Source organism: Lysobacter sp. (genome assembly GCA_013141175.1).
Lineage (GTDB): Bacteria > Pseudomonadota > Gammaproteobacteria > Xanthomonadales > Xanthomonadaceae > Lysobacter_I.
Window position 1 is genome coordinate 682,493 of sequence record JABFRN010000001.1, and the last position, 56,007, is coordinate 738,499.

The window sequence follows — 56,007 nt, forward strand, 5'->3', positions numbered from 1 at the left end:
CGGGAATCCGTGCCGCTTCTTCGCGCACCGAAGCGAGGCGTTTGCGGATCTCGGGGGCCTGCGCCAAGGTGGCGCGGGCACGCGCGTCGCGCTCCTGCAGACCATCGATCCGCGTCTGCAGGTCGAGCATCGGCACCGTCCACCAGGGATGCAGCAGCAGGAAGTAGGCGACCAGCAGCACCGCCGCCAGCAGCCCGAGCGCCAGCCAGCGTTCGCGATTGGGGATCGAGGTCATCCCCGGCGTCGAAGTGGGAGTCATGCCGGCGCTCATGGTTCGCCCGCCGGATTCGCGGCGGCCCGGCGTTCGGGTTTGGCCTTGGCCGACGGTGCGATGGTCAATTCGGCGGCAAGCGTGAAGCGATCCTTGCCCTTGGCGGGATCGGGCAAGAGCGCGCCGGTCAGATTCATCGAATGCCACAGCTTGGACGTCTGCAGCCGTTCGACCAAGCGTGGCGCTTCGGAGCTCAATCCGATGATCATCACCCGTTCGCCCTCGATCGACACTTTCTCGATGTAGGTGCTGTCGGGCAATCGACGGGTCAGTTCGTCCAGCACTTCGACCGTGCTGGGACGCCCGCTGCGGGTCTGCTGCAGGAAACGCAGACCTTCGACCAGATCGACCAGCTGTTTTTTCTCGGCGGACACTTTCTGCGCCTGCTGGCTGCGGCTCTTGGCCTGGACCTCGAAGGCATCGGCTGCGTCTTCACGATTGGTGAGGATCTGCCACAGGCCGGCCCCGAGCGCCACCAGGGCGACGATCGCCAGACCGATGTTCCAGGCCGCGCGCGGATCGCGGCGATGGCGGCGCTGGGCGCCCGGCAGCAGATTGATGCCCAGCGGCAGGCCGTCGGCATCGGCCATATCGACCCCGGCCAAGGTGGCGCGCAGCGGCGCCCCCAGGGCATCGAGCGCATGTTCGAGGCTGGCGCGCGGCACCACGATGAGCTCTGCGTCGATCTGGCCATCGCCGCGACGACCCAGCAGCCGGGCGTCGTAATAGACCTCGTCGAGCGTGAAAGGCGTCTGCCGGTCGATTTCGAAACCGAGCACTTCGCGCAGCCGGTCGGCAGCGGCAGCGGGCAGCGAAAGACGGCGGCGCAGTCCGCCGCGGCCGGACAACAGCAGCCAGCGCGGGAGGCTGTTGATGCGCGACACCAGCAACTGGCGCAAGGGTTCGTCGCCCGCGGATGCGGCATCCCACGGCAGCTCGGCCAGTTCGCGGATCGAGGCTTCTCCGGGCTGTACCGGCAAGGTCAGCGCCAACGACAGCGTCTCGCCCTCATGACGCAACAGCAGGCGCTGCTGCGCCAGGCCGAACACCGCCCGCAGTCGCGGTGGCAGCCAGCTGCCCAGTGCCGTGAGCCACCAGGCCCAGAAGCCGCGCAGTCCGGGCCACGCCCGGGAGAACCGGGGCTGAGGGGACTTCGACGCTGCCCGGGCGGGCATCGCATTGTCGGGGGTAGTGCTCAGATGCTGTCCTCGATCAGTCGCACGACGCACCGCCGCAGCGGCACGCCAACCATGGAAACCTCATGCGGAAACCTCATGAGCCGGGCTTGGACGGCCGTACGACGGCCCCCTCTTCCCAGCGCAGCGGCGTGTAGGCAGAGCCCGGCAGTCCGCTGTTGCCGGCGCGCACGACGGCGCGCAGAACCGATACGCGCCCGTCACGCAACCGCGCCCGGCTGTCGATACTATACGTGCCCGTGCCGACACCGACGAGAGAACCGGTCTCACCCGGCAGGCGCGGACGCCGCCGTTCGGCCAAGGTACGCTCCGGATCGACCCCCAGCGCCTGCAGCACTTCCGCGCTTGCATATTGCTCCGTGGGACGACCCTGCCCGCTGTAGACCGTCAGGTGCGGCGCAAGTTTCTCGAACAGTTCCGGGGTCATGCCCAGCACCAGCTGCAGCTCGGCCACGGTCTCGAACGGCGCATCCTTGGCGCCGTAAGGCCGCTCGTCCGCACTGTAGTCGGCGTCTTCGGCCCCGCCTTCGGCCTGGGTCAGCGTGTCGGGATCGCGCCAGTCCATGATCGCGGCGGCGATCTTGCGCGCCGGCTCGCGCTCCACGCCGACCGCCATGATCAAGCCGGCCATCAGATCGAGATCGGCGGCGTTGATGTCGACCTTGCCGGACTCGTCGACGATGGTGATGACGATCTCGGCGCCGCCGAATTGCCAGTTGTAGTCGCGGCCATCGGGTAGCCACTGCCGGGCCTGGTCGAGATCGACCACCCGGGTCATCGCGTATTCCAGGCCGGCGCGCGCGGCCTGGTCCGCCACCACGCCGTGGCTCAGGACCCGGCCCTGCATGTATTCGATCCGCGCGGTCAGTGCGAACGCGCCGACCACTGCGGTCAACATCGCGATCAACCACAGCACCAGCAGCAGCGCCGCGCCGCGCGAAGCGATGCGTGGCCGCCGAGCGCCGGCTCGCATTGAGTGCAGTACGGCCATCAGATCGGCACCTGCGACACTCCGCCGAAGCTCGCGGCCTGCGGCAGCGACACCACCATCGGCGGCCAACGGTCGCCGCGACCATCGACGATCTCGATCTTCACCTGCAGCGGCATGCGATCGCCCTGCGACCACACCTCTTCCCAATCGCCGATCCGGTTCTGCGCGTCCAGCGCGCGATAGCTGATCTTGACCTCGCGCAGGCCGCCGGCCAGCAGCTCCGGCGGACGCGGATCGCGCTCGGCGTTGACCTCGTTCGCCAGCACCACCGCGAAGTCGGCCTGCAGGCGGACGCCTTCGCCATCGTCCACCACGGTGATGTCGTGCAGATGAGGCCCGCCACGGCCGAGATACGCCGGCAGATCAGCGACGAAACGGATGCGGTCGGGCTCGCCGAGGAAACGCAGCGGCGAGCCGGTGCTTTCGTTCACGTCGAATGCGATCGGCAACGCCGAAGCGATGCGCCTGCGCAGGAAGCCCTCGACCGCGCGCATGCGCTCGTTGCGCTGCGCGGTGACCTCGCCACGGGTGGCAGCGGCGGACGCGGCGCGCAGCGTGGCGAAGCCCAGCGTCATCGCTGCGGCCAGCAGGATGGTGGCGACCAGGATTTCGATCAGGGTGAATCCGGAGGCCGCGCGTGCGGATCGCGGCAGCCGTCGATGCATGGGCGCGTGGTTCATGGGCGCATCCATCATGGAATCGCTCCGACAGCGTTGATGTCGGTCGGCGTCATCAGGCGCAGCGATTGCAGTCGCAGCGTTTCGCGCGGGCCACCCTTGCCCCAGCGCATGATCAGCTCCAACTGCAGCAACTGCGGCGCGCCCAGGACCTGCGGCTGACGCGGTGGCGCAGAGGGGTCGCGGAACGGCGCGACATTCATTTCCCAGCGATAGCGTCCGCCATCGATCTCGCCGTCGCGCTGCCCGACTTCCAGCGCCTCGCCGACGCCGGCCTGGTCCAGCAGCGATTGCGCATGCAGCGCGGCACGCCCGAAGTCGCTCGACGCACGCACCTGCTTCGTCGCGTTGGTGAGCGAACCGAGCAGCAACGTCATGGCGAACGCGAGCAGCGCGAACGCGACCACGACTTCGATCAGCGTGTAACCGCGCTGACCGCGCGATGCCGGCGATGTGCGACGCAGGCGATTCATCGCTCGACCTCACCCCTGTGCAGCGTGACTTCGCCGGTGAGCCAGGCCACGTCGACGTTCCAGGCGGCGTTCTTCACGCGCAGTTGGATCCGCCCGCCGGTGGACGCGCCGTCCTCGAAAAACAGGATCACGCCCTCGCCTTCGCGGGACTGCACCTGACGCACGCCGGTGAAGGTCACATCCAGCGTCTTGGGAAACGTGCCGCCATGCGATTTGGCCCCGGTCCAGGTGCGCTGCTCGGGCACGACCGTGAAGCGCTGCACGGTGCCGGTCGAGATCGCCTGGGCGCGCGCGTGACGCAGTTCAGCCACCAGTTTCTTGGCATTCGAGCGGAGTTTCAGTCCGTCCATGCCGCCGTTCATCGCACCCATCAGCACCAGCGTAAGCGCAGCGATCAAGGTCACCACGATCAGGATCTCGATCAGCGTGAAACCGTACGCTGCGCCCGAGGCCAGCCTGCGCGATGTCGGTCTTCGCGGCGGGGCCGATGTGGCGTGGCGCCGGGCGCGGAGTCGATTCATCGTGGCGTGGGCGCGAAGGGCGACGGCGCAAGCGCCGCCATGGCCGTTACTGCTCGTACTTGATGTCGGCGTCGACGCTGCTGCCGCCGGGCTGGCCGTCCTTGCCGTAGCTGGAAAGGTCGAATTCGCTGTCTTCACCGGGCACGGTGTACTGAAGCGGCTTCTTGAACTGGTCTTTCAGGTCTTTTTCCTTGGCGTACGGGCCGAGCCAGCCTTCGATCTGCGGATCGGTGACCAGGTCTTCCAGGCTGCGCGGATATTCGCCGACATCCGAGTTGTACTGCTCGATGCTGGCGGCGATCGTCTCGACCTGCACCTTCGTCAGCCGATGATTGGCCGTGTCCTTGTTTTTCATGATCTGGCCACCGACCACCGCAAGAATGCCGCCGATGAGCACGATGACGATCATGATTTCGATCAGGGTCATGCCGGCCTGCAGGCGACGCGACGGGAGACGGTGGGTTGAGCGGCGAAAACAGCGTGGGTCGCGCATATCGGTCAGTCCATTCAAAGAAGGTGGCGAATCGAATCGTGAAAGGAAGGCAGCAGACGAAATTATATGGAACCGCTCATATGGAACCGCTGAGCTGGTACATCGGCAGCAGCACGGCCATGATCACCAGCCCGATCACCACCGCCAATACCACCGTGATCACCGGCACCAGCAGCGCCAGCATGCGGTCCAGTGCCTGGCCGGTTTCGCCCTCGAAGGTGTCCGCGGTCTTCAGCAGCATGGCGTCGAGCGCGCCGGACTCCTCGCCGACCTGGATCATCTGCAGCGCCAGCCGCGGGAACCGCTTGCCCTTGGCGAGCGCGGTGGACAGGCCAACGCCGTTCTTGACATCGGTCGCTGCGGCTTCGACATCGCCGATCAAGGCTTGGTTCCCCAGGATGCGACCACCGATGCCCATCGCGGTGAGCAACGGCACGCCATTCTTGAGCAGGGTGCCGAGCGTGCGCGCCAGCCGCGCGGTTTCCATCTTGGCCACGATCGGCCCGGCGATCTTCTGCCGCAGCAGCCAGTCGTCGAAGCGCGCGCGGAAGCCGGGTTGCCGCCATTGCCGGGCGAACGCCCATGCGGCCACGACAGGAATGGCGACCACTACGAACCACCAGTCGCGCACGAACAGTCCCAGCCCCAGCACGATGCGCGAGAACAGCGGCAGCTCGGCATCGAGGTTGCTGTACATCTCGTTGAACTGCGGCACCACATAGCCCAGCAGGAACAGCAGCGACAGGCTCACCATCGTCATCAGGATCGCCGGGTAGATCAGCGCATTGATGACCCGGCCGCGCAGCGCGCGGCTGCGCTCGAGATAGTCGGCGAGCCGCTGCAGGGTGTCGTGCAGGCTGCCGCCGGTTTCGCCGGCGCGCACCATGTTCACGTACAGCCGCGAGAACGCGCCGTGCTGGCGCTCCAGCGCCACCGATAGCGCGGTGCCGCCACGCACCGCGTCGCGGATGTCGAGGATGGTGCGACGCGCGGCCTCGTCCTCGGGCAGTTCCAGCAGGATCGACAGGGCGCGGTCCAGCGGCTGGCCGGCGCCGAGCAGGGTCGCGAGCTGCTGGGTGAACTGCACCAGCCGCGCGCCGCCGAAGGGTTTGGGTTTGAACAGACTGCGCAGGGCCCACTCGCCGCCCGCAGCGGCGAGCACCGCTTCCATCGGCAGATGCCCCTGTTCCTGCAGGCGCAGCACCACCTCGGCGTCGCTGCCGGCCTCCATCTGGCCGTCCAGCACTTCGCCGCGCGTGTTCAGGGCTTTGTAGCGGTACAGGGGCATGGTGTCGGGAAAAGGCTATGGCGCGGGGGCAAGGACCGCGCGCGCGAGCAGGCGGCGTGGGCAGGCGGAGGAGCATATCGACCGCCATCGCGGATTGGGAGCCCGCGGCGCGTCGAAGGTTCCCCGGCTCGCGCCGCGACGGCTCATTTCGCCTTCGGCGCCAGAATGCTGTCGTTGATGGTCCTGATCAGCTTTTCGACCTGCGGGCGTTGTGCGTCGTAGTGCGATGAGACGCTCAGATAGCGTTCGTAATTCGGATCGCCGCAGGCGAAGTCGCTGATGCACAGCAGGTGCATGAGGCGCGAACCGCGCGCGCAATCGTAGCCCGCACGGCAGGACGCCATGATCCAGGCGAACTGGGCCGCTTGCCCCTTGAACGCAGGCGCCTGCTCCGGATCCGGCCAGTCCCCCTTCAACTTCGGCACCAGCAGCGACAGCTCGAACATCGCATCGGGGTCGCCACTGGCGCTCACCTTGTCGACGAAGTATCGGAACTGCGTGGGACTGAGCGTGGGCACGGTGCGCGCGAAATAACGCATCTCGGACGTGACGTCGCCGGCCTTGGCGCTCTTGTGGAGCCAGTATTGGGCGAGCCCGCTGTTCTTGCGCAGATCCGCAGCCGCCTGCGTGCACAGACGGTTGTAATCGTGCAGAAGCAGTTGGATGGTCGGTTGCGACAGCTGATCGGTCTTGGCCAGATTCCGGAGCATGTCCAAACTGCTCCGAAGTGCGCCGTCGAACGCCTTGCAATCTTCGTACAGTTCCGAAAGCCGGCGCTGCGCCACCAGATTTCCGCCCTCGGCCGCCTGCCGGATTTCGATGTAACTGGCTTCCCGCCACAGATGGCGGTGCTCTTCGACGAATTGCCGACTGCGCTCGGCGCGCACGGCCAATTCAGCCGGGCTTGCGCTCTTGGCCTGCGTTGCGGCGCTACCGGTCCGATCGGAAGAGGCGCGGTCGCGTCCCATCCACCAGCCGGCGACAGCCGCGCCGACCGCCACGACGGCCACGCACAGCGCGATCACGACTCCCTTCCTCATCCCCTGGACCTCATGCTGACCCTCTGCGGAAACCGCACGACACATAGTAACGAAGCACGCACCGGCCGGGCATCAGGCATCCTCCGTCACGCGCAGGACTTCTTCGAGCGTGGTCTTGCCGGCCAGCGCCTTGATGATGCCGTCTTCGTACATGGTGCGCATGCCGGACTGTTTCGCCAGTTGTTCGAGTTCGCCCATGCCGGCATGGCGCATCACCGCGCGGCGGATCTCGTCGTTCATCACCAGGAATTCCACGATGGTGGTGCGGCCGAGGTAGCCGGTCGGCGCGATCGCGGAACCGCGCGGGCGGTACAGATGGATCGTGCCTTCGGGCTGGTAGCGGCGCAGGCTGAATTTCTCGATCTCTTCGGGCGAAGGTTCGTAGCGTTCGGCATGGGTCGGCTCCAGCTTGCGCACCAGACGCTGGGCGAGGATGCCGTTGATGGTCGAGGTCAGCAGATAGTCCTCGACGCCCATGTCGAGCAGGCGGGTGATACCGCCGGAAGCGTTGTTGGTGTGCAGCGTGCTCAGCACGAGATGGCCGGTGAGCGCCGACTGGATCGCGATCTTGCAGGTTTCCAGATCGCGCATTTCGCCGATCATGATGATGTCGGGGTCCTGGCGCACGATGCTGCGCAGGGCATGGGCGAAATCCAGCCCGATCTGCGGCTTGGCCTGGATCTGGTTGATGCCCTCGATCTGGTATTCGACCGGGTCCTCGACGGTGATGATCTTCACGTCGGGGGTGTTGAGCTTGGACAGCGCGGTGTAGAGCGTGGTGGTCTTGCCCGAACCGGTGGGGCCGGTCACCAGCATGATCCCGTGCGGCTGCTTCAACACTTGCTGGAACTGCGGCAGGAAGTCGTCGGTGAAGCCCAGCTTGTGGAAATCGAAGACCACGGTCTCGCGGTCGAGCAGACGCATGACCACCGATTCGCCGTGCGCGGTCGGTACCGTGCTCACGCGCAGATCGAGTTCCTTGCCCTGCACCCGCAGCATGATCCGGCCGTCCTGCGGCAGGCGGCGCTCGGCGATGTTGAGCTTGGCCATGATCTTCACGCGCGAAATGACCGCTGCGGTGAGATTGGCCGGCGGGCTTTCGCCCTCTTCCAGCACACCGTCGATGCGGTAGCGCACCTTCAGGCGGTTCTCGAACGGCTCGATGTGGATGTCCGAGGCGCGCAATTCGACCGCGCGCTGGATGATCAGATTCACCAGCCGGATGACCGGGGCTTCCGAGGCGAGGTCGCGCAGATGCTCGACATCGTCGACATCGCCGGTTTCGCCTTCGGCGGTCTCCACGATCGCGCCCATCGCGCTGCGGCCCTGGCCGTGCCAGCGTTCGATCAGGTCGCCGATCTCCGAGCGCAGTCCGACCAGCGGCCGTACCTCGCGGTGGGTGGCGAGCCGGATCGCGTCGAGGGTATAGATGTCCTGCGCGTCGGCCATGAGCACGGCGACATGCGCGTCGCTCTCGCCCACCGGCACCGCCGCGAACTGCTTCATGAACTTCAGGCTGAGATCGACCCCTTCCGGCGGCAGGTCGGGCAATTCCTTGATCGCCACCAGCGGCAGCCCCAGCACCTCGGCGCAGGCCTCGGCGTGATCGCGCTCGGAGACCAGCCCGAGGCGGGCGATCAGCGCCAGCAATTCGCTGCCGGTTTCCTCCTGCAGGCGCTGCGCACGTACGAGGTCGGCTTCTTTCAAGCGCCCCTTGTCGATCAACGCAGCGACGATCCGTTCACCATCGGAGGCCGGCGGCAAGGTGATCTGCTCTTCGGTTGGCTGCATGACTGCGTTCACTGGTCCTGACCTCGGAACCGGCGCATCGGCCGTTGTGGGGGATGGTCTTACTCTAACAGGCGCCGCAACGCGACTTGGCGGGTCGCATTCCGGGAACGGGCGCCCTGCGCGCAGGCAGCGCGCACCGGGTCTATGGGGACCGCGTACCGCCGGTGAAGTTCACGGCGGCGCCATGGACGGCCTGGCGCTCAGCGGACCTCGGCCACTTCCACGCCGTCCAGACCGGCCGCCAGCGTGCGGGCGTCGCCGCCCTGGGCGAGCTTGATCTTCAGCCGCACCTCGTTCTGGGAGTCGGCGAAGCGCAGCGCGTCCTCGTAGCTGATCTCGCCGGCCTGATACAGCTCGAACAGCGCCTGGTCGAAGGTCTTCATGCCGAGGTTGGTCGACTCCTTCATCACTTCCTTGATCTTGTGGATCTCGCCGTCGCGGATGTAGTCCTGCACCAGCGGCGTGCCGAGCAGGATTTCCATCGCGACCTTGCGGCCCTTGCCATCGGGCGTCGGAATCAACTGCTGCGCGACCACGCCCTTGATGTTCAGCGACAGGTCCATCAACAGCTGGTTGCGGCGGTCTTCGGGGAAGAAGTTGATGATGCGGTCCATCGCCTGGTTGGCGTTGTTGGCATGCAGGGTGCACAGCACCAGATGCCCGGTTTCGGCGAAGGCGATGGCATGGTCCATGCCCTCGCGGGTGCGCACCTCGCCGATCATGATCACGTCGGGCGCCTGGCGCAGGGTGTTCTTGAGCGCGTTCTCCCAGCTGTCGGTGTCGATGCCGACTTCGCGCTGGGTGACGATGCAGCCCTCGTGCTTGTGCACGAATTCGATCGGGTCTTCGATGGTGATGATGTGGCCGCTGGAATTCTGGTTGCGGTAGCCGATCATCGCCGCCAGCGACGTCGATTTGCCGGTGCCGGTGGCGCCGACGAAGATGATGATGCCGCGCTTGGTCATCGCCAGCGTCTTGATGATCGGCGGCAGCGCGAGTTCCTCGATGGTCGGGATCTTCGATTCGATCCGGCGCAGCACCATGCCGACCTGGTTGCGCTGGTAGAAGCAGCTGACGCGGAAGCGGCCAACGCCGGAGACGCCGATCGCGAAGTTGCACTCGTGGGTCTTTTCGAACTCCTCGCGCTGCGCCGGGGTCATCACGTTCAGCACCAGATCGCGGCTCTGCTGCGGGGTCAGCGCGTTCTGGGTGATCGGCGTGATCTTGCCGTGGACCTTCATCGCCGGTGGCATGCCTGCGGTGATGAACAGATCCGACGCCTTCTGGTGCGCCATCAGCTTGAGGAACGAGGTGAAATCGATGGTGCTCATGGGGAACTCCGGATCTTGAATGGCTGCACCCTGATGACTGTCATCCCGAGCGCAACGAGGGACCTGCTTTCATCGGCAAAGAGACAACAGCAGGTTCCTCGCTGCGCCCGGGATGACACGAATGATTATTCGAACAACCGCTTGTCCTTGGCGTAACCCTTCGCCTGCTGGCGGGTGATCAGGCTGCGCTTGACCAGGTCCTGCAGATGCTGATCGAGGGTCATCATGCCGTAGGCCTGGCCGGTCTGGATCGACGAATACATCTGCGCGACCTTGTCCTCGCGGATCAGGTTGCGGATGGCCGGGGTGCCGACCATGATTTCCCAGGCTGCGGTACGGCCGCCGCCGACCTTCTTCAGCAGCGCCTGCGAAATGACCGCGCGCAGCGATTCGGACAGCATCGAACGCACCATCGGCTTTTCGCCTGCCGGGAACACGTCGATGATGCGGTCGATGGTCTTGGCCGCGCTGGAGGTGTGCAGCGTGCCGAACACCAGATGCCCGGTTTCCGCAGCGGTCAGCGCCAGGCGGATGGTTTCCAGATCGCGCAACTCGCCGACCAGGATGTAGTCGGGGTCTTCGCGCAGCGCCGAGCGCAGCGCTTCGTTGAAGCCGTGGGTGTCGCGGTGGACCTCGCGCTGGTTGATCAGGCATTTCTGCGAGGTGTGGACGAATTCGATCGGGTCCTCGACAGTGAGGATGTGGGCGTATTCGTTCTTGTTGACGTGGTCGACCATCGCCGCCAGCGTGGTCGATTTGCCCGAACCGGTCGGGCCGGTGACCAGGATCAGCCCCTGCGGCTGGTCGATCAGCTCACGGAAGATCGGCGGCGTCGCCAGGTCTTCCAGGGTCAGGACTTCGGAAGGAATGGTCCGGAACACGGCGCCGGCGCCGCGGTTCTGGTTGAACGCGTTGACGCGGAAGCGGGCCAGGCCGGGGATCTCGAACGAGAAGTCGGTTTCGAGGAATTCCTCGTAATCGCGGCGCTGTTTGTCCGACATGATGTCGTAGACCAGCGCATGCACCTGTTTGTGATCGAGTGCGGGAATATTGATCCGGCGAACGTCGCCGTCGACGCGGATCATCGGCGGCAGCCCGGCCGACAGATGCAGGTCCGAAGCCTTGTTCTTGACCGAGAATGCCAAAAGTTCGGCGATATCCATGCAAGCTCCCCGCGTTGCGATGTCGTGTTGATGACGTGATGGAACGACTGACCCGCCGGAGTATAGCCCCGGACCCGGCGCTGTCACCCCGCAGCCGCAAGCAGTTGGCTCGGCTTACACTGTCGATTCCGCGACGCGCGTCGCACACTGTCGATTCCGCGACTCTGGTCGCGTCCACGACACCGACCTTCCCCCGCCGCGATGTCCGAAGCCCTGCCCCATCCCGCACTCGACGCCATTCTCGAACGCATGTCCGCCGCCGCCGCGAGCGGTCGGCCCAAGGCGCGTCTGCTCGCGGTCAGCAAGACCCGGCCTGCGGAAGCCATCGTGCGCGTTGCCGAAGCCCTGCGCGCACGCCAGACCGATGGCCCGCTGGCCTTCGGCGAGAACTACGTGCAGGAAACGCTCGCCAAGCAGCCGGCGCTGGGCGGGCTCGGGATCGAATGGCACCTCATCGGCCACCTGCAGTCGAACAAGGCCCGCGAAGCAGCCGCCGCGTTCGACTGGGTGCAGACCGTGGACCGGCTGAAACTGGTCGAGGTGCTGGCCAGGCACCGGACACCCGATCGGGCGCCGTTGAACGTCCTCATCCAGGTCAATATCGACGACGAAACCAGCAAGCACGGCTGCCGTCCGGAAGAGGTCGACGCCTTGGCCGCCGCCATCGCCGCCCAGCCGCAGCTCGCCCTGCGCGGGCTGATGGCGATCCCGGCGCCCGAGCCCGACACGGATCGCCGCCGCAGCGCATTCCGGCGCATGCGCGGACTGTTCGATGCCCTCGCCAGCCGGCATCCCGACGTCGACACGCTATCGATGGGCATGAGCGAGGACTATGCGCTGGCGATCGCCGAAGGTGCGACGATGGTCCGCATCGGCAGCGCGCTGTTCGGCGCCCGTGCCCCGAAGACCGCATCCATCGACGTCCCGGAGACGCCATGACTTCCGAATACACCATCGCCTTCATCGGCGGCGGCAACATGGCCCGCAGCCTGATCGGCGGCCTGCTCGCCCGGGGTACGGCAGCCGCCGATATCCGCGTGTCCGAACCTGTCGAAGTCCTGCGCGAGGCGCTGGCCCACGATTTCGGGGTGACGGTCGGCGCCGACAATGCCGAAGCCGCCGGGCCTGCCGGGCTGTGGCTGCTGGCGGTGAAGCCGCAAGTCATGCGCGCGGTCTGCGAAGCGCTCGCGCCGCTGGCGCAGGCGCAGCGACCGCTGGTGGTATCGATCGCCGCCGGCATCACCGCCGCGCAGCTGCAGCGCTGGCTGGGCGGCGGCGGCGCCGTGGTCCGGGCGATGCCGAACACGCCGGCGCTGCTCGGCGCAGGCGTCACCGGTCTATTCGCCAGTGCCGAAGTGGACGCCAATGGCCGCGAACGTGCGGTCAATCTGCTGGCAAGCGCCGGCAAAACCGTGTGGATCGAAAGCGAAGCGCAGATGGATGCAGTCACCGCCGTCTCAGGCAGCGGCCCTGCGTACATCTTCCTGTTGGCCGAAGCGATGGACGCCGCCGCCTTGGCCCAGGGCCTGCCGGCCGAAGCCGCACGGGCGCTGGTGCTGGAAACCGTGCTGGGTGCCGCGCGGATGCTCACCGAATCCAGCGAGGACCCGGCGGAGCTGCGCCGCCGGGTCACTTCACCGGGCGGCACCACCCAGACCGCGATCGAGACCTTCGAGGCCGGCGGCTTCCGCGAACTGGTCGCCTCGGCCATCCGCAACGCCACCGAACGCGGCCGGCAGCTGTCCGCCGCCAACGACTGAGTCACCCCCATGCGACCGACCGCCATCGCCCTGCTCTGCCTCGCCCTGGCCGCCTGCGGCAACGATGCGCCCAAGCCGGCCAAACGCATCGACACCCCGCAGGAAGCGGTGGCTCGCGACGGCGACGTGACGATGCGGGCGAACGTGATCGCAACCGGGAACCTGCACGAACGCATGGCGCGGGAATACGGCATTCCGCGCGACGGCCGCAGCGTGCTGCTGATGGTGTCGGTGCGACGGGGACCGGAGAGTTCCGATGTGTCGCTGCCGGCGACGATCACCGCCAGCACGACCAATCTGCAGGGGCAGACCCAGCCCATCGCGATGCGCGAGATGCGGGTCGGCGAATTGACCGACTACATCGGCACTGCACAGATGTCGCCACCGGATACGCTGCGGTTCGATCTGAAGATCAAGCGTGAAGGCGCAGCCACTTCGACAATGGCGTTCTCGCGGGATTTCGAGCCCTGAGCGGCGCCGCAGCCTGAAGGCCGTTCTACCGGCGCGACCAGGCCTGGATGATCTTCGCGATCTCATGAACGCCGTCGGTCAAGGCAGCCGGACCCGGCTGCAGGATGATCGGCGATTTGATCTCGTGCAGCTCGCCGTGACGCACCGCGGGAATCGCATCCCAGCCCGGACGCGCAGCGACGTTCTGCGGTCGGAATTTCTTGCCGCACCACGAGCCGAGGATGATGTCCGGCGCGCGCCGGATCACTTCGTCCGTAACTTCGAGAATCCGCGCCTTCGCCAGCGATTCCGCCGCGCGCTCGGGAAAGATATCGTCGCCACCGGCGATCCGCACCAGCTCCGCGACCCAGCGGATACCGCTGATCAACGGATCGTCCCACTCCTCGAAATACACCTTCGGCCGACACGGCAGCGCCGCCGCCTGTGCGGCGATGGCGTCGAGTCCACGCTGCAGCTCATCGGCGTAGGCATTCGCTTTCTCCACCGCACCGACCAGCGCACCGAGCCGACGGATGTAATCGAGAATGCCGTCGACGCTGCGGTGGTTGCTGATCCACACCTCCACGCCCTGCTTGATCAGCGCCGACGCGATCTCGGCCTGGATATCGGAAAACCCGATCACGAAGTCCGGCTGCAACTTCAGGATCTCGCCGATCTTCGCCGAGGTGAACGCACTGACCTTCGGCTTTTCCTTGCGCGCGATCGCAGGCCTGACCGTGAACCCGCTGATACCGACGATGCGGTGCTGTTCGCCGAGCGCATACAGCACTTCGGTGGGCTCTTCGGTGAGGCAGACGATGCGTTGCGGCGGCATGCGACGGGTTCTGGCAGAGTGGATGCGATTCCAAAGTCTAACCGGTGCCCCATGCGCGTATGGCGACTGATCTTCGCGTCGATGCTGTCACTGTCCGCCTGCGACAGCGGCAAGATCGGTGCTGACGCCGGTGCCGGTGCCGCATCCACGACCAATACCGATGCGGGCGCCCGCAGGCAAGAACCCGATACTGGGGCATCGGATGAGAGCAACTCCGATGGCGCGGTTTCCGGAACCGAACACGGCCCTCCGGCAACGCGGAGCCATGTGGCGGAGCAGGCAGACATGGACGCCCTCATAGCCGCAGCCGAAGCTGCAGCATCCAATGCAACTGCGGATACGGCTTCAGGTAAACCTCTCGACCCGGCCGAAGCTGCAGTGGCAGCGGAATCGGAGCGGCAACGCACAGCCCTGCATTTGACGGTACTGGTACGCGATCGCAGCAGCGGCAGGCCCGTCGCAGGGATCGGCGTCGGCAGTGGCCGGACCGATGCAGAAGGGCGCCATGAAGAGCGGCGCGAAATGCCTCGGCCGAAAGAAAAAATCACGGCGTATTGCCCGAGCCGGGTGTTTCTTGCCCGTGGTCGGCGGATCGGGGCGGCACCCATCGTTGTACGCGACGGACGTGCGGATGCGGTCATCGAAGTGGATGCCACGCTGTGCGTGGAACCACCGCTGCGAAAGCAACGCATGCGCCTCGCAGGCCTTTACACGTGGGGATTCGAGACATCCAGCTTCGTGCCCTGCACCGGCATGCCTCCGGAAGCAACGTACTACGACACGCCAGGCCACTTCTGGGTCGATATGCCGCGTGTTATCGACCGCGCTATCGAACGCGCGGCCAGTCCGGACGATGACGACCTCATGACGGGCCGGATGGTCTATGTCGAATGGCTGGGCACCACCACGGGCCCGGGCCAGTACGGGCACATGGGCATGGCGCTGTACCATTTGGATGTCGAGGCGCTTTACAAGGTTTCGGCGACCCCGCCTGTCTCGTGCAGACCTGACGGCTTCAACGCTTTTTGATGCATCCCCCTCCGCCTCCACCAGAGCGCTGAACGCTCACCTTGATGCAGGCGCCCCGACAATCACGGATACAGCATCCGCTTCGTCCAAACCCCATCCGCACCGCGTTCGTAGAGGTACCGCTCGTGCAGGCGGTACTGCGCGCCATACCAGAATTCGATTGCGCGTGGCAGCACACGGAAGCCACCCCAGCGCGGCGGACGCGTCACGTCGCGGCCTTCGAATTCACGCTCGGCATCCTTGAAGCGTTGTTCGAAGGTTTCGCGGGCGTCAAGGGTCTCGGACTGATGCGAAGCCCAGGCGCCGAGCTGGCTGGCGCGCGGACGCATCGCGAAATACGCTTCGGCTTCGGCATCGTCGACGATCTGGACCTCGCCCTCGACCCGCACCTGCACGCCATCGTCTCCCAGCGCTTTCCAGAAGAACAGCAGTGCGGCGTTCGGATTCGCCTGCAGCTCGCGGCCCTTGCGTCCGTCGAGATGGGTGTAGAACACGAAACCGCGCGAGTCGTGCGTCTTGAGCAGCGCCATCCGCGCCGAGGGCAGGCCACCGGGCGTAGCGGTGGCGACGGTCATCGCAGTGGGCTCTGGAATGCCGGCCGCCTTGGCCTGCGCGAACAGCGAGTCGAACGTGGCGAGGGCTTCGGCGTAGAGGGTCATGACAGGGCTTCCGGATGCGGCGTTGCGACATTGTCGCGCGATGCCGCGTGGCCCGCACCTGAGCCGGATCAAAGCGCGGGACGCGCGAGGGCGCGTCCTCGCTGTGCTGCTCGATCGATGGATCGAGCGCAGCGCTTACTCGACGACGAAGCTCACCCGCATGTTCACCCGCCACTCGATGACATTGCCGGCGTCGTCGGTGACGGCCTTGGTTTCGTTGATCCAGGCGCCCTTGATGTTCTTGACCGACTCGGCGCACTTCTTCAGGCCGCTGCGGACGGCGTCCTCGACGCTGGTGTTCGACGCGGCATTGACTTCGATGATCTTGGCGATGGACATGGCGGAACTCCTCGATTGGGCCGGCAAGACGCCGGAACGGCAGGTTACGCCGCGGCTGTTAAAATCGCGCAATGAACCCCGCGCCCCACCTTGTCCTGATCGGCCCGATGGGCGCCGGCAAGTCCTCGCTCGGTCGCCGCCTTGCCCAGGCCCGGGGCTTGGCGTTCGTGGATCTGGACCGTGAGATCGAAGCCCGCGCCGGCGCCGAGATCCCGACGATCTTCGCCTGCGAGGGCGAAGCCGGATTCCGGCGCCGCGAATGCGAAGCACTCGCGGACGTGCTCGCCCGCGAAGGGTGCGTGATCGCCAGCGGTGGCGGTGCGGTGCTCGACCCCCTCAATCGTGCGCTGATGCGCCGGCAGGGTTTCGTGGTGTCGCTGCAGATCGATGTCGACGAACAGTTGGCACGGCTTGCCAACGACCGCAGCCGGCCGCTGCTGGCAGGTGCGGATCGGGCCGGGGTGCTGGCGCGGCTCGCAACCGAACGCGCGCCGCTGTACGCGGAAATCGCCGACCTGCAGTTCTCGCCTGCCGGCATGACACCTGCCGATGCGGCCGAACGCCTGGCCGATCTGCTCGATATCCACTGGCAATGCCCCGGCCCCCGTCCCGACCCCGTCCCGGAATCGCCATGACCGCCTCTGCACTCCGCGTCGTCCACATCGGTGGCGCCCACCCGTACACCATCTCGATCGGCAACGGCCTGCTCGACGACGGCATCGCGCTGGCCTCGCGGATCCGCGGCCGTCATGTCCTGATCGTCAGCGACGAACACGTCGCCCCGCTCTACGCGCGTCGGATCGAAGTGGCCCTGCACAACGTCCGCCCCGAGCTTCGGCTGAACCGGTTCGTGATGCCTGCCGGCGAACAGGCCAAGACCATGGCCCATTTCAGCCAGATCATCGATGTGCTGGCGACGTTGGGCGCGACCCGGGACGCCTGCGTGCTGGCGCTGGGCGGCGGCGTGGTCGGCGACCTCGCCGGATTCGCCGCAGCCTGCTGGATGCGCGGTATCGACTGCCTGCAACTGCCGACCACGCTCCTGGCGATGGTGGATTCCTCCGTGGGCGGCAAGACCGCCGTGGATCTGCCGCAGGGCAAGAATCTGGTCGGCGCTTTCCATCCCCCGCGAGGCGTGTTTGCGGACATCGCTGCACTCGACACCCTCCCCGACCGTGAATTGCGCGCCGGGCTGGCCGAAGTCATCAAGTACGGCGCGATCGTCGATGCGCCGTTTCTCGACTGGCTGGAAGCACACACCGTGCCATTGCTGGCGCGCGAGCGCGAGCCGCTGATCGAGGCGATCGCACGCAGCTGCCAGCACAAGGCCACGATCGTCGAACACGATCCCTTCGAACACGGCGAACGTGCGCTGCTGAATTTCGGCCACACCTTCGGCCATGCGATCGAAGCCGAACAGGGCTACGCCAGCCACGGCCTCGACAACCACGCCCTCAACCACGGCGAAGCGGTCGCGGTCGGCATGGTGATGGCGGCGCGGCTGTCCGCGCATCTGGGCATGGCCCCGGCGGTGGATGCCGAGCGCCTGCGCACCCTGCTGGCAGGATTCGGCCTGCCGACCACGCTGCCACAGGGGCTGGAACCCGATCGCCTGCTGCAGCGGATGCGCCTGGACAAGAAAGCGAGCGCCAGCGGCCTGCGCTTCGTGCTGTGGGAGGCGCCGGGGACAGCACGGATCGTCTCCGATGTACCCGAGGACGCGGTGCTGGAGACGCTGCAGGTAAGCTGACCCCTCATCCGCCCTTGGGTCCGGCGGCACGGACGGCAGCGTCACCGCTTACAATCCGCCCATGCGCCTCTTCCTGCAGCAACGCCCCGATGGACGCGAAGCCCCGCGCTTCGTGCAGTTGCAGCTGGAAGCCGACCTGATCGGCGGTTGGACCCTCACCCGCGAATCGGGCCAGGTCGGTGGTCGCAGCACGCTCAAACGCGAGCAGTATCTCGACCAGACCTCCGCACTCAGCGCGTTCGAGCGCGCCCGCGACCAGACATTGAAGAAAGGATTCCAGTTGATGTTCGCGCAAGGCGTCGACGCGCCGAACTGACCCCAGCCCGCTTTTCTCCAGCCGCTTTCCTACAGGATTCCCGCTTGATCACCGACACCGCCCCGAGCAACGACCGTTTCCTGCGCGCGCTCCGCCGCGAACCCGTCGACCGCACCCCGGTCTGGCTGATGCGCCAGGCCGGCCGCTATCTGCCGGAATATCGCGCCACCCGCAAGCGCGCCGGCAGCTTCCTGGCGATGGCGAAGAATCCCGACCTGGCCTGCGAAGTCACATTGCAGCCGCTGGCGCGCTTCCCGCTGGATGCGGCGATCCTGTTCTCCGACATTCTCACCGTGCCCGACGCGATGGGCCTCGGTCTGTATTTCGCCGATGGCGAGGGCCCGAAGTTCGAACGCCCGGTCCGCACTGCGGAAGATGTTGCCAAGCTCGCGGTGCCGGATATGGAAACCGAGCTGCGCTACGTGATGGACGCGGTGCGCGTCATCCGTCGCGAACTGGACAACCGGGTGCCCCTGATCGGATTCTCCGGCAGCCCGTGGACGCTCGCCTGCTACATGGTCGAAGGCGGCGGCAGCGACAATTTCTCGAAGATCAAGGCGATGGCCTTGAACGCACCGGACCTGCTGCATCGCATCCTCGCGGTGAACACCGACGCGGTCATCGCCTACCTGTCCGCACAGCGCGCGGCCGGCGCGCAGGCACTGCAGGTATTCGACACCTGGGGTGGCGCACTGGGCCCGGCGATGTATCGCGAGTTCTCCCTGCCGTATCTGACCCGGATCGCACACGAACTCGAACGCGGCGCAGGCGCGGCACGCACGCCGCTCATCCTGTTCGGGAAAGGCAACGCACCCTATCTGGAAGCGTTGGCCGCATCGGGTACAGAAGGTGTCGGCATCGACTGGACGGTGGAGCTGTCCGATGCCGCGCGCCGTACGCAGGGCAAGGTCGCGCTGCAGGGCAACCTCGACCCTGCGGTTCTCTACGGCAGCCCTGAAGCGATTCGCGGGCAAGTGCGCCAGGCGCTCGACAGCTACGCCGAAGGCAACGGCGGCTCGCGCGACGGCCACATCTTCAATCTCGGCCATGGCATGTCACCCGACATGGATCCCGAACACGTCGCCGCGCTGGTGCAGGCTGTGCATGAGATCAGCGCACGCTGATCAGTCCGTTTCGACGCGCTTCGCGAGCCGATCGTGCAGCGCGTCACCCAGCGCATCGCCCGTCAGCGGCTTGCGCAGGAACGCGTCGAAGCCCGCGTCTTTGGCATCCGATTCCGCACTGCTGTCGGCGCGCGCGGTGATCGCGATCATCGGCATGGTCCAGCCCTGCGCGCGAAGATGGCGCGCGAGCGCAAGCCCCCCCATCCCGGGCAGATCGAGATCGAACAACGCGATATCGAAACTGCCTGTCGCGATTTCGGTCAATGCCGCCAGCGCATGCCCCGCGTGCGTCACCCGATGACCCTGCGCCTGCAGCATCCCGACAAGCACATCCGCGACGATGGCGTCGTCCTCGACCAGCAGCACATCGCGGACCATCCTCACGCCACCAACCTCGTGCCGGAGATGCGGGTGTGTACCCACCGTCGTTGCGCGCGCCAACGGTAGCCGCACCGTAAAGCGGGTGCCGGCTCCCGGCGCGCTGTGCAGTTCGATACCACCGCCCATCGCCAACGCCAGTTCCTCGCAGATCGCAAGACCGAGCCCGCTGCCGCCATAACGACTCGCGGTGCGCGCGCCTTCGGCCTGCTCGAAGCGGCGGAACAAGCGCTGCTGCTGCTCGGTATCGAGACCGGGACCGGTATCGCTCACGATCATGCGCAGTCCGTGCGGCACCTCGGTTTCGATCGACAATGCCACCTCACCGCGTTCGGTGAACTTCACTGCATTGCCGAGAAGGTTGAGCAGGATCTGCCGGATCCGGGTCGGATCGCCGCACCAGCCGCCCCGAGCATCCGGCGCAATATCGACTCGCAGCATCAGATCTTTTCGGTCGGCCAAGGGACGCATCAACGCAGCCACTTCTTCCACCAATGCGTCGAGATCGAAATCAACGACTTCAAGCTCAAGGCGCCCTGCTTCGATGCGCGCGAGATCCAACGCATCGTTCACCAGCCGCAACAGATGCTCGCCCGCGCGACGAATCGACCGTACCTGCCCCTGCTGATTCTTATCGAGCGCGGTCGACAGCAACAGTTCGCTCATGCCGAGCACACCGGTCATCGGCGTACGCACCTCATGACCGAGATTCGCGAGAAAGCGGCTTTTCGCCTGGGACGCCTGCTCGGCGACCTCGCGCTTCTGCGCGATCATCTGGTACTCATGACGCCGCTTGAGTCGAAGACGATAGAGATAAGCTGCCCACCAGAACAGCATCGCGAGCGCGATGACATAACAGACCAGCGCCCACCACCGTTGCCACCAGGGCGCCTGGACCAATATCTCGATCCGCCTGATCGGAGACCATACGCCGTCGGCATTCGCCCCTTGCACCTCAAGGACATAATGCCCGGGCGACAGTGCGGAAAATATACGTTCTCCACGACTGCCTTGATCCACCCAGTCGGGATCATAGCCCGTCAATTTGAACCGGTAACGATAAGCCGCCGGATCGGCAAACGACATGATCCTTGCGACGATCCTGAGGTCACGATCATCCGGCTGCATGACCGCGCGCAGATCAGCGTTGCCGTATCGCGAAAAGGCGACAGTGTCCTCTCCACGCCGCAGCTCGATCGTCTCGACCGCCAACGCGGACGCACGTGGCGCTGGCAACGGTTGGTCCGGGTCGAACATGACGATGCCTTCTTTGGAAATCGCAATGGCCGGGCCGTCAGGGCTTCTTTTCAATACATCCACGGTGAAATCCAGACCGGGCAAGCCGTCCCTCAGCCCGAACAGGCGCGCACGATGCTGCCTGGAATCGTAATGGACCAGACCTCGGACAGTATTCAGCCAAATGTTTCCGGTGGAGGTCGCCAGCACGCTTCGTGTTTCCACGGACGGCAATCCTTGCTGTGCCGTCACCCGCTCGCGCAAGTGCAGCGCGACGCCATCCCATTCATAGCGTTCCAGACTTCCGAAGCGCGCCACCCACAACTGATTTTCGGAAGCGAAATCGAGGCCGTAAACATATTCTCCCGCAGGCAACGGGGCACGAACGAAACGAGCCCCATTCCAGCGCCTCAAGTCCTTGCCATCGCTGTACCACGGCGATCCGTCTGGTGAAAATTGCAAGTCGATAAAAGCTTCAGCCTCCCCGCCCAAAGTCTCTCGCGGTGAAAATTCCTTGACTAACTGGCCATCTTTCGAGTAGACCAACATCCCACCACCAAGCAAAGAAACCCATGCGCGACCATTCACGCAGCGCATAGACTCGTGTTTCCCCTTATTTTTGTCAGAAAACCCCGGAAAAGCACGCTTTGATTTCTTTGATTTTAGATCCAAAAACGAAATTCCATTATCATCTGCAATCCACACGCCATCATTTGAACAACTGGAAAAAATAAGGCGACTTTGCAAATTATTTTCAATAAAAATCGGGATCTTTCTGAACTCATCAGCGTACTTCTCTGCGCGATAAAGCCCTGCCCTTGTCAATATCAGGATACTTTTATCATCGTCAACTTCAGCGCCATGAAAGTCTATGCTTTTTTCGACAATTCCTTTAGGTAAACTCCAAAAAAAATCATTCCTGTAGGAAAGATATAACAATCCTTCTGAGTAACTCGCAAACCATAATCCTTGCTCTTGATCTTCAACAATCCTGCTCACTCCACTATCCATACCAAATCCATTACTTTGTATTTTATTGACATCAAAATTTGAAACTTTTCTATAAAGACCATAATAACTACCTATCCAAAGATTTCCGTTTCGCGTACTCAATACCACTGCTCGGCGGAATTTTCTTTCAACTACCTTTGAGACAGGCTTCACCTCTCCGTCTGCGGCTAGAAGAAAAAGGCCATTTTCAGCGCCTACCCAAGTCGAATCACCTGTTGCTGGAGACAGTATGAATACAGCATTGCCACCGGTTCTACCTTTGTGAATTTCTACTGGAGCTGAAGACATATTATTCGACTCGAATCGCCACAATCCCTTGTCTGTTCCAACCAATAAATTGCCAGAAGACGAAGCTTTAAGTGCCACAGGAATATGATCACCCAAGTATGATCGGCTACTAAATGGCGAATGGAATCGCTCAACGACCTTATTTAGCATGATTCGACATATATCTCCCGCACGGTTCCCAAGCCAAAGAGTCCCTTCCGGCGTCGATGTCATTGCAGTGATATCGATTCCACATCGAGCGGCGTCACCGCGGAACTGAATCGTCCTGGGAACTCGATGATCAGCGTCAAGGACGCTCAGTGCGAACCATGTCGCTGCCCATACCTGGTCCGCCGAATCCACATGAACCAGAGTCACTTCATTGTCCGGCAAAGAAGCCGGCTCTCCCACGACACGGCGCCAGTAGCGGAACATTGTCCCGTCGTAGCGCGCCAAACCATCGCCGGTGGCCACCCAGATGTATCCTTGGCGATCGATTGCCAGATCGTTGATCGTCGATGACAGGCCCTGTTCGACGCCGAACCGTATGAAGCGCGGCTCCCGTTGATCCGCACCACGAGCAGGCATCGCAGCCAGGACCTGGCCCGCGAATACCGGCAGCAGCAACACGCACTCCAGTGCGGTGATCGCGATCCCGCGCCAAACTCCCTTCAGCATCCTTCCCCCTTCGGTCCCATGGCACGCATCCCAGTGCAATGCTTTATTGCATTTCCAGACAGGCATATCCTGCGTCATCCGCCTAGAATCGGGCAATCCCACCGCAAGGCCGTTTCATGCCGCTCGCCTATCGCTGCCTTTTCGCTGTCGTTACGGGCCTCAGCCTGTTCAATGGCAACGCCGTCGCCGCTGGACCCGTTCGCTACAACCTCGACCCTGTACATACCCGGATCATGTTCGCCATCGACCATGCCGGGTTCTCGAAGGCGATCGGCACCGTATCCGGCAGCACCGGCAGCCTGATCGTCGACCCGGAGCATTGGCACGATGCAACACTGCAGGCCACAGTGCCGCTGGCTCGCATCGATCTCGGTGATGCCGGCTGGAACAGAGCGGCCTTGGCGCGGAATCTTCTGGATGCTGCGGCGTATCCGACCGCCGAGTTCGTATCGACCCGCATCGAGCCCATCTCGCCCGATCGTGCCTCCGTCCATGGCAGGCTCACGATGCGCGGGGTTTCGCGTGAGATCATGCTGGACGTGACGCTCAACGCCGCCAAACGCCACCCGTTGCCGCCGTTCCGACGGACGATCGGGTTCTCGGCCACGACCATACTCAGCCGCAAAGCCTTCGGAATCGACGCCTGGCCGAGCGTGATCGGCGACATGGTGGAACTGCGGATCGAGGCCGAAGCGACTCGAAGCCGGGCGGATGGCGAACTCGACGCAACCGATGCCCCGGACGACGACTCTACTTCCACGGACACCCTTTCCACCGACACCCTCTCCACCGAAGTCGCACCCAAGACCACAACGGAACCCTCACCATGACGTTGAAAAACACCATCGACCGCTGGGGCGGCATCAGCCAACTGCTGCACTGGACTGTCGCGGTTCTCATCCTGGTCATGGCCTATCTGGGTCTGACAATGGGCGATCTGCCCAACGGCCCAGACAAGATCAAGACCTATGCACTGCACAAATCGATCGGCATCACCATTCTCGCGTTGGTCGCGTTGCGCGTGGCGTGGCGCATGTACGCAGGCACGCCACACCCGGTACCCGGTTCGCCTCGCTGGCAGGAGCGTATCGCTGCACTGACTCACGCCGCCATCTATCTGCTGCTCTTCGCCATTCCGGTCAGCGGCTGGGTGTTGAACTCGGCTGCGGGTTTCCCCCTGCAGTGGTTCGGTCTGATCAACCTGCCGCATATCGTCGGCAAGAGCCATGACCTGCACGAACTGGCGGAGGAAGCGCACGAAATCATGTTCTGGGTTCTCGCACTGCTGGTCGTGGCGCACGCAGGCGCGGCGTATTACCACCATCTCTTCCAGCGCGATGCGACGCTGGCGCGCATGCTGCCAAAAGGCTGGCTGCGTACCGGCGATTCCGTCATCGCCACCAATGCACAGGACTCCGACCATGCTGTGTGAATCCGCACGTAAAATCTTCGTCGCCGCGCTCACCGCAGGCCTGCTGTTGAGCGGCCCCGCCTTCGCCGCCGATTACGCCCAAGCCACTGGTTCGACACTTGGTTTTTCCGGCAAGTATCAGGGCGAAGGGTTCACCGGCCAGTTCCCCGGCTTCGCCACCACGTTTTCTTTCGACCCCACAAAACCGACTGTCGGGAAACTCGACGTCACCATTCCATTGGCCACCGCGACCACGCGCAATGCCGATTACGACAGCGAATTGCGCGGCCTCTCGTTCTTCAACAGCAAGAAATTTCCGCAGGCGCACTACACCGCAACGAAGTTCCGCGCGCTCGGGGGCAACAAATATGCCGCCGATGGCACGCTGAGCCTGCGCGGCGTGAGCAAACCGGTCACATTGACATTCACCTGGACCGCAGGTGCGAAGCCGATCCTCGCGGGCACGGCCGTGGTCAAACGCCTCGATTTCGGGGTCGGAAGCGGCGATTGGGCGGATGTCGGCGTGATCCCGAACGACATCAGGGTCACCACCAGGGTCGTGTTTCAACCCAAGTGAGCATGGCTCGCGGCGGCGCCTGCGATCATTTCGCGGGCGTCTCCGCCGGCATGGGCCACAACGAGTACACAAACGCGCCGAGCATGTCGCCGGCGCGTTTGTTCTTGTGGCATCCCAGGCATTCATCGCCTGCCCGGATCGCACCGACCACCCGCAGACCCTTGCCCTGCTTTTCGACGATCAGTCGTTGACCGGCATCAAGATCGCGCAGCGCCTGCTTCTCCCACGCCGTGATCGCGCGATCGGTCGTGCGTGAAGGCGGTGGTGTCTTCTCGTTCCGCTGATGGAAAATCGACATTTCGTTCGAGAACACCCGCGGCGGATCGTGCTTCGCGACACCGATCAATTCGAGATGCGCGACGAACCAGCGCGAACCATCGACCGGCCGGTGCATGACTCCGGACATCGCAGGCAACCGGCGCTGCCCGAACCCTTGGCTGTCGATGAAGGCCAGCACGAAATCGTCGTGCATCCGCAGCAGCCCGCGCGGCGGACTCTCTCGCCCCACCGCAGAGGACCAGCCGACGACAGCAGCGACCACTGCCAGTGCCATCAGCCCCCAGCGCAGCCCTTTCGTTCGCATCATCCGCTCGGCTTCCATCGTCACCTTGGGCCCCGACGCTAGCACACGGACATCCCGGACCGGACCACATGCGGATGCCCGTTCAGTCAGACCCCGGCGACCTGCCCACCAGCAGTGCAACCACGGCCGAAACCTCGAATGGCCAGTCCAGCTCCGCGCCGCCGGCGTCTTCCCGCAATACCGGCACCCGACTCCCGAACCTGGCCTCCAGTGCCTGGTCCCCATCGATGAAGGCGCTCTCGAAGGTCGGCAGCCGCGCCTCGGCCAGCACCGCCAGCGCCAGGTCGCACAGATGGCAATCATCGCGCTGGTAAAGAACGAAACGGGGGACGAAGGGGACCATACGCTGGCGTCGCTACGGCGAGGGCAATGCGGCATAGAATACGGCCACCACACATGAAGGGGGTCGTCCATGTCGTACGTGCTCGTCAGCTACACCGTCCGTGATTACGCCCGCTGGCGTGCCGTATTCGACGCCGACACCGTCGAGCAGCGTCACGCGGAGGTCTTCATCCGCCACGCATTGCACGACGACAAGAACGAAACCCGTATCACGCTCATCGCCCATGTCAAGGACCGCCGCAAGGCCATCGAGCTGTCGTGCCGCAAGGAGCTGCCCAAGCTCATCGAAAAGGCTGGCTTGCTGCGCGACACCATCAGGTACAAGTGGCTCTGCGAGCAATAAGTGGCCGTAAGCACCTTCGACCTGTTCAAGATCGGCATCGGCCCGAGTTCGTCGCATACGGTCGGGCCGATGCGCGCGGCGTGCCGCTTCGTGCATCGTTGGCTGGAAGAAGGCGGCGACCTCGCCCGCACCGCGCGTGTGCGGGCCGAGGTCTTCGGCTCGCTCGCGCTCACCGGGCGCGGCCATGGCACCGACAAGGCCGTGCTGATGGGCCTCGAAGGCCATTGGCCCAACGAAATCGATCCCGACGCCATTCCCGCGGCGCTTTCGCGCATCCGCGGCGACAAGACCCTGCTGTTGCTGGGCAAACACCCGATCGCCTTCGACGAGAAGCACGATCTGATCATGAACAAGCGCCAGAAGCTGCCGTTCCACACCAACGGCATGCGTTTCACCGCCTACGACGCGGCAGGCGCGGAAATCGCCACCCGCGACTACTACTCCGTCGGCGGCGGTTTCGTGGTGAATCAGGACGAAGCGGCCGAAGACCGCATCGTTGCCGACACCACTGAACTGCGACACCCGTTCGCAAGCGGTGCGGACCTGCTGCTGCAGAGTCAACGCACCGGGTTGAGCATCGCCGCATTGATGTTCGACAACGAGCGCCACTGGCGCAGCGACGAGGAAATCCGCGATGGGCTGCGGGACATCTGGAACGCGATGCAAGCCTGCGTGCAGCGGGGTATCCGCGAAACCGGAACCCTGCCCGGCGGCCTTCACGTCGTGCGCCGCGCACCAAGCCTGCATGCGGAGCTGTCGTCGAAGCCGGAAGCCGCGATGCGCGACCCGCTGACCGTATTGGACTGGGTGAATCTCTACGCGCTCGCGGTCAACGAGGAAAACGCCGCAGGCGGTCGCGTCGTCACCGCACCCACCAACGGCGCCGCCGGCATCATTCCCTCGGTACTGCATTACTACGACCGTTTCTGCGCTGGCGCGAACGAACAGGGCGTCTTCGATTTCCTGCTCACGGCATCGGCCATCGGCATCCTCTACAAGGAAAACGCCTCGATCTCCGGCGCCGAAGTCGGTTGCCAGGGCGAAGTCGGCGTCGCCTGCTCGATGGCCGCCGCAGGCCTCACCGCCGCGCTGGGCGGCACCTCCGGGCAGATAGAAAATGCCGCCGAAATCGGCATGGAACACAACCTCGGCCTCACCTGCGACCCGATCGGCGGCCTCGTGCAGATTCCATGCATCGAACGCAACGCGATGGGCGCGGTGAAAGCCATCAACGCCTCGCGCATGGCGCTTCGGGGCGATGGCAAGCACAAGGTGAGCCTCGACAAGGTGATCAGGACGATGCGCGACACCGGCCGCGACATGCAGGACAAGTACAAGGAAACTTCGCGCGGCGGGTTGGCCGTGAACGTGATCGAGTGTTGATGCTCCGGATGGCTATCCGCACGATGCGATTTTCAATACATCATCCAACAGCGCTGCTGCAGTGATTTCAGCGCCCGCGCCCGGGCCTTGGATCACCAGCGGTTGCCGGCAGTAGCGATCGCTCCAGATCGCGACACGGTTGTCGGTGCCGACGCCAGTGGCGAGGGGATGATCTGCCTGCAACGATTCGAGACCGGCACGAGCCTTGCCGTGTTCCAGGCGCGCAATGAACCGAAGCCTTTCATTGCGTTTGCAGGCTTCGGCATGGCGCTCGCACAACCGGACATCGAATTCCGGCAGCGCGACATCGAAAGCCCCGGCAGGCAGCGAGGCAAGCGATGGTGGTATCACCGGCGAGACATCAGCCTCGTGATCCTCCATCAAGAAACCTGCGGCGCGCGCAAGGATCAGCAGTTTGCGGCGCACGTCTTCGCCGCTGAGGTCGTCGCGCGGGTCGGGTTCGGTGTAGCCGGCATCGCGCGCCTGCCGCACGAAGCTCGAAAACGGGCGCAGGCCGTCGTAGTGGTTGAACAGCCACGCCAACGAACCCGAGAGCACCCCGGCGATGGCATGGATCCGATCGCCGCCGGCCTGCAGCGCACGGATCGAGCGCAACAACGGCAGACCCGCGCCGACGGTGGCACTGTCGCCGTAACGACTGCGGCCGGTGCACTGCGCATCGTGGATCGCTCGCCAGCGCGCGAGCGAAGTGCCCTGCCCGAGCTTGCACGCGGTCACGACGTGGATGCCTTGCGCCAGCCAATGCGCGTGGGATTCGGTGACGGCTTCGCTGGCTGTGGCATCGATCACGATGCGCAGGCCGCGATCGCCGAGCGTCCCTAGCACATCGCGCAGCGTATCCGCAGGCGCTGTCGAGTCGCACTGCGCGACACGCGCAAGTGCGTCGGCGCAGGTCGTGGGCTGGCAACCGAAACGGGAATTGGCGGCATAACGCAGCGACAGTCGTCCGCCAAGGGGCGTACCTTCCCAACCGGCAAGCCGGGCGAGCACCGCCTTGCCGACGGTGCCCGTCCCGAGCAAGGCGATACGCGCAGGCGCCGGTCGCCAGGCGACGGGCGTTCGCGTCGCGACTACGGCATTCATACCGCGACCTGTTTCCGCGAATCGACGACATCGAGCGCACGGTCCAGCGCCGCCACGATATCGGCAACAAGATCGTCGACATGCTCGATGCCCACCGACAATCGCAGCAGTCCGTCGCCGATACCGGCAGCCGCGCGCGCCTCGGCGGTCATCGCCGCGTGGGTCATGGTCGCGGGATGCGCGATCAGGCTTTCCACGCCACCCAGCGATTCGGCGAGCGTGAAATAGTCGAGGCCATCGATGAATGCGCGCACCGCCGCCTCGCCGCCTTCGAGTTCCAGGCTGAGCATCGCGCCGAAGCCGTACTGCTGGCGCGCGGCCACCGCATGCCCGGGATGCGATGCGAGGCCCGGGTAATGCAGGCGGCGTACTGCAGGATGGTCGTTCAACAGCGCGACCAGCGCGTCGGTGTTTTCCTGATGCACGCGCAGACGCGCATCCAGCGTGCGCAGCCCGCGCAGCGTCAGGAAGCTGTCGAACGGCGCGCCGGTGATGCCCAGCGCATTCGCCCACCACACAAGCTGCGTGTGCTGTTCGGCGTCTTTCGCGATCACCGCCCCACCGACCACGTCGCTGTGGCCGTTGATGTACTTGGTCGTCGAATGCACGACGAAGTCCGCACCGAACGCGATCGGCGTCTGCAGCGCGGGCGAGAGGAAGGTGTTGTCGACCACCGTCAGCGCGCCGACCGCATGCGCGGCTTCGATCACGAAGCGCAGATCGGTGATGCGCAGCAGCGGATTGGAAGGCGTTTCGATCCAGACCACCGCCGGCTTCGTCGCCAATGCTTCGGCCAGCGCGCGCGGATCGGTGAAATCGATGGTCTGCAGTTCGAACGCACCCTTGTTGGCGAGCGCATTGAACAGGCGCCAGCTGCCGCCGTAGGCGTCGTGCGGCACTACCAGCCGCTGGCCCGGCTTCAGCAGCGCATGCAGCAGCAGCGTGATCGCCGACATGCCGGTGGACGTGACCACCGCGCCCGCACCTCCCTCCAGTTCCGCCAGCGCCTCGGCCAGCAGGTCGCGGGTCGGATTGCCGCTGCGCGTGTAGTCGTACTGCCGCTTCTCGCCGAAGCCGGCGAAGCTGAAGTTCGACGACAGCACCAGCGGCGGGGTCACCGCGCCGAACGCCGTGTCGCGGTCGATGCCGGCACGCACCGCACGCGTCGAGGCGCGCGCGGGACGACGGCGCGGTTGGTCGATCACGATGCCGCTCATGCCGCACCTCCGCAGACGTCCTGCAGCGTGCGTTCCAGGATATTGCCGATCTCCAGGGTTTCGGTGAGAAAAGCGTCGTGACCGAACTTGGAACGCAGCACGCGGATCTCGCTGCGCGGCAGGGCTTCGGCCAGCACGAACATATCTTCCAACGGCACCAGCCGGTCTTCGGCGATGGCGACGACGATCGTCGGTACCGGCACGGTGCGTGGATCGATCGCGTGCAGATCGATGGATTCGGACAACCGCAGGAACGCGGTCGGCGAGGTGCGTGCGACCCAGGTCGCGGCGCAGTGTTCGAGATAGTCCTCTGCAGCCACACGCACTCGACCATTCGTTACGGTCGGCGCATCCGCGAACCGTTCGGCGAATTCATCCGGGGTGCGATAGCTCAGCATCGCCAGCTGTCGCGCCAGCGCGAGCCCCTGCGACGCGTCGCACTGCAGTTGGCCCAACGCCACCGCCTGACGCTGCAGCGCGCGCCACGCGCTGGCGTACGGATGCGAACGATGCGCGCCGCTGATCGCGACCAGCTTGTCAACGCGCTGCGGGTAACGCGCGGAGAACTGCAGACCGACCATCGCGCCGTATGAACTGCCGAAGAAGGCGGCAAGCTTCTCGATGCCCAGCACGTCGAGCACCGCCGCGATCGCATCGGCCTGGTCGGCGCTGTCGATCGGCACGTCGAGCTGGCCATCGGCGCCGAGCCAATCGATCGCGAGCAGCCGCACGCGCGTGGTATCGAGGCCAACGCCGCTCTGTGCCTGCCACCAACCGGCTTCGGGAAACGTTTCGCTTGCAACGACGTGGCGATGCGCGGAGATGCCGCCTGCGGCCAGCACGACCGGCGCCTCGGCGGGCCCGACGAGTTCGTAGCCGATCTCCACATCGCGCGCACCGGCATGGCGCAGCGCCAAGGACGTGCGCAGACGTCCACGAATCGCGGCCGGGGCATCGACGAAGGGCGTCTGATAGAAGTCAGGCGACGGTCGACACGCGGCGGTGCGGGATTCTGGATAAGCGGCGAGGGTCATGACGATCTCCGGGGCGATGAGGGCCATCGAAGCCGCGGGGAGACCGGAGGGGAGCTGCTGCGCACGGATGGGAAGACACGACCGCGACGCGCAACCATCTTCACGGCGGACACAGGGTCCCCGCAGGAGTTGGCACCTTGTGGAAGCGTCGCGTTGGCGATGCCTCCATCAGGTTGCCCCGGCGTCTTCGGGCCTGTCCCTCAGCCGGTCTTGATGGATGACCGCAGCTTGCCCGAGGTTTTCCGGCATGTCAATCGCTTCATACGGATGAAGCGATGACTTTAGTCGCATCCTGTTCGCGAGACTCCCGATTCGGCGATACTTGGGCCGATGCGCATGTCATATTTCCGGCCGCTGGCCGCCCTGGCTCTCCTTTTCGTGATCACCGCCTGCGCCGCCCAGGCCCCACGGGATCGCGCTGCGCCGCGTCCGGTGCCGAAGCTGGTGACCGAAGCCTATGTTTCGCCCGAAGCCCCGAACGAGGAGTTCGATTCCCTCGCCACCTGGCGACATCCCGACGGCACGACATGGCTGATCGCGACCGCGAAATCCAGTCATCGCCTGGTGATCTTCGACGCCGACACCGGCACGCGCCTGCGCGAGATCGGCAGCAAAGGCCCGGAGCCCGGGCAGTTCATCCGACCGAACGGCATCGCCGTTCTCGGCGACCGGCTGTTCGTGGCCGAGCGCGACAACCACCGCGTGCAGGGCTTCTCGCTGCCGGAGTTCCGTCCGCTCGGCAGTTTCGGACAGGCCGAACTGCGCTCGCCCTACGGCCTGTGGCTGAATCCAGTCGACAAAGACACCATCGATGTCTACGTCACCGACAATTTCATGGAAGGGCCGCGATACGAAGTCGTGCCTCCGCTGGAACAACTCGACCAGCGCGTGCGCCGCTACCGCCTCCGCTTCGATACGACCGGCGCGTTGGCCGCGAAAACCCTCGGCAGCTTCGGCGACACCGGCGAAGCGACCGCGCTGCGGATCGTCGAATCGCTTGCAGGCGATGCACGACGCAGGACACTGCTGATCGCCGACGAGGACACCCGACGCGAATCGACATTGCGCGAGTACCGGCAGAACGGCAGATCCACCGGACGCAGCGTCCCTCGCTCAAGTTTCGAAGCCGAAGCCGAGGGCGTGGCGCTCTGGGCCTGCGGCCGGGAACGCGGTTATTGGATCGCGGTGGATCAACTGCAGACCTTGACGGTGTTTCGACTGTTCGACCGGGCTTCGCTCGCCGCGCGCGGCAGTTTCACCGGTGCCACCGTCGCCGCGACCGACGGCATCAGCTTGCGCACCGCTCCCAGCCATCGTTTTCCCAAAGGCGCGCTGTTCGCGGTGCACCGCGACAAGTCGGTGGCGGCATTCGATCTGCGCGACATCGTCGCGATGCTGAAACTCGACCGCAGCTGTCTCTAGCGCCATGCGCACGCGCGGTTGCCTGTTGCTGCTGCTGACCTGCTGCATGGGTGCGGTGCAGGCCGGAGATCTGTTCCGGTGGAAAGAACGCAAAAACGTACCGACCAACGGCGAGCGTGCATCGGAGCATGGCGATCCACAGCGCCCATCGGAAGCGCATGCCCCGGTGACCGGCGAACGCATACCGGCTGCGCGGATGCGCTTCGAAAGACGCGCCGATGCCATCGAAGTCTGGGTCGACAACAATCTCTCGGGCCCGATCGAAGTGCTGCTGCGCCCGCAGGACGGCATGATCGCGAGCGCCGATCCGCCGCTGCCCGCACGCGCCGTGGTTCCTGCGCTGCAGGGGACGCTGGTCGCGCGCCTCGGACCCAAGGCCAGGGCCGAACTGTGGTTGGACGTGATACCGGGCACCCCCAACGCGAAACCGAAGGATGTCGAGTACGGTTATCCGCTGCGCACCCCGGAGCTGCAGGTCGAACAAGGCTGGGGCGGCGTCTACAGCCACAACGACGACCAGAACCGTCACGCCGTGGATTTCGCCGCCGATATCGGTACACCCGTGCTCGCCGCCCGCGCCGGCACGGTCATGGAGGTCGAAAGCGACTTCGAGCGGGCCGGTCTCGACAACGAACACTACGCACGCAGCGCCAACTTCATACGCATCGCCCACGACGACGGCACGATGGCGCTGTATGCGCATCTCAAGCAGGGCGGCGTGCTGGTGCGCGCAGGCCAGCGCGTCCGCAAGGCGGACGTGATCGGACTGTCGGGCAACACCGGCTTCACCACCGGCCCGCACCTGCATTTCGCGGTGCAGGCGAATCGCGGGATGAAGCTCGAATCGATTCCGTTCCGGATGTTCGGCCCGCAGGGCATCCTGAGGTTCACCGAACCCCGATAGCGCGCGCCTTGGCGCACCGATGCTTCTCTTGATTCATCGATTTCAAAGCCCGATGCGCCAAGGCGCATCCTATCGACGATGCCGCATCCACACAGGTTTGAGCTTTGCGATGCGCTTGTGCGCCGGGCAATCCTCGCGATGCGCACCGGGCAGATAGCCGAGGCTCATCAGGAACTCGCCGACGATCTCGCCGCCAGTGAAGCGGAAACTCGTCTTGAACAGCTTCACCCACGCGGCTTTGTCGCGCAACGCGCCGTCCAGCAATGCGTGTGCGTCCAGCCAGTCCGCGAAACCGCCATGCGAATCGCGCAGCGCCCGGATCGCCTGCGCGTTGTGGACCGCGGCGTCGACCTTGAGCCGGTTGCGGATGATCCCCGGATCGGCAAGCAACCGCGTACGTTCGACTTCGCCGTAGGCCGCGACGGTGTCCACATCGAAGCCGTCGTAGGCGCGGCGGAACCCGTCGCGCTTCTTCAGGATGGTTTCCCAGCTCAGACCGGCCTGGTTGATCTCCAGGATCAATCGCTCGAACAGCGCCGACTCATCCCGGGTCGGCACGCCGTACTCGTGATCGTGGTAGGGCCCGTGGACGGGGTGGCCGGGGGCGAAATCGCAGTAGGTCGACATTTGGACAGGATAGCGCGCCCTCGTACCGGGGACTGTCGGCAGGCGCATCCCCGTATAATTCACCACTTCCTTTCGTTTCCCGGGCGCACCGGCGCCGATTCCCCATGTCCGATGTCTCCACCGAAGCCGCGCGCCGACGCACGTTCGCGATCATCTCGCACCCCGACGCCGGCAAGACCACGCTGACCGAAAAGCTGCTGCTGTTCGGGGGCGCGATCCAGATGGCCGGCTCGGTCAAGGGCCGCAAGGCCGCCCGCCACGCCACCTCCGACTGGATGGCGCTGGAAAAGGAACGCGGTATCTCGGTCACGTCGTCGGTGATGCAGTTCCCGTACGAAGGCTGCATCGTCAATCTGCTCGACACCCCGGGCCACGCCGACTTCGGCGAAGACACCTACCGCGTGCTGACCGCCGTGGACTCGGCGCTGATGGTGATCGACGTGGCCAAGGGCGTCGAGGAGCGCACGATCAAACTGATGGAAGTCTGCCGGTTGCGCGACACGCCGATCATGACCTTCATCAACAAGCTCGACCGCGAGGGCAAGAATCCGATCGACCTGCTCGACGAGGTGGAATCGGTGCTGGGCATCCAGTGCGCGCCGATCACCTGGCCGATCGGCATGGGCTCGCGTTTGAAAGGCGTCGTCCACCTGTTGACCGGTGAGGTGCATCTGTACGAAACCGGCCGCAATTTCACCCGCCAGGATTCGACGATCTTCGCTTCGATCAGCGATCCGGCGCTGGAAGCGCGCATCGGCGCCGAGATGTTGCGCGAGGTGCGGGACGAGCTGGAACTGGTGGAAGGCGCCTCGCACAAGTTCGACAAAGCGGCCTATCTCGCGGGCAAGCAGACGCCGGTGTCCTTCGGTTCCGCAGTGAACAACTTCGGCGTGCAATTGCTGCTGGATTTCTTCGTCGAACACGCGCCACCGCCGAAAGTGCGCGCGACCACGGGCCGCGACGTGCAGCCGAACGAAGAGAAGCTCACCGGCTTCGTGTTCAAGATCCAGGCGAACATGGACCCCCAGCACCGCGACCGCGTCGCGTTCATGCGCATCTGCTCCGGCCAGTTCACCGCCGGCATGAAAACCCTGCATGTGCGCACCGGCAAGGACATGAAACTGGCGAACGCGCTGACCTTCATGGCCAGCGATCGCGAGATCGCGGAAACCGCGTGGCCGGGCGATGTCATCGGCATCCACAACCACGGCACCATTTCCATCGGCGACAGCTTCACCGAAGGCGAGAACCTCAGTTTCACCGGCATCCCGAACTTCGCGCCCGAACTCTTCCGCCGCGCGCGCCTGCGCGATCCGCTCAAACTCAAACAGCTTCAGAAAGGGCTTGCGCAGCTGTCCGAAGAAGGCGCGACCCAGTTCTTCCGCCCATTGATGAGCAACGACCTGATCCTCGGCGCGGTCGGCGTGCTGCAGTTCGACGTGGTTGCATATCGGCTGAAGGATGAATACGGCGTGGACGCTTCGTTCGAGCAGGTACAGGTCACCACCGCACGCTGGATCCGCTGCGACGACGCCAAAAAACTCGAAGAGTTCCGCGACAAGAATGCGATGAATCTCGCCGTCGATGCCGCCGGGCAACTGGTCTACCTCGCCCCGACGCGGGTGAACCTGCAGCTCGCGCAGGAGCGTGCGCCGGCGGTGACGTTCATGGCGACGCGCGAACACGCGCACGCGGTTTCCATCGACTGAGTGGACCGAAGGGCTCAACGCCACAGCCATGCTCGACACGATCCGCCAGTGGTGGCAATACCTGCTGGGCAAGCGCAGCGAAGTGGCCCAGATGGACTACAAGGATGCGTACATGGCCAAAGTGGTCATGGACATCCACCGCAAGCGCACCGGCAAACGCGTGGTGCGGGTGCCGCTTGCGCAGCTCGACCCGATCCACCGTATCGACCGCGAGTCCGCGCTGCACAGCGCCAACGAGCGCGCGGAGGCGCTGCGCGCCCATCGCGACACATTACTGGCGGCGAAACTGCTCGACAGCGAGGCGCTGCAGGCCATCATCCCGTCGGTCTCCGGGATCAAGGTAGTGCGCAACGGCGAGCGCTGGCTGGCATTCGAGGGCAACGGCCGCCTGTATGCGATGCGCGAAGTGTTCGCCGCCGACGACGGCATGCGGGTGGATGTCGAGGAATACGTCTTCGACGATCCGTGCAGCATCCAGCGCAGGCTACGGCGCGTACGCAGGCTCAATCGCCTGGAATGATGCTCATGCGTTGGCGATCACCCGCGCCAGCCATTCCGGCGCGGGTTCATCGGCGTCGAAATACTCGAAGATCAGATGGATGCGGTCGCTGTCGCCAGCGTTCTTCACCGCATGCACGCCCATGTTGTTGACCTCGGCGGCCTCGCCTTCGGGCAAGTGATAACCGACGTTGTCGACGAAAAAGGTCACTTTGTCGTTGGTCAACAGCGGCACATGGATCTTGTGCGGCCACTTGGCTGCGGCGTTGGCGTCGCGGTGCGGTTTGATCTCGCCGCCCGGGGCCATCCGCGCGAACATCACCCGGGGGAACTGGCCGTTGGCGTAGCCGTAAGGCATCACCGCTGCCCGCATGACCGGCTCCAACAGCGCATGCCACTCGCCCCAGGCCGGACGATCGTGCGAACTGCGCCAGTCGCGCACGCTGTCGACGAAGCGGAACACGATATGCCGGGTCTTGTCCAAGGCCTCGAAACGGTTGGGCTTGTCTGCGTTCTCCGCGTCCCATACCGACTCCGGAAGCGCCAGCACCGCCGTTTTCAGCGCGGCGATATCGACCGGGCCGAGGCGGCGGATCGTGGTGGTTTTTCGCGGGTTGGCGTAGGGATCGTGACTCATCGCATGGCTCGGGTTGGGTGCGTTTGGGTCAGAAACGGTAGTCGAACAATTCCAGATCGCGGCGGTACAGCTCGGTCACGCCGTCGATCAGGGCCTGATCGTAATACTGCCGGTAATCGCCGCGTCTGGAACTGTTGACCTTGTCCAGCGCACGGCTTGGAATGCCGACTTTCGCGCAGACGGCATCGTAATCGTCCTGCATGCGTTCGACCCGACCGATGAAATCCATCTCCAGCGCGTCGTCGGCATCGGTGAGCAGCGTGTACTGCGGCTGGAAGTGCACATGATCCATCGGCCGCAATTCGAACAATATCCTGCGCATCGTGCCCCGGGGGTCGCGCTCGAACGCACCGTGCTGCCGGGTCATGAACGCGCAGTACGACACGAAGCGATCGAATGGGTTGCGCACGAAGGTGAACTTGAAATAGTCGCCGCAGACATCATCGCCGAGATACGGACGCACCTGACGCACACTCAGATGACCGTGCCTGATCTGCGCAACCTCGTCGAACGGGAAGCGCTTGTTCACGAACAGTCCGACCTGCTCGATATCGTCGGGGCCGAGATGCTCGCGCAGCGCCTGCCGCACCGAATGGGTGCCGGTCTTGGGCATCGCGACGAAAATGTAACGGTGCAGATGTGAAACGATCATGGCCGAACCGGATGTCGATGGCGCATGATCGCACAAGCTGCCGACACCCCGCCCGGCATGCGGCATGCCTGTGGAATGTTTGCACTAGGCAAACCGGAGATCGTCGACGGATGAAACATACCCACCGCGAACGCGATGAGACCCTCAGCGAAGAGATCGCCAGCGCCCTCACCCATGGCCTGGGCGCCGCCGCCGCCCTCGCCGGTGGCGCGGTACTCATCACCCTCGCGGCACTGTACGGCGACGGCTGGCAGCTCAGCGCCGCGATCGTCTTCGGTATCACCCTGCTGCTGCTCTATGTCGCTTCGACGCTGTACCACGCGATTCAGCACCCTGTCGCGAAGGGTCGTCTGAAGATCTTCGACCACTGCGCCATTTACCTGCTGATCGCCGGCACCTACACCCCGTTCACCCTGATCGGCCTGCGCGACACCGTCGGCTGGTGGCTGTTCGGCACGATCTGGGCGCTGGCCTTCTTCGGCGTGATCTTCAAGCTGTTCTACACCGGCCGCTTCCAGCTGATCTCCACGATCGTCTACATCGCGATGGGATGGCTGATCGTGGTCGCCGCCAAGCCCGCCATGAAAGCGCTCGATCCATGGACCTTCGGCTGGCTGCTCGGCGGCGGCGTCGCCTATACCCTCGGCACGTTTTTCTACCACCGGCCGAAGATGCCCTACTCGCACGCGGTCTGGCACATGTTCGTGATCGCCGGCAGCGTCTGCCACTACATCGCGGTGATGGCCCAGGTGGTCTCCGTCCGGTAAGCCGCATCCGAAGCCGGACTGGCCGGCCGTCGTTGCCAAGCCCGTTTCACCCAGTGCCGCGACCGATTCGCGCGAAGGATTGCCATGGCCCAGCCGCTGCCGGGCATCGACCACATCGTGGTCCTGATGCTGGAAAACCGTTCGTTCGACAACCTGTTCGGCGGTCTGTATCCCGCCGGGCCGGGTTTCCACGGCCTGACCGGACAGGAGTCGAATTTCAACCCGATCGCACCCGGCGTCGGCACCTGGACGGTGTGGCAAGCCCCGCTGGGCAGTGCCACCGGCGCGATCCCGAACCCGGACCCGGGCGAAGAGTTCACCGACATGAACTTCCAACTGTTCGGCACCCAGACGCCGTCGGCTTGCCCCACTGCGACGATGGCCGGATTCGCGGCGAATTACGCGCGCCAGCCCGGCACCCGGCCTTCGCCCGGTTTCCCGAGCGTTCCACCGGTGCCCAAAAACATCATGCAGTACTTCAGCGCGCAGACGCTGCCGGTCAGCTATACGCTGGCCAGACGCTTCGCCGTGAGCGATGTCTGGTATGCGGCGGCGCCGGTGCAGACCATCTCCAACCGGATCTTCACCCATACCGGGACGCCGTCGAAATTGCCGAAGCCGCAATCGCCGCGACCGACGCAGCCGAAATCGCGCATCAACAACGGCGATTTCACCTCGGGCCTGAGTTTCAGCAAAATCATCGAAGGCGACTTCGTCGCACCGGTCACCGACACCACGATCTTCGAACTGCTCGACCGGGCGGCCCCGACCAACAATGCACCGGCATGCAGCGACTTTTCGGGCAAAGACCCGAAACTCAACTGGAAGGTCTACTACCACGACGCGCCGCTCTCGGCACTCTGCGAATACGTGTACCAGCACTGGTGCTTCGGCAGTCTCTACGGTGGCAACGTATTCCGCTACCGCGAACATTTCAGTTCGGAAACCAATTTCGAATACGACATCCGCAAAGGCTTGCTGCCGACCTACAGTTTCATCGAGCCCGCCTACACCAGCGTCGAATACACCGCCAACAGCAATCATCCCGGCGGCGCGATTCCCGATCCGCTGGATCTGAACGCGCAGAATTTCCAGCCGCCCATCAACATCGACAACGGCGAAAAGCTGCTCGCGGAAGTCTATGCCAGTCTCGCCAGGCATCCCCATGTGTTCGATCGCACCTTGCTCATCGTCACCTACGACGAACACGGCGGCGTCTACGACCATATGCCTCCGGGTTCCGCAGTCAGCCCGTTCGTCACACCGGTGTCGAACTTCAACTACGACCGCACCGGCGTGCGCGTACCCGCGATCCTGATCAATCCGCGCATCGCGACCAAAGTGTTCCGGCCCACCGACGGCCAGCAGGTCACGGGGCGCTGCGGCACGTTCGTCACCCAACTCGATCACACCTCCATCATCAAGACGCTCTGCGCGCAGTTCGGACTGGGCACACCGCCAACCCCGCGCGCGATCTCGGTGCCGACGCTGGCTGGGCTGATCAAGCCAACCGCCGATGCTGCCCACGAACCGCTTCACGAACTCATGGCAATCGCCGCTGCCGAATCATCCGCAAGACGCAGCGCACCTCGCGACCTGGGAGCATCGGCGCGCATCCGTGCGTGGTACGGCCTACGGAAAGAAGACGGTTTTCACGGCAACCAGCTCAACAACGCGGTCTTCGCCACCTCGGCGATTGCCTGGAACGGCCGCCTGCGCGCCACAAGCTATCCACTGCGCGAAATCGTGGACCTCGACGCCGATGCCGAAGATGCGCTGCACGCCGCCGATATCCGCGACACCGGCGCGCTGCTCGCGGCCATCGCTGCGGTAGACGGCGCCGCGCGCGTGGCCGCACTCACCGGACAGGACCCGAGCCGCATACGGCGCTGGGCCGAACAGGCCGGACTGCTGCGCGTGCCCGGCATCCTCGGCGACGACGCGCATCTGCTCGCAGCCGCAGGCATCCGCACCCGCGAACAGCTCGCGCGCACCGCGCCTGCGGAGCTGCACGTGCGAATGCTCAGGGCAGCCAAGGACCTGAAGGTCGCTGATTTTGCGCTGGAACCGAACGTCACGACGGGATGGGTCGCGTCGGCGTCGAATTGATCCATGCGCGAACCGTGTTGCGTCAATGCACAAGGGCGTAACTGTCGTGGGGCTTTCAGCCTTGTGATGCCAGGATATTTCTACACTCGGTGGAATGACCAGCTTCGCTGTTGCAAAGCGCTCCAATATGCCGGATTCACCCTGCGAGCTGCGCCTTACAGCCTTCCACTGGATTGCAGTTCAACGCTTCGTTTGCGGCGGGCCAGGGCCTGCCCTACGAAACAACCCGCCATACGGGTTGCGATTACCCGTGACGGCGATGGATCTCGGCCACCGATTCGGCGACAAGTCTCTCTAGAATCGAAGTATCCAGATCACTCAGTCGCTTGAAGTACAAGCAGGACTTACCCATCTTGTGCTTCCCGAGCTTGGATAGAAGCAGCGCTTGGCTCTTCCCCTCTGCAACGAGGTAAACCACAAGCTCGCGACCACGCACTGCAAAGCCGGTAGCACAGGACTCCCCGGTTCGGCCGCTTTCGTATCGATAACTGTACGAACCATAGCCGACAATGCTCGAGCCCCACATTCTTGGATTTTCGCCTGTGACCTTCTTGAGTATGGTCATTAGGTTTTTGCAGTCGGCCTTCTGTTGCTCGTCGGCGCGAGATGCAATGTAGTCGTCGACGTTGGCGTTGGTGGCTTTCGTTTTTGATTCCGCCATTTCGGTACCCTCAAGAGAGTGTTTCTTGCGGCGCTTAACTCGCGATATACCGCTGCAAGGAATCCAACTCCGCCCGCTGATCCTCGATCACCGCCTTCACCAGATCCCCGATCGAAATCATCCCCAGCACATCATCACCATCCAGAACAGGCAGGTGCCGGATGCGATGCTCCGTCATCACCTGCATGCAACCATCCGACGTATCGAGCGACGTCGCCACGATCAACTCGGATGTCATGATGTCGCGCACCGGCGTATCCGAAGACGAACGCCCCTGCAGCACGACTTTGCGCGCGTAATCGCGTTCGGAAAGAATGCCGACAAGGCGGGGACCGTCCATCACCAGCAGCGCGCCGATGCGCGCCTCCGCCATCAGGCGGATGGCGTCGAGGACCGGAGCCTCAGGACGGATCGCGTGGATCTCCGGGCTCTTCGCTTCCAACAGCTGACGGACGGTACGCATGGCGCAAGTCTCCTTCAGGGGCGATGTCCCCGAAGGATACGCCCGCAGCGGGCCGCCAGCGATCCACCAGATACAGCGGCCTCTGCTTGGATTCCTCATAGAGCCGGCCGAGATATTCGCCGATCACGCCCAGCGCCATCAGCTGCACACCGCCCAGCAGCAGGATGACCGTCATCATCGTCGGCCAACCGGCGACCGGGTCGCCCCAGAGCATCGCCTTGATCACGATCCACGACGCGTAGACGAAGGCCAGCACGGCGGTGAGCACGCCGAGATAGGTCGCCACCCGCAACGGCGCGGTGGAGAAGCTGGTCACGCCTTCGAGGGCGAAGTTCCACAGCCGCCAGACGTTGAACTTGGTGCGCCCGGCAAGCCGGGCTTCGCGGTGGTAGGGAATGGCCACCTGCCGGAAACCGACCCAACCGAACAGGCCTTTCATGAAGCGATGCCGCTCGCGCAGCTCGCGGAGGGCGGCGAGCGAACGCGGCGACAGCAGGCGGAAGTCGCCGGTGTCGGTGGGGATGGGGGTTTTCGACAGCCGCTGCATCATCCGATAGAAACCGTGGGCGGTCGCGCGTTTGAACCAGCCCTCGCCATCGCGCTCGGTGCGGGTGCCGTGGACGTCGTCGTAGCCCTCGCGCCATTTCGCCACGAACTGCGGGATCAACTCCGGCGGATCCTGGCCGTCGGCGTCGAGAATGATCGCGGCGCCCTCTCGGACCCGATCGAGACCGGCGGTGAGCGCGGCCTCCTTGCCAAAATTGCGGCTGAGCCGCAGCAGCGACACCCGTGGGTCGGCGGCGGCGATATCGTCGAGCACTGCCCAGGTGCGGTCGCGACTGCCGTCGTCGACGTACAGCACATGGCCTTCGATGCCCTCACCCGTCAGCCCGTCGAGCACGGCGGCGATCCGCGGATGCAGCGCCGGCAGGGCTTCGGCCTCGTTGAAGGCGGCGACGACGACGGTCAGGCGTTCGGGATTCATATACAGATAGAGTACCCGCAGGCGCCTTCAGTCGAACTGCAGGTAGGCGACGCCGCCCAGCGCCCGCATCTGGCGCTCGATCGACCGGCTGCGGCGCTGCACGTAGGGGCCGGGCTTGGCGACGCTGTATTTGCGCGGATTCGGCAGCACTGCGGCGAGCCGGGCGGCTTCGGCAGCCGTGAGTTTCGATGCGTCCTTTCGGAAGTATCGACGCGCGGCAGCCTGGGCGCCGTAGACGCCGTCGCCGTATTCGATGACGTTGGCGTAGACCTCCATGATCCGTTCCTTCGGCCACATCGCTTCGATCAGCACGGTGTACCAGACCTCCAGTCCTTTGCGCACCCAACTGCGGCCACGCCACAGGAACAGGTTCTTCGCCAACTGCTGGCTGATGGTGCTGGCACCACGCACCTTGCGGCCCTTCGCGTTGTTGGCGCGAGCCTTTTCGATGGCCTTGAAGTCGAAGCCGTCGTGAGCCGGGAAATTCTGGTCTTCGGCGGCGACCAGCGCCAGCGGCAACAGTTTCGAGATCTGATCGGCATCGCGCCAGTCATAGGCCAGCGAGAAACCACGGTCGCCCGCACTCCAGGCTTCGGTATAACGTCCGACCATGAAGGCGGTCAGCGGGGGATCGACGAAGCGCAGCACTGCGACCTGCAGCACCGTGGCCAGCACGAACAGCAGCGGTAGCCAGAAGAAGATCCAGCGCAACCAGCGACGGCGACGGCGTGGCTTCGAAACGCCGGGCACCGCCAACGCCGGAGACTGATCAGGATGTGTTGAATCCGCGCCGTCGTGCCCCATCTTCTGCCGTCTCCCCATGCTGTCACCGGTAGACCGGCTGCGGCATTATCCGCGATGCAACACCTTCTTCACGATACCCACTCCAAAGAGCCCGCCTTCGACATGACCGCCGACACGTCTCCCGACCGACTGACCCGCTTCCTGCTGGAAGATGCCGGCGTGCGCGGCGTGCATGTCCGTCTGGACGAGACATGGGCACAGATCCGCAGCCGCGCCGAATACCCTACCGATGTGGCAGCAATGCTGGGCGAAGCGGTCGCCGCCTCGGCGCTGTTCACCGGCCACGTGAAAGTGGATGGCCGGCTGTCGGTGCAGTTGCGCGGCGATGGCGCGCTGCGCACCCTGTTCGCCGAATGCACCGGCGCCGGCACCCTGCGCGCCATCGCCACGCTGGCCGAAGGCGAAATCCCGGACATGCATACGCTGAGCTCGCTCGGGCCCGACGCCCTGCTGGCGATCACCATCGAAAACCCGGGTGCGCGCGACCAGGAGCCTTCCCGGTATCAAGGGCTGGTCGGGCTGGATGCCGACACCTTGTCGGAAGCATTCGAGGGCTATTTCCGCCAATCGGAACAACTGCCGACCCGCTTGCTGCTGGCAGCGGCCGACGACGGGGTGTCCGGGCTGATGCTGCAGAAGCTCCCGGGCGATGAAGGCGACCTCGACGGTTGGGAGCGCGCCAGCGCGCTCTTCGACACCTTGGCAGCCCCGGAGTTGATGGCAACACCGGTCGGAACCCTGCTCCATCGGCTGTTCCACGAGGGCGGAGTGCGCTTGCTCGGCGCAAAACCGCTGCGGTTCGCATGCTCGTGCTCGCGCGAACGGGTCTCGGCCATGCTGGAATCCCTCGGAGAGGACGAGGCGCGGGCCGCAGTCGAGGGCAATGCCGGGCAGGCAGAGATCCGCTGCGAATTCTGCGGCGAGACCTACCGGTATTCGGCAGAAGAGGTCGCGACCCTGTTCGTCTCCCGCCCGACCGAATGGGGCGCTCCGGATCGATTGCAATGATTGGCCCTGCGCGCTCTGTCACGGTTTTCCAGCGCTTCTCGATTGTTAAAGAACCATAAATCTGATAGCCTGAAGTTCAGTGGACCCCAAGGAACTCGACCGTGTCTGCACGGTCTGACCCACACCATGCGCACCAGTCTTCGCACATTGCCGCTCCTGATATTGCTCGCCCTCGGCGCGGCAACTTCGGCGCATGCGCAATCCAAAGCGGGCCGCGATCGCGTCGAACTGCCGATCTGGAACAAATCCAGCGGGCAATTCGAGGGCGTGGTGGTACTCGAGCCTGCGGACAACGCCAAATCCCGCACGCTCTCGCGCTTCGGTGTCCGTCACCTCGATTCCACTTTCGGGCTCGGCGCCGGTGATTCCCTGGGTCTGCTGTGCGATCGCAAGCAAGGCCTGACCAGCGCCCTGAACAATCTCGCCGACAACTGCGTCCTCGCCTCGTTTCCGTCGAGCCGCCGCACCGGCGCCGCCGCGCTCTTCCAGCGTAACGGCACCCAGGTCGGTATCGGCGCCGGCAGTACCCGCGCCACGATGCCGGCCTGGCTGGCACCGAGCGCTGGCGGTAATGGCCGGCTCGACGTCAATGACCTGACCATCTTCAGCCAGAAAACCCTGCCGCGCGAAGGTTACGTCTCGATCGCCGGCACGGTCGCCAAGGCCCGGCTGCAGACACCGTCCGAAATCCCCGGTTTCAGCGACCGCTGGACCTCCCGACAGCTCAATGTCGGTGGTGGCGTTGGCGCCTTCGGCGTCAATGTCATCGGTGAAGTCGTCGACACGCCCGGCCGCGACCAGTGGAGCAGCCTGGGCCTCGGTCTGAGCTGGCGCACCCCTTGGAGCGGCCAGCTTACGGTCGGCGCAGACAATCTGGTCACCAAGGGCAAGAATCCTTTCGCCCCGAACGCCGTTCAGGGCGAAGACGAGGGCGCCGTGCCCTATGTCCGCTACGAGCAGGATCTGTAAGCCTGCGGTTTCCCTCGGGATTTGCCGACTTTCCGGCCCCGTGTTAACGACACTTTAATTTTTCTCCGAGTGGGGCTACTATCGGCCCCGGCCTGACCTGCATTGGCGTCTTTCTTGACGGCAGCGGGCGGGTTCCCATGGGAAACCCCAAGACTCACTTGGAGAGAGAGATGACTTTGAAGACCAACAAACTCCGCGACGCGATTTCGTTCGCGCTCGTGGGCGCCACCGCCCTCGCGGGCACGAGCGTCGCGTTCGCTCAAGACACACCCTCGGAAGATGAACTCGACACCGTCGTCGTCACCGGCTCGCGCATCCGCGTCGCCACCGACGAAGAAGGCACCTCGCCGCTGTTGACCATCGATCGCGCTGCGATCGAAGCCACTGGTCTGACTTCGGTCGGCGATGTGCTGTTCAACATCACCGCCAGCGACGGCGGCGCCCTGCGCAACGTCACCACGACCACCAACGGCAGCGACGGCACGCAGAACATTTCGCTGCGCGGCCTGGGTTCGACACGCACCCTGCTGCTCGTCAACGGCCGCCGCTGGGTCACCCAGGGTTCCGGCGACGTCGACCTGAACACCATTCCGATCTCGGTCGTCGAACGCATCGAAGTGCTGAAGGACGGCGCCTCGGCGATCTACGGTTCCGACGCGATCGCCGGCGTGGTCAACGTGATCACCCGCAAGAATTTCGACGGCGCCGAAGCCAGTGCCTACATCGGCTCCTACACCAAGGGCGATGGCCTGCAGCAGTCCTACGACTTCACCGTCGGCTCGAACAGCGACCGTTGGAATGCAGTCCTCAGCCTCGCCTATCAGACCCAGGAACCGGTGTACGCCGGTGATCGCGAAATCTCGTCGGTGCCGGTCTTCGGCGGTGGCGATCTCGCGTCTGGTGGTCTCTACGGTTCGGGCAGCCCTGCCCGCGGCAACTTCACGCGTTGCGCCGGTGCGCTGACGCCGACCTCGACCGGCTTCCAGACCTGCACCGCAGTCGCCGGTGGCCCGTTCACCCTCAACCAGGGCGACGATGGCCGTCAAGCGACCGACTTCCGTCGCTTCATCAGCTACACCTTCGATGGTTCGGGCAGCTCCGACCGCTACAACTTCGCACCGGTCAACTATCTGCTGCAGCCGATCGAACGCTTCAACGTCTACGGCCAGGGCACCCTGCGCCTGACCGACCGCATCAATGCCAACGTGCAGGCGGTCTACGTCAAGCGCGACTCCGACCAGCAGCTGGCCGAAGTGCCGCTGACCATGGACGTCCGTGGCATCAACGGTCCGCAGTGGGCGTTCGCGCCGACCGCCGGCAGCGTGTTCAATCCGTTCGGTCAGAACCTGCGCGGCGCCAACTTCCGTTCGATCGCCATCGGCCCGCGCAAGCCGTACTACGACAACGACAACACCGCTGTCACCCTGTCCCTCGACGGTTCGTTCGATCTGGCCGGCCGCGACATGTACTGGGATGTCGGTTATTCGTACCTGAACTCGCGCATCTCCGTCCGTGGCGAGAACTACGTCAACCTGTTCAACCTGCGTCGTGCCGTCGGCGATTCCCGCCGCAACCCGGTCACCGGCGCGCTGGAGTGCATGAACGGTACTGCGGTCATCGCCGGCTGCGTCCCGTACAACCTCTTCGGTGGTCCGGACCTCGGTCTGGCGGCAGGCGTGATCACGCAGGCCGAATACGATGCGATGAACCGCTACGTCAGCTACACCAAGAACGAGTTCCAGGAAAACACCACGAAGGATTACTTCGCGAACCTCTCCGGTTCGATCGTCGATCTGCCGGCCGGCCCGCTGGGCTTCGCCCTCGGTCTGGAACACCGCCGCACCGGCTTCGTCAACCAGCCCGACGCGCTCGTCGCCGGCGGCGGTTCGTCGGACAACTTCTCCGAGCCGACCAACGGCACGGTGAACTCCGATGAAATCTATGCCGAGTTGAACGTGCCGATCCTGGCCGACATCCCGGGTGCCAAACTGCTGGAAGTCAATCTGGCGGCCCGCAAGTCCGATTACGAAACCTCCGGCTTCTTCGGCGGCGTTGACGTCAATCCGGACCTCGGCGGCGACACCTCGAAGAAGATCGGCGTGAAGTGGCAGGTGTTCGACGACCTGATGCTGCGTGGCACCTATTCGGAATCGTTCCGCGCTCCGAGCGTGAACGATCTGTATCAGGGCGGTGGCGAAAGCTTCCCGGCCGCGACCGACCCCTGCAACCCGGCCAATATCGGTCTGGCAAGCACCGATGCTGCGCGCTGCGCGGCTGATGGCGTGCCTGCAGGCGGCGTGGCCCAGGCCAATGCGCAGATCCGTTCGCTGGTCGGCGGCAACCCGGGGCTGCAGCCCGAGTTCGGCACGACCAAGAGCTTCGGCGTGGTCTACAGCCCGAGCTGGGCACCTGGCCTGAACTTCACCCTCGACTGGTACAACATCTCGCTCGAGAAAGTGATCTCGTTCCGTGGCTCGCAGTCGATCCTCAACGCCTGCTACCGCACACCGGGCACGCCCGGCGCGGCTGCCGATCCGACCCAGCGCGCGCTGTTCTGCTCGTTCGTCACCCGCGACTCGGCCGGCAACATCACCGACCTGCGTCAGACGAGCTTCAACCTGGATCAGGGCGAAGTCGAGGGTTACGACTTCCAGGCCACCTACGCCATGCCGGAAACCGCATGGGGCAAGTTCGCGTTCCAGTGGGATAACACCTACCAGACCGAGAACACCCTGTTCGGCTCCGTGGGCGAGTACAACGGTGCGCCGACCTGGCGTCTGCGCTCCAACATCACCACGTCGTGGCAGAAGGGCGACTGGGATGCTTCGTGGGCGGTGCGTTATTACTCCGCGCTCGACGAGACCTGCGACGGCGGTTACTACTTCGAATACGGCATCACGCCGAGCGAAATCTGCAACCACGACGTCTACGACTCGAATGGCAACTTCCTGCGCTACGAAAACGAAATCGGCTCGCGCATCTATCACGATGTGCAGGTCGGCGTGAAGCTGCCGTGGAATGCCAAGGTCTCCGCCGGTGCCCGCAATCTGTTCGGCAAAGAACCGCCGATCACCCGCAACTCGTTCGCGCATTCGTTCGACGGCGCCTACGATCTGCCGGGCGGTGGTTTCTTCTACCTGCAGTACAACCAGAAGTTCTGATCGCTTCCGGTTCGGCGTCAATCGTTTCAGGAAACGGCCTCCGCAAGGAGGCCGTTTTTTTGCCCGCCATTTCTATCGGGACAAACTCCGCGGAAGTCCGCCGGAAGCGTTCACTCGACGCGGTTGAACCAGGCGTTGAATGCGATCGTGACCCGTTGCCCTGCGCCACGGAAAGGCGTCACGTAATGACCGAGCCAGGACGGGAAGAACACCAGTTGGCCCGGCTTGAGGGTAATCACGAAATTGCCGTGGCTGTAGGGCCAGCGTAGACGCGCATTGGCGGCATCCAGGAATGTATTCACCGCCATCTGCGGATGCGGAAACACGAGGCATCCATTGTTCGAATAGTCGGGGTCGGGCTGTCCGTCCGACACGCAATAGACTCCGGACCAGCTCGCCATCGGGTGGTTGTGATAGCCGAAATAACCGCCTTCGCGGGTCAGGTGGAACCAGGTCTGGCTGGCGATGCGCAGCCCCCGGGTGCCCTCGGCCATATCCGGGTTGATGTTGCGCAGGAACTCGCCCAACGATCCCCAGACCCAACCGCGCAACTCCTGCACACAGGCCTCTTCGCGTGCGAAGAAGTCGAACTCGCTCTCGAACAACCCATCCGGCTGATGGACGACCGGATCCGGGTTGCGATAACCGGCGCCCTGCGCTTCCAGCGCCAGGATCACCTGCATCAGCGCTTCATTCAATTCGGCCGGTTCAGGGTGGAAGCGTTCCGCCATCGGCACGGCGAAAGCGGGAAACACATTGATGCTCATACGCGGAACTCCCGTGAATGCAAACAGGCGCACCATAGCCCAGGGGCCACGCGACCGACACCACTGGGGTCAAATTTCGGCCGCATGCCGATGGGCAAGCCGCAGGGCCCAGCGGTCAGAGCAGACCATGCGTTGCCAGCCGGTCGAGCATCGGCCCGAGATGGCGTTCGTAAGCACGCCAAAGGCCGCCACGATTGGTGAGGATGCCCTTGCGGACCTGGTTCGAGCTGGCGGTGGCGACCATGCCGCTGCCGCGCCCGACCTCCAGCATGTCCGGACGGAAATCGAAGCCGCAGTGCGCCGCGATCCGTCGCGCCTGCGCCTCGGGCTCGGACACCATGGCGTCGTAATCGATATCGAAAACCCGCCCCGGCAGCACCTCGCGCCAATGGTCCATCAGGTCGCGATAGGCCTTGTAGTAATCGGCCATCTCCACCTGGTCGTAGGAATACGACGCTTCGGTGGTGAACAGCGTTCGCAGGTTCGAGAAGCAGGTGTCGGCCGGATCGCGACGCATGTGCAGCAGCCGCGCCTGCGGCAGCGCCTTGGCGATCGGCCCCAGCAGGATGAAGTTCGGATTCTGTTTCTCGGTGACGAACGCACGCCCACGGCCCCGTGTACGCATGGCATCGAGAAAACCGCGGCCGATCGCCGGGTAATCGAAGCCGCGGGCGCGCTCGACAAGCGTCGCATCCACGATGCCACGGCAGAAGTGGTCGGCGGCATAGCGCAGTTGCGCCGGAAAGGTGTAGGTCTCGCCGGCGTCGGCGACATCGGGATGGCCCGACAGGATGCGCTCGAGCAGCGTGGTGCCACTGCGATGCATGCCGACGATGAAGATCGGGGTCATCGGGTCTTCGATCGGTCCGCCGCAGGAAAATCCGGCGTCGAAAGTCGAGCGCAGCGCGTCGAAGACCGCCATGGTCTGGGGGTGGTCGTAGGGCTGTTCGATCCGGCGGGCACGACAGCCGCGCGCCAGCGCTTCCCACGCGCCGTCGTAGTCGCCCAGATCGTGCAATTCGTTGTGCAAGGCGTAGCCGAGATGCCCCTCATCCTTGGCCGTGAGGTTGGGCTGCGCCAGCAGCCTGCGCAGCGCGTCGACACGATTGCGTTCCGGTGTGTTCCTGGCCACCCGCGACAGTACCGAATACACCGCCGCAAAGGTCGGGCGGATTTTCAGGGCGCGCTCGAAAGCCGCAACGGATTCCTCGGAGCGACCAGCGAACATCAGCACCAGCCCATGCATGTTGTGCGCCTCGGCGAGATCCGGCCGCAACTTCAACGCGTGCTCGATCCAGATCAGCGTCTTGTCGTGATCGCCTGCGCTGGCGAAGAACGAGGCGAGATCGATCAGCTTTTCGGGCGACAGCTTCATGGCCAGCCCGGTGCGCTCGATGTACGCCTGCAGCTCCGGCAACGCTTCGAACCGGCGCAGACGCCGCGCCACCGCGAGGCCCGCCATCGGCGGCACGCCATCGACCTTCGCCGCGGCGAGAACGGCGTGCAACGACTCGCGATAGACGTCGAGCTTTTCCCTTGCGGAGGACAGTTCCAACCATGCCGGCAGGAAACTGCGGTCGTGCTCGACGATCGCCTCGTAGGACGCAACGGCCTGGCGCCATTGCTGGTGCTGGGTATGACGCTGCCCCTGCTGCCAGAGCGCCTGCTGTTTGTTCGACATCGCTGGATTCGACATCGTGCGATTTTAGGGGAAAGCTCCGCCCGCCGCGCATGCAACGACGGCCGGGCGGCGCACGGAATCGATCGTCAACCGCCCAGGTCGCCGAGGATCCGTGACTGCTCGGCCTTCAGCGCCGCCGGCATGCGCGGGCCGTATTCCTCGAGGAAGTCGCCGATACTCGCGAATTCGCTGTGCCAACCGGCGCGATCGAAGCCGAACAGCTTCTCGCCGGCTTCGCTGCTGAGGCTGATGCCATCGAGATTCAGATCGCCCAGTCGCGGCAATGCACCGATCGGCGTATCTGCGGCGCCTGCGGTGCCCTTCACGCGTTCGATCATCCACTCGATCACGCGCAGGTTGTCGCCGAAGCCCGGCCACAGGAACTTGCCGTCGTCGCCCTTGCGGAACCAGTTGACGTGGAAAATCTTCGGCAACTTCGCGCCGGCCTGATCGAACGACAGCCAGTGTCCGAAATAATCGGCGAAGTTGTAGCCGCAGAAGGGTTTCATCGCCATCGGATCGCGGCGCATCACGCCGACCGCGCCGGTGGCGGCAGCCGTGGTTTCCGAACCCATTGCGGCACCGATGAGCACGCCGTGGGTCCAGTCGCGCGCCTCGAATACCAACGGCACCAGCGATGCACGACGGCCACCGAACACGATCGCGCTGATCGGCACACCCTGCGCGTCTTCCGCTTTCGGCGAGTACGACGGGCACTGTCTGGCGCTGACGGTGAAGCGGGAGTTCGGATGCGCGGCCGGGCCATGATGCTTGTCGGTGGCCGTGGAATCGTATTCACGACCGCGCCAATCAAACGCGGGCGCGCCGCCATCCAGTCCTTCCCACCACGGCTGTCCGTCGGCGGTCAGCGCGACGTTGGTGAAGATGGTGTCGTGCTGGATCGTCGCCAGCGCGTTGGGATTGGATTTGCTCGACGTGCCGGGTGCGACGCCGAAGAAACCGGCTTCCGGGTTGATCGCGTACAGACGGCCGTCGGCGCCGGGGCGCATCCAGCAGATGTCGTCGCCGATGGTGGTGACCTTCCAGCCATCCTGGCGGTAGCCCTCCGGTGGAATCAGCATCGCCAGATTGGTTTTGCCGCAGGCCGAGGGAAATGCCGCAGCGATGTAGTGGGTTTCGCCCTGCGGGTTCTCCACGCCGAGGATCAGCATGTGTTCGGCGAGCCAGCCTTCGCTGCGCGCCTGGTACGAGGCGATGCGCAACGCATGGCATTTCTTGCCGAGCAGCGCGTTGCCGCCGTAGCCGGATCCGAACGATTTGATCGTCAGCTGTTCCGGGAAATGCATGATGAAACGACGGTTCGGATCGAGTTCGCCGATCGAATGCAGGCCCTTCACGAACGCAGCGCCCGCCAACCCCTCGCGCTCGATACGCGCCAGCGCCGGTGCGCCCATGCGGGTCATGATGCGCATGTTCGCGACCACATATGGCGAATCGGTGATTTCCACGCCGCAACGCGACAGCGGCGAATCGATCGGGCCCATGCAGTACGGAATCACGTACATCGTCCGCCCTTTCATGCAGCCATCGAACAACGCATCCATGGTGGCGTGGCCTTCGTCAGGCGCCATCCAGTGATTGTTCGGACCGGCGTCATCGGCCTGCGCCGTGCAGACGAAGGTCAGGTGTTCGACGCGGGCGACATCGTCCGGATGCGAGCGGTGCAGCCAGCTGTCCGGATGGGTCTTTTCGTTGAGTTTGATCAGCGTGCCGTCGGCCTGCATCTTCGCGATCAGCGCGGCGTTCTCGGCGTCGCTGCCATCGCACCAGTGGATCGCATCCGGCCGGGTCAGTCGCGCGGCCTCCTCCACCCAGTGTTTCAATGCGTCGAGACGGGTGGGAGGGTGTTGAAGCACGGCAAGGGCATTCATGCGCTGACTCAGGCTTTATGAAGAGGAGGAATCAAGGTGTCCATGACGTGCTCGACGTAAGCCTCGAACTCGTCGTGAGCCAGACGCGGCTGGTGCAACTGCAGGCTGAGCTGCAGGAAGCCGACGTATGCGGCATAGGCCAGGCGCGCGCGATGCTGCGCTTCGGTGCGCATCAACCCGGTCTGGCGGAAAGAAGCGGCGAGATAGTCGAGGCGGCGTTGCGAGACGCGGCCGATCACCGGCCCCACTGCGGGATGATCCAGCGCCTTCAGCAGCTCGCTGTAGATCTTGTGCGATTTCACTTCGTGCGCGACCACCTGGAACAGCGCGCGCAGGCGCTGTCGCGGATCGCTGACGGCTTCGAGTTTACCGAAGACGGTTTCCTGCTCCACCGACTCCCAGCGCTCCAGCGCCGCGGCGAGCAGGGCATCGCGCGATGGAAAGTGCCAGTAGAAACTGCCTTTGGTCACGCCGAGGCGGCGGGCCAGCGGTTCGACCGCCACCGAGGCCACGCCCTGTTCGGCGATCAGGTCGAGGGCGGCCTGCGCCCAGTCTTCGGCGCTGAGGCGGCCGTTCCGTTCGGTTTTCGCGGCGACATCGGTCATACCGCCAGTTTAACCATACGGAACGGTTCGGGACAGTATCGTGTGACTACGATTTCATTCTTGCTTTCGGGCACTTTCCGGCACATTGACATCCGCCGATCCGTCTATCCATACTTCAGCGTATGGAACGGCCGTCCGGTCGCTCCGCGAGGCATTCACACCCCACGCCGAGCCGTCGGCTCGCCGGAGCGCATCATGAGCATCGCCATCCACTATCTCGCTCCTTTCCTCGCACTGCTGCTGGGCAGCGCATTCGCCGCCTATCACCGTCTGCGTCTGGCGGTCTGGGCGGCCATCACCGCCACCCTGCTGGTCGGCTGCTGGCTGCTCGGCGCACAGCAGACAGCCGTTCTGGTCGCCACCGCCTTCCTGCTGCTGGTCGCGGTGCCGCTGCTGATCCCGGCGGTGCGCAAGAATCTGATCACCGCGCCGCTGCTGAAGTTCTATACCAAGCTGCTGCCGCCGCTGTCCGACACCGAGCGCACCGCGCTGGAATCGGGCACGGTCGGGTTCGAGGGCGAGCTGTTCTCGGGCAAGCCGGACTGGAACCAGCTGCTGTCGCTCCCCAAGCCCATGCTGACCGCCGAAGAGCAGGCCTTCCTCGACGGCCCCTGCGAAGATCTCTGCCGCATGACCAACGACTGGGACATCACCCATGTCCGCGCCGACCTGCCGCCGCAGATGTGGGATTTCCTCAAGCAGCAGAAATTCTTCGGTCTGAACATTCCGAAGGAGTACGGCGGTCTCGGCTTCTCGGCGTTGATGAACCACAAGGTCATCCAGAAGCTGGCGCCGTCCTCGTCGGTGGTCAGTTCCACCGTCGGTGTGCCCAATTCGCTCGGCCCGGCCGAACTGCTGATGCATTACGGCACCGATGAACAGAAACGCTACTACCTGCCGCGTCTGGCCGATGGGCGCGAGGTGCCGTGCTTCGCGCTGACCGGGCCGTTCGCCGGTTCCGACGCCACGTCCATTCCCGATTACGGCATTGTCTGCGAAGGCGAATGGAACGGCGCCAAGGTCGTCGGCATCAAGCTCACGCTCAACAAGCGCTACATCACGCTGGCGCCGGTCGCCACGCTCATCGGCGTCGCGTTCCGCATGTACGACCCCGACGGACTGCTCGGCGACAAGAAGGACATCGGCATCTCGCTGGCACTGGTGCCGCGCGATACCGCCGGCCTCGAGATCGGCCGCCGTCACTTCCCGTTGAATGCGCCGTTCCAGAACGGTCCGATCCGCGGCAAGGACGTGTTCGTGCCGCTGAGCCAGCTCATCGGCGGCGAAGAGTTCGCCGGCCAGGGCTGGCGCATGCTGATGGAGTGCCTGTCGATCGGCCGCTCCATCACCCTGCCTTCCACCGCCAGCGGCGGCGCCAAGATGGGCGCGATCGTGACCGGTGCCTACGCCCGTATCCGCAAGCAGTTCGGTCTGTCGGTCGGACGCTTCGAAGGCGTCGAAGAAGCGCTGGCGCGGATCGCCGGCAAGGCTTACGCCACCAGCGCGCTGTCGGAGGCCACTGCGGCTGCGGTGGCGCGCGGCGAAAATCCGGCGGTCCCGTCGACCATCTCCAAATACCACTGCACCGAGATGGGCCGCGAAGTCGCGCGCGACGTCATGGATATCCACGGCGGCAAGGGCATCATCCTCGGCCCGCGCAACTACGCAGGCCGTGCGTGGCAGGCCGCGCCGATCGCGATCACCGTCGAAGGCGCCAACATCATGACCCGCAGCCTGATGATCTTCGGTCAGGGCGCGATCCTCTGCCATCCGTGGGTGATGAAGGAGATGAAGGCCACCCAGCTCGAAGATCCGAAGCAGCGACTCACCGAATTCGACCGCAGCCTGTTCGGCCACATCAGCTATGCGATCTCCAATGCGGTACGCGCGTGGTGGTTCGGCGTCACCGGCTCGCGGATCGGCACCACGCCCGGCGGCGAATACACGCGGCGCTGCTATCGCAAGCTCAACCGCTACTCGGCGGCGCTGGCGGTGATGGCCGATACATCGATGCTGCTGCTCGGCGGCAAGCTCAAGTTCAAGGAATCGCTGTCGGGCCGTCTTGGCGACGTGCTCAGCCATCTTTACATCGCAAGTGCGATGCTGAAGCGTTACGAGGATCAGGGGCGTCCGATCGCCGATCACCCGTTCCTGGCCTGGGCGTTCCACGACTCGATCCACAAGATCGAGCTGGCGCTGTCCGGTGCACTGCGCAACTTCCCGATCCGTCCGGTCGGCTGGCTGCTGTGGGCGGTGATCTTCCCGTGGGGCCGTCGCGCGGAAGCGCCGAGTGATCGATTGGGTCACCGCGCCGCCGCGCTGCTGATGACGCCTTGCGAAGCCCGCGACCGCCTGGCGGACGGCCTGTTCCTGGAAGCCTGCGACAACAACCCGGCCGGCCGCGTCAACAGCTACCTCGCCAAGATGATCCTGGCCGAGCCGGTCGAACGGAAATTCCTCAAGGCGCTGAAGAACAGCGATATCGAAGCGTTGGAATTCCCCGCTCAGTTGGACGAAGGCGTGCGCGAAGGCTGGATCACCGCCGACGAGCGCAAGCAGTTGGAAGAACTGCGTGAGATGACGCTGGACACGATCATGGTCGACGACTTCGAACCATGGGAGCTG

At 64.6% G+C, this 56,007-nt stretch carries 55 protein-coding genes and 1 riboswitch (2 of these 56 only partly in view); of the genes, 23 read left to right on the top strand and 32 right to left on the bottom strand.

Annotated features, from left to right (window positions below):
* The 12 genes from HOP03_03170 to HOP03_03225 all read right to left on the bottom strand — a co-directional run.
* Window positions 1-235, bottom strand: partial view of a general secretion pathway protein GspM gene (locus HOP03_03170; protein NOT87164.1) — the beginning only. It extends 380 nt beyond the left edge of the window; only the first 235 of its 615 coding nucleotides appear in the window; it begins with the start codon at window positions 233-235; its stop codon lies off the left edge, out of view.
* A 32-nt stretch (window positions 236-267) separates the two neighbouring features.
* Window positions 268-1,446, bottom strand: a complete 1,179-nt coding sequence (locus HOP03_03175) for a general secretion pathway protein GspL (protein ID NOT87165.1) — start codon at window positions 1,444-1,446, stop codon at window positions 268-270.
* A 97-nt stretch (window positions 1,447-1,543) separates the two neighbouring features.
* Window positions 1,544-2,440, bottom strand: a complete 897-nt coding sequence (locus tag HOP03_03180) for a general secretion pathway protein GspK (protein NOT87166.1) — start codon at window positions 2,438-2,440, stop codon at window positions 1,544-1,546.
* 17 nt (window positions 2,441-2,457) lie between these two features.
* On the bottom strand, window positions 2,458-3,123 hold the full coding sequence (locus tag HOP03_03185) for a prepilin-type N-terminal cleavage/methylation domain-containing protein (protein NOT87167.1): 666 nt from the start codon (window positions 3,121-3,123) through the stop codon (window positions 2,458-2,460).
* 26 nt (window positions 3,124-3,149) lie between these two features.
* A complete protein-coding gene (locus HOP03_03190; protein NOT87168.1) occupies window positions 3,150-3,608 on the bottom strand; it encodes a type II secretion system protein in 459 nt (152 codons plus the stop codon).
* Complete coding sequence (locus HOP03_03195) at window positions 3,605-4,129, bottom strand: prepilin-type N-terminal cleavage/methylation domain-containing protein (protein NOT87169.1); 525 nt, start codon at window positions 4,127-4,129, stop codon at window positions 3,605-3,607. Before HOP03_03195 ends, HOP03_03190 begins: the two co-directional genes overlap by 4 nt.
* Before the next feature lie 46 nt (window positions 4,130-4,175).
* Complete coding sequence (gene gspG / locus HOP03_03200) at window positions 4,176-4,622, bottom strand: type II secretion system major pseudopilin GspG (GenBank protein NOT87170.1); 447 nt, start codon at window positions 4,620-4,622, stop codon at window positions 4,176-4,178.
* Between the two features lie 76 nt (window positions 4,623-4,698).
* Entirely contained in the window at window positions 4,699-5,910 is a 1,212-nt protein-coding gene (locus HOP03_03205; protein NOT87171.1) for a type II secretion system F family protein, read from the bottom strand.
* 143 nt (window positions 5,911-6,053) lie between these two features.
* Window positions 6,054-6,950 carry a hypothetical protein gene (locus tag HOP03_03210; GenBank protein ID NOT87172.1) on the bottom strand — a complete coding sequence of 299 codons (897 nt, stop codon included), beginning with the start codon at window positions 6,948-6,950 and terminating at the stop codon, window positions 6,054-6,056.
* A gap of 72 nt (window positions 6,951-7,022) precedes the next feature.
* Entirely contained in the window at window positions 7,023-8,741 is a 1,719-nt protein-coding gene (gene gspE, locus HOP03_03215) for a type II secretion system ATPase GspE (protein ID NOT87173.1), read from the bottom strand.
* 200 nt (window positions 8,742-8,941) lie between these two features.
* Window positions 8,942-10,072 (bottom strand): PilT/PilU family type 4a pilus ATPase, encoded by a 1,131-nt coding sequence (locus HOP03_03220; GenBank protein ID NOT87174.1) that lies wholly within the window; start codon window positions 10,070-10,072, stop codon window positions 8,942-8,944.
* A 125-nt stretch (window positions 10,073-10,197) separates the two neighbouring features.
* Entirely contained in the window at window positions 10,198-11,235 is a 1,038-nt protein-coding gene (locus HOP03_03225; GenBank protein NOT87175.1) for a type IV pilus twitching motility protein PilT, read from the bottom strand.
* A gap of 201 nt (window positions 11,236-11,436) precedes the next feature.
* Between HOP03_03225 and HOP03_03230 the strand changes: the two genes are divergently transcribed.
* The 3 genes from HOP03_03230 to HOP03_03240 are packed head-to-tail and all read left to right on the top strand — an operon-like array spanning window position 11,437 to window position 13,466.
* Complete coding sequence (locus HOP03_03230) at window positions 11,437-12,174, top strand: YggS family pyridoxal phosphate-dependent enzyme (protein NOT87176.1); 738 nt, start codon at window positions 11,437-11,439, stop codon at window positions 12,172-12,174.
* Window positions 12,171-12,995, top strand: coding sequence for a pyrroline-5-carboxylate reductase (locus HOP03_03235; GenBank protein NOT87177.1), 825 nt, complete (start codon window positions 12,171-12,173; stop codon window positions 12,993-12,995). Before HOP03_03230 ends, HOP03_03235 begins: the two co-directional genes overlap by 4 nt.
* A gap of 9 nt (window positions 12,996-13,004) precedes the next feature.
* A complete protein-coding gene (locus HOP03_03240) occupies window positions 13,005-13,466 on the top strand; it encodes a DUF4426 domain-containing protein (GenBank protein NOT87178.1) in 462 nt (153 codons plus the stop codon).
* 25 nt (window positions 13,467-13,491) lie between these two features.
* Here the strand turns inward: HOP03_03240 and HOP03_03245 are convergent, their stop codons facing one another.
* A complete protein-coding gene (locus HOP03_03245) occupies window positions 13,492-14,280 on the bottom strand; it encodes an ABC transporter substrate-binding protein (GenBank protein ID NOT87179.1) in 789 nt (262 codons plus the stop codon).
* An 81-nt stretch (window positions 14,281-14,361) separates the two neighbouring features.
* On the opposite strand from HOP03_03245, the gene HOP03_03250 reads away from it, so the two are divergent.
* Window positions 14,362-15,309, top strand: a complete 948-nt coding sequence (locus HOP03_03250; protein NOT87180.1) for a hypothetical protein — start codon at window positions 14,362-14,364, stop codon at window positions 15,307-15,309.
* A 62-nt stretch (window positions 15,310-15,371) separates the two neighbouring features.
* On the opposite strand, the gene pdxH is transcribed toward HOP03_03250, so the two are convergent.
* A complete protein-coding gene (gene pdxH / locus HOP03_03255; GenBank protein ID NOT87181.1) occupies window positions 15,372-15,968 on the bottom strand; it encodes a pyridoxamine 5'-phosphate oxidase in 597 nt (198 codons plus the stop codon).
* Between the two features lie 135 nt (window positions 15,969-16,103).
* On the bottom strand, window positions 16,104-16,307 hold the full coding sequence (locus HOP03_03260) for a dodecin domain-containing protein (protein ID NOT87182.1): 204 nt from the start codon (window positions 16,305-16,307) through the stop codon (window positions 16,104-16,106).
* 71 nt (window positions 16,308-16,378) lie between these two features.
* On the opposite strand from HOP03_03260, the gene HOP03_03265 reads away from it, so the two are divergent.
* The 4 genes from HOP03_03265 to HOP03_03280 all read left to right on the top strand — a co-directional run bounded on the left by HOP03_03265 (window position 16,379) and on the right by HOP03_03280 (window position 19,497).
* On the top strand, window positions 16,379-16,942 hold the full coding sequence (locus HOP03_03265; protein ID NOT87183.1) for a shikimate kinase: 564 nt from the start codon (window positions 16,379-16,381) through the stop codon (window positions 16,940-16,942).
* Window positions 16,939-18,057, top strand: a complete 1,119-nt coding sequence (locus tag HOP03_03270) for a 3-dehydroquinate synthase (protein NOT87184.1) — start codon at window positions 16,939-16,941, stop codon at window positions 18,055-18,057. The genes HOP03_03265 and HOP03_03270 overlap by 4 nt, the downstream gene beginning before the upstream one ends.
* Window positions 18,058-18,118: 61 nt before the next feature.
* Window positions 18,119-18,373, top strand: coding sequence for a WGR domain-containing protein (locus tag HOP03_03275; protein ID NOT87185.1), 255 nt, complete (start codon window positions 18,119-18,121; stop codon window positions 18,371-18,373).
* 47 nt (window positions 18,374-18,420) lie between these two features.
* The gene (locus HOP03_03280) at window positions 18,421-19,497 is read left to right on the top strand and encodes a uroporphyrinogen decarboxylase (protein ID NOT87186.1); all 1,077 of its coding nucleotides are present in this window, start codon (window positions 18,421-18,423) and stop codon (window positions 19,495-19,497) included.
* Here the strand turns inward: HOP03_03280 and HOP03_03285 are convergent, their stop codons facing one another.
* On the bottom strand, window positions 19,498-23,145 hold the full coding sequence (locus tag HOP03_03285) for a response regulator (protein NOT87187.1): 3,648 nt from the start codon (window positions 23,143-23,145) through the stop codon (window positions 19,498-19,500).
* 38 nt (window positions 23,146-23,183) lie between these two features.
* On the opposite strand from HOP03_03285, the gene HOP03_03290 reads away from it, so the two are divergent.
* From HOP03_03290 to HOP03_03300, 3 genes are read left to right on the top strand one after another with little or no spacing between them, the layout of a single operon-like run.
* A complete protein-coding gene (locus tag HOP03_03290; protein ID NOT87188.1) occupies window positions 23,184-23,897 on the top strand; it encodes a polyisoprenoid-binding protein in 714 nt (237 codons plus the stop codon).
* Window positions 23,894-24,499 carry a cytochrome b gene (locus HOP03_03295; protein ID NOT87189.1) on the top strand — a complete coding sequence of 202 codons (606 nt, stop codon included), beginning with the start codon at window positions 23,894-23,896 and terminating at the stop codon, window positions 24,497-24,499. Before HOP03_03290 ends, HOP03_03295 begins: the two co-directional genes overlap by 4 nt.
* Complete coding sequence (locus HOP03_03300; GenBank protein NOT87190.1) at window positions 24,489-25,055, top strand: polyisoprenoid-binding protein; 567 nt, start codon at window positions 24,489-24,491, stop codon at window positions 25,053-25,055. Before HOP03_03295 ends, HOP03_03300 begins: the two co-directional genes overlap by 11 nt.
* Window positions 25,056-25,080: 25 nt before the next feature.
* Here the strand turns inward: HOP03_03300 and HOP03_03305 are convergent, their stop codons facing one another.
* Together HOP03_03305 and HOP03_03310 are read right to left on the bottom strand one after the other, a co-directional pair.
* Window positions 25,081-25,641, bottom strand: a complete 561-nt coding sequence (locus tag HOP03_03305) for a hypothetical protein (protein NOT87191.1) — start codon at window positions 25,639-25,641, stop codon at window positions 25,081-25,083.
* A 79-nt stretch (window positions 25,642-25,720) separates the two neighbouring features.
* Entirely contained in the window at window positions 25,721-25,981 is a 261-nt protein-coding gene (locus tag HOP03_03310; protein ID NOT87192.1) for a glutaredoxin family protein, read from the bottom strand.
* 69 nt (window positions 25,982-26,050) lie between these two features.
* Between HOP03_03310 and HOP03_03315 the strand changes: the two genes are divergently transcribed.
* Together HOP03_03315 and HOP03_03320 are read left to right on the top strand one after the other, a co-directional pair.
* The gene (locus tag HOP03_03315) at window positions 26,051-26,323 is read left to right on the top strand and encodes a hypothetical protein (protein ID NOT87193.1); all 273 of its coding nucleotides are present in this window, start codon (window positions 26,051-26,053) and stop codon (window positions 26,321-26,323) included.
* Window positions 26,324-27,706 (top strand): L-serine ammonia-lyase, encoded by a 1,383-nt coding sequence (locus HOP03_03320; GenBank protein ID NOT87194.1) that lies wholly within the window; start codon window positions 26,324-26,326, stop codon window positions 27,704-27,706.
* A gap of 12 nt (window positions 27,707-27,718) precedes the next feature.
* Here HOP03_03320 and HOP03_03325 read toward each other — a convergent pair whose 3' ends face one another.
* The 3 genes from HOP03_03325 to HOP03_03335 are packed head-to-tail and all read right to left on the bottom strand — an operon-like array spanning window position 27,719 to window position 31,061.
* Window positions 27,719-28,810 (bottom strand): homoserine dehydrogenase, encoded by a 1,092-nt coding sequence (locus HOP03_03325; GenBank protein ID NOT87195.1) that lies wholly within the window; start codon window positions 28,808-28,810, stop codon window positions 27,719-27,721.
* On the bottom strand, window positions 28,807-30,027 hold the full coding sequence (locus HOP03_03330) for an O-succinylhomoserine (thiol)-lyase (GenBank protein ID NOT87196.1): 1,221 nt from the start codon (window positions 30,025-30,027) through the stop codon (window positions 28,807-28,809). Before HOP03_03330 ends, HOP03_03325 begins: the two co-directional genes overlap by 4 nt.
* Entirely contained in the window at window positions 30,024-31,061 is a 1,038-nt protein-coding gene (locus HOP03_03335) for a homoserine O-succinyltransferase (protein NOT87197.1), read from the bottom strand. The genes HOP03_03330 and HOP03_03335 overlap by 4 nt, the downstream gene beginning before the upstream one ends.
* 91 nt (window positions 31,062-31,152) lie before the next feature.
* Window positions 31,153-31,281: riboswitch (SAM riboswitch) on the bottom strand.
* Between the two features lie 110 nt (window positions 31,282-31,391).
* Here HOP03_03335 and HOP03_03340 point away from each other — a divergent pair.
* Both HOP03_03340 and HOP03_03345 read left to right on the top strand, forming a co-directional pair.
* Window positions 31,392-32,483: a phytase gene (locus tag HOP03_03340; GenBank protein NOT87198.1), complete on the top strand. Its 1,092-nt coding sequence runs from the start codon at window positions 31,392-31,394 to the stop codon at window positions 32,481-32,483.
* A gap of 196 nt (window positions 32,484-32,679) precedes the next feature.
* Complete coding sequence (locus HOP03_03345; protein ID NOT87199.1) at window positions 32,680-33,387, top strand: M23 family metallopeptidase; 708 nt, start codon at window positions 32,680-32,682, stop codon at window positions 33,385-33,387.
* A 69-nt stretch (window positions 33,388-33,456) separates the two neighbouring features.
* On the opposite strand, the gene HOP03_03350 is transcribed toward HOP03_03345, so the two are convergent.
* A complete protein-coding gene (locus tag HOP03_03350) occupies window positions 33,457-34,014 on the bottom strand; it encodes a DNA-3-methyladenine glycosylase I (protein ID NOT87200.1) in 558 nt (185 codons plus the stop codon).
* Window positions 34,015-34,118: 104 nt separating this feature from the next.
* Between HOP03_03350 and HOP03_03355 the strand changes: the two genes are divergently transcribed.
* Both HOP03_03355 and HOP03_03360 read left to right on the top strand, forming a co-directional pair.
* Complete coding sequence (locus HOP03_03355) at window positions 34,119-35,723, top strand: peptide chain release factor 3 (GenBank protein NOT87201.1); 1,605 nt, start codon at window positions 34,119-34,121, stop codon at window positions 35,721-35,723.
* Between the two features lie 28 nt (window positions 35,724-35,751).
* Window positions 35,752-36,243, top strand: coding sequence for a hypothetical protein (locus HOP03_03360; protein ID NOT87202.1), 492 nt, complete (start codon window positions 35,752-35,754; stop codon window positions 36,241-36,243).
* Between the two features lie 3 nt (window positions 36,244-36,246).
* Here the strand turns inward: HOP03_03360 and HOP03_03365 are convergent, their stop codons facing one another.
* Both HOP03_03365 and HOP03_03370 read right to left on the bottom strand, forming a co-directional pair.
* Window positions 36,247-36,858, bottom strand: a complete 612-nt coding sequence (locus HOP03_03365) for an aspartyl beta-hydroxylase (protein NOT87203.1) — start codon at window positions 36,856-36,858, stop codon at window positions 36,247-36,249.
* Between the two features lie 28 nt (window positions 36,859-36,886).
* Window positions 36,887-37,510, bottom strand: a complete 624-nt coding sequence (locus HOP03_03370; protein ID NOT87204.1) for a sulfotransferase family 2 domain-containing protein — start codon at window positions 37,508-37,510, stop codon at window positions 36,887-36,889.
* A gap of 110 nt (window positions 37,511-37,620) precedes the next feature.
* On the opposite strand from HOP03_03370, the gene HOP03_03375 reads away from it, so the two are divergent.
* Both HOP03_03375 and HOP03_03380 read left to right on the top strand, forming a co-directional pair.
* Window positions 37,621-38,277: a hemolysin III family protein gene (locus HOP03_03375; GenBank protein NOT87205.1), complete on the top strand. Its 657-nt coding sequence runs from the start codon at window positions 37,621-37,623 to the stop codon at window positions 38,275-38,277.
* 84 nt (window positions 38,278-38,361) lie between these two features.
* Window positions 38,362-40,386: a DUF4332 domain-containing protein gene (locus tag HOP03_03380; protein NOT87206.1), complete on the top strand. Its 2,025-nt coding sequence runs from the start codon at window positions 38,362-38,364 to the stop codon at window positions 40,384-40,386.
* A gap of 244 nt (window positions 40,387-40,630) precedes the next feature.
* Here HOP03_03380 and HOP03_03385 read toward each other — a convergent pair whose 3' ends face one another.
* Genes HOP03_03385 through mtgA form a run of 4 tightly spaced genes read right to left on the bottom strand, consistent with a single transcriptional unit; the run spans window position 40,631 to window position 43,299 of the window.
* Window positions 40,631-41,047: a DUF1801 domain-containing protein gene (locus HOP03_03385; GenBank protein ID NOT87207.1), complete on the bottom strand. Its 417-nt coding sequence runs from the start codon at window positions 41,045-41,047 to the stop codon at window positions 40,631-40,633.
* Between the two features lie 34 nt (window positions 41,048-41,081).
* Entirely contained in the window at window positions 41,082-41,510 is a 429-nt protein-coding gene (locus tag HOP03_03390; protein ID NOT87208.1) for a CBS domain-containing protein, read from the bottom strand.
* Complete coding sequence (locus HOP03_03395) at window positions 41,449-42,495, bottom strand: glycosyltransferase family 2 protein (GenBank protein ID NOT87209.1); 1,047 nt, start codon at window positions 42,493-42,495, stop codon at window positions 41,449-41,451. The genes HOP03_03390 and HOP03_03395 overlap by 62 nt, the downstream gene beginning before the upstream one ends.
* Window positions 42,496-42,522: 27 nt before the next feature.
* Window positions 42,523-43,299 carry a monofunctional biosynthetic peptidoglycan transglycosylase gene (mtgA, locus tag HOP03_03400; protein ID NOT87210.1) on the bottom strand — a complete coding sequence of 259 codons (777 nt, stop codon included), beginning with the start codon at window positions 43,297-43,299 and terminating at the stop codon, window positions 42,523-42,525.
* A 102-nt stretch (window positions 43,300-43,401) separates the two neighbouring features.
* Between mtgA and HOP03_03405 the strand changes: the two genes are divergently transcribed.
* From HOP03_03405 to HOP03_03415, 3 genes are all read left to right on the top strand, one after another.
* Window positions 43,402-44,307, top strand: coding sequence for an Hsp33 family molecular chaperone HslO (locus HOP03_03405; GenBank protein NOT87211.1), 906 nt, complete (start codon window positions 43,402-43,404; stop codon window positions 44,305-44,307).
* Window positions 44,308-44,433: 126 nt separating this feature from the next.
* Entirely contained in the window at window positions 44,434-45,276 is an 843-nt protein-coding gene (locus HOP03_03410) for a hypothetical protein (protein NOT87212.1), read from the top strand.
* Window positions 45,277-45,413: 137 nt separating this feature from the next.
* Complete coding sequence (locus HOP03_03415) at window positions 45,414-48,437, top strand: TonB-dependent receptor (protein NOT87213.1); 3,024 nt, start codon at window positions 45,414-45,416, stop codon at window positions 48,435-48,437.
* 110 nt (window positions 48,438-48,547) lie between these two features.
* On the opposite strand, the gene HOP03_03420 is transcribed toward HOP03_03415, so the two are convergent.
* From HOP03_03420 to HOP03_03435, 4 genes are all read right to left on the bottom strand, one after another.
* A complete protein-coding gene (locus HOP03_03420; protein ID NOT87214.1) occupies window positions 48,548-49,204 on the bottom strand; it encodes a hypothetical protein in 657 nt (218 codons plus the stop codon).
* A 115-nt stretch (window positions 49,205-49,319) separates the two neighbouring features.
* On the bottom strand, window positions 49,320-50,885 hold the full coding sequence (locus HOP03_03425) for a hypothetical protein (GenBank protein NOT87215.1): 1,566 nt from the start codon (window positions 50,883-50,885) through the stop codon (window positions 49,320-49,322).
* Between the two features lie 86 nt (window positions 50,886-50,971).
* A complete protein-coding gene (locus tag HOP03_03430) occupies window positions 50,972-52,777 on the bottom strand; it encodes a phosphoenolpyruvate carboxykinase (GTP) (GenBank protein ID NOT87216.1) in 1,806 nt (601 codons plus the stop codon).
* Window positions 52,778-52,785: 8 nt separating this feature from the next.
* Window positions 52,786-53,382, bottom strand: coding sequence for a TetR/AcrR family transcriptional regulator (locus tag HOP03_03435; GenBank protein NOT87217.1), 597 nt, complete (start codon window positions 53,380-53,382; stop codon window positions 52,786-52,788).
* A 207-nt stretch (window positions 53,383-53,589) separates the two neighbouring features.
* Here HOP03_03435 and HOP03_03440 point away from each other — a divergent pair, with 207 nt between their 5' ends.
* Window positions 53,590-56,007 carry the 5' portion of an acyl-CoA dehydrogenase gene (locus HOP03_03440; GenBank protein ID NOT87218.1) on the top strand. Its footprint extends 57 nt past the window's final position, so 2,418 of the gene's 2,475 nt are visible here — the first part of the coding sequence; it begins with the start codon at window positions 53,590-53,592; its stop codon lies beyond the right edge, outside the window.

Excerpts from the sequence above, each read along its gene's own strand:
- HOP03_03340 (NOT87198.1), top strand. The coding sequence starts at position 31,392 with ATGCGCATGTCATATTTCCGGCCGCTGGCCGCCCTGGCTCTCCTTTTC.
- gspE (NOT87173.1), bottom strand. The coding sequence starts at position 8,741 with ATGCAGCCAACCGAAGAGCAGATCACCTTGCCGCCGGCCTCCGATGGT.
- HOP03_03350 (NOT87200.1), bottom strand. The coding sequence starts at position 34,014 with ATGTCGACCTACTGCGATTTCGCCCCCGGCCACCCCGTCCACGGGCCC.
- HOP03_03425 (NOT87215.1), bottom strand. The coding sequence starts at position 50,885 with ATGTCGAACAAACAGCAGGCGCTCTGGCAGCAGGGGCAGCGTCATACC.
- HOP03_03385 (NOT87207.1), bottom strand. The coding sequence starts at position 41,047 with ATGGCGGAATCAAAAACGAAAGCCACCAACGCCAACGTCGACGACTAC.
- HOP03_03430 (NOT87216.1), bottom strand. The coding sequence starts at position 52,777 with ATGAATGCCCTTGCCGTGCTTCAACACCCTCCCACCCGTCTCGACGCA.
- HOP03_03205 (NOT87171.1), bottom strand. The coding sequence starts at position 5,910 with ATGCCCCTGTACCGCTACAAAGCCCTGAACACGCGCGGCGAAGTGCTG.
- HOP03_03180 (NOT87166.1), bottom strand. The coding sequence starts at position 2,440 with ATGCGAGCCGGCGCTCGGCGGCCACGCATCGCTTCGCGCGGCGCGGCG.
- HOP03_03345 (NOT87199.1), top strand. The coding sequence starts at position 32,680 with ATGCGCTTCGAAAGACGCGCCGATGCCATCGAAGTCTGGGTCGACAAC.
- HOP03_03390 (NOT87208.1), bottom strand. The coding sequence starts at position 41,510 with ATGCGTACCGTCCGTCAGCTGTTGGAAGCGAAGAGCCCGGAGATCCAC.
- HOP03_03360 (NOT87202.1), top strand. The coding sequence starts at position 35,752 with ATGCTCGACACGATCCGCCAGTGGTGGCAATACCTGCTGGGCAAGCGC.
- HOP03_03195 (NOT87169.1), bottom strand. The coding sequence starts at position 4,129 with ATGAATCGACTCCGCGCCCGGCGCCACGCCACATCGGCCCCGCCGCGA.
- mtgA (NOT87210.1), bottom strand. The coding sequence starts at position 43,299 with ATGGGGCACGACGGCGCGGATTCAACACATCCTGATCAGTCTCCGGCG.
- HOP03_03260 (NOT87182.1), bottom strand. The coding sequence starts at position 16,307 with ATGTCCATCGCCAAGATCATCGAAGTCAATGCCGCGTCGAACACCAGC.
- HOP03_03300 (NOT87190.1), top strand. The coding sequence starts at position 24,489 with ATGCTGTGTGAATCCGCACGTAAAATCTTCGTCGCCGCGCTCACCGCA.
- HOP03_03325 (NOT87195.1), bottom strand. The coding sequence starts at position 28,810 with ATGAATGCCGTAGTCGCGACGCGAACGCCCGTCGCCTGGCGACCGGCG.
- HOP03_03355 (NOT87201.1), top strand. The coding sequence starts at position 34,119 with ATGTCCGATGTCTCCACCGAAGCCGCGCGCCGACGCACGTTCGCGATC.
- HOP03_03285 (NOT87187.1), bottom strand. The coding sequence starts at position 23,145 with ATGACGCAGGATATGCCTGTCTGGAAATGCAATAAAGCATTGCACTGG.
- HOP03_03265 (NOT87183.1), top strand. The coding sequence starts at position 16,379 with ATGAACCCCGCGCCCCACCTTGTCCTGATCGGCCCGATGGGCGCCGGC.
- HOP03_03295 (NOT87189.1), top strand. The coding sequence starts at position 23,894 with ATGACGTTGAAAAACACCATCGACCGCTGGGGCGGCATCAGCCAACTG.
- HOP03_03175 (NOT87165.1), bottom strand. The coding sequence starts at position 1,446 with ATGCCCGCCCGGGCAGCGTCGAAGTCCCCTCAGCCCCGGTTCTCCCGG.
- HOP03_03245 (NOT87179.1), bottom strand. The coding sequence starts at position 14,280 with ATGCCGCCGCAACGCATCGTCTGCCTCACCGAAGAGCCCACCGAAGTG.
- HOP03_03335 (NOT87197.1), bottom strand. The coding sequence starts at position 31,061 with ATGACCCTCGCCGCTTATCCAGAATCCCGCACCGCCGCGTGTCGACCG.
- HOP03_03380 (NOT87206.1), top strand. The coding sequence starts at position 38,362 with ATGGCCCAGCCGCTGCCGGGCATCGACCACATCGTGGTCCTGATGCTG.
- HOP03_03275 (NOT87185.1), top strand. The coding sequence starts at position 18,119 with ATGCGCCTCTTCCTGCAGCAACGCCCCGATGGACGCGAAGCCCCGCGC.
- HOP03_03365 (NOT87203.1), bottom strand. The coding sequence starts at position 36,858 with ATGAGTCACGATCCCTACGCCAACCCGCGAAAAACCACCACGATCCGC.
- HOP03_03210 (NOT87172.1), bottom strand. The coding sequence starts at position 6,950 with ATGAGGAAGGGAGTCGTGATCGCGCTGTGCGTGGCCGTCGTGGCGGTC.
- HOP03_03310 (NOT87192.1), bottom strand. The coding sequence starts at position 25,981 with ATGGTCCCCTTCGTCCCCCGTTTCGTTCTTTACCAGCGCGATGATTGC.
- HOP03_03305 (NOT87191.1), bottom strand. The coding sequence starts at position 25,641 with ATGATGCGAACGAAAGGGCTGCGCTGGGGGCTGATGGCACTGGCAGTG.
- HOP03_03410 (NOT87212.1), top strand. The coding sequence starts at position 44,434 with ATGCGCACCAGTCTTCGCACATTGCCGCTCCTGATATTGCTCGCCCTC.
- HOP03_03405 (NOT87211.1), top strand. The coding sequence starts at position 43,402 with ATGACCGCCGACACGTCTCCCGACCGACTGACCCGCTTCCTGCTGGAA.
- HOP03_03315 (NOT87193.1), top strand. The coding sequence starts at position 26,051 with ATGTCGTACGTGCTCGTCAGCTACACCGTCCGTGATTACGCCCGCTGG.
- HOP03_03270 (NOT87184.1), top strand. The coding sequence starts at position 16,939 with ATGACCGCCTCTGCACTCCGCGTCGTCCACATCGGTGGCGCCCACCCG.
- HOP03_03370 (NOT87204.1), bottom strand. The coding sequence starts at position 37,510 with ATGATCGTTTCACATCTGCACCGTTACATTTTCGTCGCGATGCCCAAG.
- HOP03_03330 (NOT87196.1), bottom strand. The coding sequence starts at position 30,027 with ATGAGCGGCATCGTGATCGACCAACCGCGCCGTCGTCCCGCGCGCGCC.
- HOP03_03190 (NOT87168.1), bottom strand. The coding sequence starts at position 3,608 with ATGAATCGCCTGCGTCGCACATCGCCGGCATCGCGCGGTCAGCGCGGT.
- HOP03_03250 (NOT87180.1), top strand. The coding sequence starts at position 14,362 with ATGCTGTCACTGTCCGCCTGCGACAGCGGCAAGATCGGTGCTGACGCC.
- HOP03_03290 (NOT87188.1), top strand. The coding sequence starts at position 23,184 with ATGCCGCTCGCCTATCGCTGCCTTTTCGCTGTCGTTACGGGCCTCAGC.
- HOP03_03185 (NOT87167.1), bottom strand. The coding sequence starts at position 3,123 with ATGCATCGACGGCTGCCGCGATCCGCACGCGCGGCCTCCGGATTCACC.
- pdxH (NOT87181.1), bottom strand. The coding sequence starts at position 15,968 with ATGACCCTCTACGCCGAAGCCCTCGCCACGTTCGACTCGCTGTTCGCG.
- HOP03_03395 (NOT87209.1), bottom strand. The coding sequence starts at position 42,495 with ATGAATCCCGAACGCCTGACCGTCGTCGTCGCCGCCTTCAACGAGGCC.
- HOP03_03420 (NOT87214.1), bottom strand. The coding sequence starts at position 49,204 with ATGAGCATCAATGTGTTTCCCGCTTTCGCCGTGCCGATGGCGGAACGC.
- HOP03_03415 (NOT87213.1), top strand. The coding sequence starts at position 45,414 with ATGGGAAACCCCAAGACTCACTTGGAGAGAGAGATGACTTTGAAGACC.
- HOP03_03375 (NOT87205.1), top strand. The coding sequence starts at position 37,621 with ATGAAACATACCCACCGCGAACGCGATGAGACCCTCAGCGAAGAGATC.
- HOP03_03240 (NOT87178.1), top strand. The coding sequence starts at position 13,005 with ATGCGACCGACCGCCATCGCCCTGCTCTGCCTCGCCCTGGCCGCCTGC.
- HOP03_03225 (NOT87175.1), bottom strand. The coding sequence starts at position 11,235 with ATGGATATCGCCGAACTTTTGGCATTCTCGGTCAAGAACAAGGCTTCG.
- HOP03_03220 (NOT87174.1), bottom strand. The coding sequence starts at position 10,072 with ATGAGCACCATCGATTTCACCTCGTTCCTCAAGCTGATGGCGCACCAG.
- HOP03_03435 (NOT87217.1), bottom strand. The coding sequence starts at position 53,382 with ATGACCGATGTCGCCGCGAAAACCGAACGGAACGGCCGCCTCAGCGCC.
- HOP03_03230 (NOT87176.1), top strand. The coding sequence starts at position 11,437 with ATGTCCGAAGCCCTGCCCCATCCCGCACTCGACGCCATTCTCGAACGC.
- HOP03_03235 (NOT87177.1), top strand. The coding sequence starts at position 12,171 with ATGACTTCCGAATACACCATCGCCTTCATCGGCGGCGGCAACATGGCC.
- gspG (NOT87170.1), bottom strand. The coding sequence starts at position 4,622 with ATGCGCGACCCACGCTGTTTTCGCCGCTCAACCCACCGTCTCCCGTCG.